At 36.7% G+C, this 57671-nt stretch carries 50 protein-coding genes and 2 other annotated features (2 of these 52 only partly in view); of the genes, 42 read left to right on the top strand and 8 right to left on the bottom strand.

The annotated features are described in order from the left end of the window. Nucleotides 1–350, top strand: the 3' portion of a protein-coding gene (locus DOK78_RS15680) for a cysteine hydrolase family protein (protein WP_207871597.1). Its footprint begins 196 nt before the window's first position; 350 of the gene's 546 nt are visible here — the last part of the coding sequence; its start codon lies off the left edge, out of view; its stop codon occupies nt 348–350. Nucleotides 351–414: 64 nt separating this feature from the next. Here DOK78_RS15680 and DOK78_RS15675 read toward each other — a convergent pair whose 3' ends face one another. Continuing rightward, a complete protein-coding gene (locus tag DOK78_RS15675; RefSeq protein WP_207871596.1) occupies nt 415–2319 on the bottom strand; it encodes a M13 family metallopeptidase in 1905 nt (634 codons plus the stop codon). 70 nt (nt 2320–2389) lie between these two features. On the opposite strand from DOK78_RS15675, the gene DOK78_RS15670 reads away from it, so the two are divergent. The 16 genes from DOK78_RS15670 (at nt 2390) to DOK78_RS15595 (ending at nt 19605) form a co-directional block, all read left to right on the top strand. Next, the gene (locus tag DOK78_RS15670) at nt 2390–2929 is read left to right on the top strand and encodes a C39 family peptidase (RefSeq protein WP_207871595.1); all 540 of its coding nucleotides are present in this window, start codon (nt 2390–2392) and stop codon (nt 2927–2929) included. Between the two features lie 75 nt (nt 2930–3004). Next, a complete protein-coding gene (locus tag DOK78_RS15665) occupies nt 3005–3976 on the top strand; it encodes a ribose-phosphate diphosphokinase (protein WP_207871594.1) in 972 nt (323 codons plus the stop codon). A gap of 99 nt (nt 3977–4075) precedes the next feature. Then, nucleotides 4076–5218: a cysteine desulfurase family protein gene (locus tag DOK78_RS15660; RefSeq protein ID WP_207871593.1), complete on the top strand. Its 1143-nt coding sequence runs from the start codon at nt 4076–4078 to the stop codon at nt 5216–5218. Nucleotides 5219–5274: 56 nt separating this feature from the next. Further along, nucleotides 5275–5616: a DUF1831 domain-containing protein gene (locus DOK78_RS15655; protein WP_207871592.1), complete on the top strand. Its 342-nt coding sequence runs from the start codon at nt 5275–5277 to the stop codon at nt 5614–5616. A 249-nt stretch (nt 5617–5865) separates the two neighbouring features. Beyond that, on the top strand, nt 5866–7368 hold the full coding sequence (locus DOK78_RS15650) for a BglG family transcription antiterminator (protein WP_207871591.1): 1503 nt from the start codon (nt 5866–5868) through the stop codon (nt 7366–7368). Continuing rightward, nucleotides 7331–7813 (top strand): PTS sugar transporter subunit IIA, encoded by a 483-nt coding sequence (locus DOK78_RS15645; protein ID WP_207871590.1) that lies wholly within the window; start codon nt 7331–7333, stop codon nt 7811–7813. The genes DOK78_RS15650 and DOK78_RS15645 overlap by 38 nt, the downstream gene beginning before the upstream one ends. Before the next feature lie 37 nt (nt 7814–7850). Then, the gene (locus DOK78_RS15640; RefSeq protein WP_207871589.1) at nt 7851–8156 is read left to right on the top strand and encodes a PTS fructose transporter subunit IIB; all 306 of its coding nucleotides are present in this window, start codon (nt 7851–7853) and stop codon (nt 8154–8156) included. A 13-nt stretch (nt 8157–8169) separates the two neighbouring features. Then, nucleotides 8170–9249 carry a PTS fructose transporter subunit IIC gene (locus DOK78_RS15635; RefSeq protein ID WP_207871588.1) on the top strand — a complete coding sequence of 360 codons (1080 nt, stop codon included), beginning with the start codon at nt 8170–8172 and terminating at the stop codon, nt 9247–9249. 9 nt (nt 9250–9258) lie between these two features. Next, the gene (locus DOK78_RS15630; protein ID WP_207871587.1) at nt 9259–10110 is read left to right on the top strand and encodes a class II fructose-bisphosphate aldolase; all 852 of its coding nucleotides are present in this window, start codon (nt 9259–9261) and stop codon (nt 10108–10110) included. A gap of 27 nt (nt 10111–10137) precedes the next feature. After that, entirely contained in the window at nt 10138–11037 is a 900-nt protein-coding gene (locus DOK78_RS15625) for a ketose-bisphosphate aldolase (protein WP_207871586.1), read from the top strand. A 205-nt stretch (nt 11038–11242) separates the two neighbouring features. Next, nucleotides 11243–12364 (top strand): tRNA 2-thiouridine(34) synthase MnmA, encoded by a 1122-nt coding sequence (mnmA, locus tag DOK78_RS15620; RefSeq protein WP_207871585.1) that lies wholly within the window; start codon nt 11243–11245, stop codon nt 12362–12364. Nucleotides 12365–12501: 137 nt separating this feature from the next. After that, nucleotides 12502–13224 (top strand): MarR family winged helix-turn-helix transcriptional regulator, encoded by a 723-nt coding sequence (locus DOK78_RS15615; RefSeq protein ID WP_207871584.1) that lies wholly within the window; start codon nt 12502–12504, stop codon nt 13222–13224. Nucleotides 13225–13240: 16 nt separating this feature from the next. Continuing rightward, entirely contained in the window at nt 13241–14983 is a 1743-nt protein-coding gene (locus DOK78_RS15610) for an ABC transporter ATP-binding protein (protein ID WP_207871583.1), read from the top strand. Nucleotides 14984–15625: 642 nt separating this feature from the next. After that, on the top strand, nt 15626–15988 hold the full coding sequence (locus tag DOK78_RS15605; RefSeq protein ID WP_207871582.1) for a DUF1033 family protein: 363 nt from the start codon (nt 15626–15628) through the stop codon (nt 15986–15988). Continuing rightward, nucleotides 15936–18008, top strand: a complete 2073-nt coding sequence (locus DOK78_RS15600) for a DNA topoisomerase III (protein WP_207871581.1) — start codon at nt 15936–15938, stop codon at nt 18006–18008. The genes DOK78_RS15605 and DOK78_RS15600 overlap by 53 nt, the downstream gene beginning before the upstream one ends. A gap of 157 nt (nt 18009–18165) precedes the next feature. Next, entirely contained in the window at nt 18166–19605 is a 1440-nt protein-coding gene (locus tag DOK78_RS15595; protein ID WP_207871580.1) for a glycoside hydrolase family 1 protein, read from the top strand. Between the two features lie 120 nt (nt 19606–19725). Here the strand turns inward: DOK78_RS15595 and DOK78_RS15590 are convergent, their stop codons facing one another. From DOK78_RS15590 to DOK78_RS15580, 3 genes are all read right to left on the bottom strand, one after another. After that, nucleotides 19726–20106, bottom strand: a complete 381-nt coding sequence (locus DOK78_RS15590; RefSeq protein ID WP_207871579.1) for a YccF domain-containing protein — start codon at nt 20104–20106, stop codon at nt 19726–19728. 186 nt (nt 20107–20292) lie between these two features. After that, complete coding sequence (locus DOK78_RS15585; protein WP_207871578.1) at nt 20293–21396, bottom strand: ABC transporter ATP-binding protein; 1104 nt, start codon at nt 21394–21396, stop codon at nt 20293–20295. A gap of 117 nt (nt 21397–21513) precedes the next feature. Beyond that, the gene (locus DOK78_RS15580) at nt 21514–22380 is read right to left on the bottom strand and encodes a helix-turn-helix domain-containing protein (protein WP_207871577.1); all 867 of its coding nucleotides are present in this window, start codon (nt 22378–22380) and stop codon (nt 21514–21516) included. Nucleotides 22381–22552: 172 nt separating this feature from the next. Continuing rightward, nucleotides 22553–22786, top strand: a binding site (T-box leader). A gap of 55 nt (nt 22787–22841) precedes the next feature. Here DOK78_RS15580 and DOK78_RS15575 point away from each other — a divergent pair. The 11 genes from DOK78_RS15575 to DOK78_RS15525 all read left to right on the top strand — a co-directional run bounded on the left by DOK78_RS15575 (nt 22842) and on the right by DOK78_RS15525 (nt 37935). Continuing rightward, nucleotides 22842–24497, top strand: coding sequence for a peptide ABC transporter substrate-binding protein (locus DOK78_RS15575; protein ID WP_207871576.1), 1656 nt, complete (start codon nt 22842–22844; stop codon nt 24495–24497). A gap of 17 nt (nt 24498–24514) precedes the next feature. Then, a complete protein-coding gene (gene pepT / locus DOK78_RS15570; protein WP_207871575.1) occupies nt 24515–25735 on the top strand; it encodes a peptidase T in 1221 nt (406 codons plus the stop codon). A 133-nt stretch (nt 25736–25868) separates the two neighbouring features. Next, nucleotides 25869–26101: a binding site (T-box leader), on the top strand. Nucleotides 26102–26278: 177 nt separating this feature from the next. After that, entirely contained in the window at nt 26279–26920 is a 642-nt protein-coding gene (locus DOK78_RS15565; RefSeq protein WP_207871574.1) for an amino acid ABC transporter permease, read from the top strand. Between the two features lie 12 nt (nt 26921–26932). Further along, on the top strand, nt 26933–27568 hold the full coding sequence (locus DOK78_RS15560; RefSeq protein WP_207871573.1) for an amino acid ABC transporter ATP-binding protein: 636 nt from the start codon (nt 26933–26935) through the stop codon (nt 27566–27568). A 12-nt stretch (nt 27569–27580) separates the two neighbouring features. After that, nucleotides 27581–28387, top strand: a complete 807-nt coding sequence (locus DOK78_RS15555; protein WP_207871572.1) for an amino acid ABC transporter substrate-binding protein — start codon at nt 27581–27583, stop codon at nt 28385–28387. 81 nt (nt 28388–28468) lie between these two features. Further along, a complete protein-coding gene (locus DOK78_RS15550) occupies nt 28469–30862 on the top strand; it encodes a DNA translocase FtsK (protein ID WP_207871571.1) in 2394 nt (797 codons plus the stop codon). A gap of 127 nt (nt 30863–30989) precedes the next feature. Continuing rightward, on the top strand, nt 30990–31739 hold the full coding sequence (locus DOK78_RS15545) for an ABC transporter ATP-binding protein (RefSeq protein WP_207871570.1): 750 nt from the start codon (nt 30990–30992) through the stop codon (nt 31737–31739). Next, the gene (locus tag DOK78_RS15540) at nt 31729–33534 is read left to right on the top strand and encodes an ABC transporter permease (protein WP_207871569.1); all 1806 of its coding nucleotides are present in this window, start codon (nt 31729–31731) and stop codon (nt 33532–33534) included. Before DOK78_RS15545 ends, DOK78_RS15540 begins: the two co-directional genes overlap by 11 nt. 165 nt (nt 33535–33699) lie before the next feature. Beyond that, nucleotides 33700–34407, top strand: coding sequence for a gamma-glutamyl-gamma-aminobutyrate hydrolase family protein (locus DOK78_RS15535; RefSeq protein ID WP_207871568.1), 708 nt, complete (start codon nt 33700–33702; stop codon nt 34405–34407). Between the two features lie 33 nt (nt 34408–34440). After that, nucleotides 34441–36093: a peptide ABC transporter substrate-binding protein gene (locus DOK78_RS15530; RefSeq protein WP_207871567.1), complete on the top strand. Its 1653-nt coding sequence runs from the start codon at nt 34441–34443 to the stop codon at nt 36091–36093. A 180-nt stretch (nt 36094–36273) separates the two neighbouring features. Further along, complete coding sequence (locus tag DOK78_RS15525; RefSeq protein WP_207871566.1) at nt 36274–37935, top strand: peptide ABC transporter substrate-binding protein; 1662 nt, start codon at nt 36274–36276, stop codon at nt 37933–37935. Nucleotides 37936–38011: 76 nt separating this feature from the next. Here the strand turns inward: DOK78_RS15525 and DOK78_RS15520 are convergent, their stop codons facing one another. Continuing rightward, nucleotides 38012–38350 carry a DUF3899 domain-containing protein gene (locus DOK78_RS15520; RefSeq protein WP_207871565.1) on the bottom strand — a complete coding sequence of 113 codons (339 nt, stop codon included), beginning with the start codon at nt 38348–38350 and terminating at the stop codon, nt 38012–38014. Nucleotides 38351–38450: 100 nt separating this feature from the next. Between DOK78_RS15520 and opp3b the strand changes: the two genes are divergently transcribed. The 5 genes from opp3b to DOK78_RS15495 all read left to right on the top strand — a co-directional run bounded on the left by opp3b (nt 38451) and on the right by DOK78_RS15495 (nt 43578). Further along, nucleotides 38451–39392 (top strand): oligopeptide ABC transporter permease, encoded by a 942-nt coding sequence (gene opp3b, locus DOK78_RS15515; protein ID WP_207871564.1) that lies wholly within the window; start codon nt 38451–38453, stop codon nt 39390–39392. Continuing rightward, nucleotides 39392–40435 carry an oligopeptide ABC transporter permease gene (gene opp3C / locus DOK78_RS15510; protein WP_207871563.1) on the top strand — a complete coding sequence of 348 codons (1044 nt, stop codon included), beginning with the start codon at nt 39392–39394 and terminating at the stop codon, nt 40433–40435. Before opp3b ends, opp3C begins: the two co-directional genes overlap by 1 nt. 5 nt (nt 40436–40440) lie before the next feature. Beyond that, a complete protein-coding gene (locus DOK78_RS15505) occupies nt 40441–41484 on the top strand; it encodes an ABC transporter ATP-binding protein (protein WP_207871562.1) in 1044 nt (347 codons plus the stop codon). A 12-nt stretch (nt 41485–41496) separates the two neighbouring features. After that, entirely contained in the window at nt 41497–42432 is a 936-nt protein-coding gene (locus DOK78_RS15500; protein ID WP_207871561.1) for an ATP-binding cassette domain-containing protein, read from the top strand. A 156-nt stretch (nt 42433–42588) separates the two neighbouring features. Then, complete coding sequence (locus DOK78_RS15495; protein ID WP_207871560.1) at nt 42589–43578, top strand: RNA-guided endonuclease TnpB family protein; 990 nt, start codon at nt 42589–42591, stop codon at nt 43576–43578. 143 nt (nt 43579–43721) lie between these two features. Here the strand turns inward: DOK78_RS15495 and DOK78_RS15490 are convergent, their stop codons facing one another. After that, entirely contained in the window at nt 43722–44549 is an 828-nt protein-coding gene (locus tag DOK78_RS15490) for an NUDIX domain-containing protein (protein ID WP_207871559.1), read from the bottom strand. A gap of 66 nt (nt 44550–44615) precedes the next feature. After that, a complete protein-coding gene (locus DOK78_RS15485) occupies nt 44616–44891 on the bottom strand; it encodes a hypothetical protein (protein WP_207871558.1) in 276 nt (91 codons plus the stop codon). Between the two features lie 171 nt (nt 44892–45062). Here DOK78_RS15485 and metG point away from each other — a divergent pair, with 171 nt between their 5' ends. After that, complete coding sequence (gene metG, locus DOK78_RS15480; RefSeq protein ID WP_207871557.1) at nt 45063–47069, top strand: methionine--tRNA ligase; 2007 nt, start codon at nt 45063–45065, stop codon at nt 47067–47069. Between the two features lie 128 nt (nt 47070–47197). On the opposite strand, the gene DOK78_RS15475 is transcribed toward metG, so the two are convergent. Then, nucleotides 47198–47980, bottom strand: a complete 783-nt coding sequence (locus DOK78_RS15475; RefSeq protein ID WP_207871556.1) for a TerC family protein — start codon at nt 47978–47980, stop codon at nt 47198–47200. A gap of 198 nt (nt 47981–48178) precedes the next feature. Between DOK78_RS15475 and DOK78_RS15470 the strand changes: the two genes are divergently transcribed. The 8 genes from DOK78_RS15470 to DOK78_RS15435 all read left to right on the top strand — a co-directional run. Next, nucleotides 48179–48904, top strand: coding sequence for a tetratricopeptide repeat protein (locus tag DOK78_RS15470; RefSeq protein WP_207871555.1), 726 nt, complete (start codon nt 48179–48181; stop codon nt 48902–48904). 410 nt (nt 48905–49314) lie between these two features. Next, entirely contained in the window at nt 49315–52044 is a 2730-nt protein-coding gene (locus DOK78_RS15465; RefSeq protein ID WP_207871554.1) for a cation-translocating P-type ATPase, read from the top strand. Between the two features lie 127 nt (nt 52045–52171). Beyond that, on the top strand, nt 52172–52852 hold the full coding sequence (locus DOK78_RS15460; protein WP_207871553.1) for a response regulator transcription factor: 681 nt from the start codon (nt 52172–52174) through the stop codon (nt 52850–52852). After that, nucleotides 52842–54179 (top strand): sensor histidine kinase, encoded by a 1338-nt coding sequence (locus DOK78_RS15455; protein ID WP_207871552.1) that lies wholly within the window; start codon nt 52842–52844, stop codon nt 54177–54179. The genes DOK78_RS15460 and DOK78_RS15455 overlap by 11 nt, the downstream gene beginning before the upstream one ends. Nucleotides 54180–54269: 90 nt before the next feature. Further along, nucleotides 54270–54896 (top strand): PepSY domain-containing protein, encoded by a 627-nt coding sequence (locus tag DOK78_RS15450; protein ID WP_207871551.1) that lies wholly within the window; start codon nt 54270–54272, stop codon nt 54894–54896. A gap of 161 nt (nt 54897–55057) precedes the next feature. Further along, on the top strand, nt 55058–55486 hold the full coding sequence (locus DOK78_RS15445; RefSeq protein ID WP_207871550.1) for a hypothetical protein: 429 nt from the start codon (nt 55058–55060) through the stop codon (nt 55484–55486). 217 nt (nt 55487–55703) lie between these two features. Continuing rightward, a complete protein-coding gene (locus DOK78_RS15440; RefSeq protein ID WP_207871549.1) occupies nt 55704–56285 on the top strand; it encodes an AAA family ATPase in 582 nt (193 codons plus the stop codon). A gap of 264 nt (nt 56286–56549) precedes the next feature. Beyond that, nucleotides 56550–57671, top strand: the 5' portion of a protein-coding gene (locus DOK78_RS15435; RefSeq protein ID WP_207871548.1) for an Lsa family ABC-F type ribosomal protection protein. The gene runs 366 nt beyond the window's last position; only the first 1122 of its 1488 coding nucleotides appear in the window; its start codon is at nt 56550–56552; its stop codon lies off the right edge, out of view.

Genomic DNA, 57671 nt, shown 5'->3' with positions numbered 1-57671 from the left:
TATTTCCACCCCACAATTTAGCGGGCACTGCTGGACGGGAACTATATGGTAGTTTGGCGCCGTTATACGCGAAGCATCAAGAGGATAAAAATGTCTATTGGTTGAATAAACGCCATTATTCGGCATTTAGTGGTACCGATTTAGATATTCGTTTGCGTGAACGTCAGATTACGGATATTTATTTAACGGGTGTATGCACTGATATTTGTGTCTTGCATACAGCAGTTGATGCGTATAATTTAGGCTACACTATCCATATTATTGAAAAGGCCGTTGCTAGTTTTGATCCGCAAGGTCATGAATGGGCATTGCGTCACTTTAAAGGCAGTCTAGGCGCAACTGTCGAATAATAAAACAACCATCCGTAGTAGATAGAGTGAGTAATTCTTCTATCCACTACGGATGGTTTTTAGTTTACCAAATTTCTACACGATTTTCAGGTGCACGATACATAGCATCTTCTGTTTCAATGCCATAAAATTCGTGGAAGTCTGCTAAATTTTGTAATTGAATATTTGCCCGTAATTTAGCAGGTCCGTGCACATCGACAGAAAGTAGTAATTGTTGGTATTGTTCTTTGGCTTTCGTACGCCAGATTTTGGCCCAGTTGGTAAAGAAATCGTCTAATGAAACGTCCGCCTCTTTTTTCGCTGCTTCTAATGCACAACTTAATCCGCCTGCATCCGCAATGTTTTCAGAGACGGTTAATTTCCCATTAACTTTGCCACCAGCAATTTCCAAGCCGTCAAATTCGGCAATCATTGCTTCAGCTAATTGATTGAAGTGTGCTAAATCCTCTTCAGACCACCAGTTATTCAGATTACCAAATTCATCAAACTTAGCGCCATTGTTATCAAACGCATGTGAAATCTCATGAGCGATTACTGCTCCAATACCGCCATAGTTGGCACTTGCCGATTGTTCGACACTATAAAACGGCTGTTGTAAGATGGCTGCTGGGAAGACAATGACATTCATCATGCCACTATAATAGGCATTGACGGTACAAGCTGCCATGCTCCATTCGTTGCGATCAACGGCTTGTTTTATTTTAGCAAAACGAGCTTCCCGAGCTAGACGTGAGAAATGCCGGACGTTGCTGACAAGGGTGCCGCCTTCTTCAGCTGTTTGGGTGATAAATAAATCATAGACGGCTGGAATTCTATCGGGATAACCGACATGTACACCGATGTTATTTAGTTTAACAATCGCTTTTTCACGAGTGGCAGGACTAAGCCATTCTTTTGTTGATAAGCGTTCTTTATACACATCAATCATTGTGTGGACCATATGTTGGACATCTTGTTTCGCTTGATCGCCAAAATATTTTTGCCCGTAATATAAACCGATTACTTGCCCAAATTCACCTAATGTTAAATGGTACGCTGCTTTTTCTTGCGACATGGCTTCGTCAATACCTGAAAGGAAACGACGATAGGTACCACCTAATTGGCGCAAATCTTCACTTAAATAGCTAGTATAAGCTAAGATTGTTTGGATATACATCCAACTTTTTAATAGTGGTAGATTTTCCTCATTCATAATTTCATCCAAGGCTTCAAAATAAGCAGGTTCTGTCACAATCACTTGCTCAAGAGGAACAGCCACCAATTCGCCAATTACTTTTACAAAGTCGAGCTGTTCAGAGTAGGTAGCAACTTCGGTTAGTTTTTTAGGATTGTAAGCTTTGGTGTAATCGGCACTTTCTTCTGCACTTAATACATGAGGCGCAATCGCTTTATCAAATGCTAATGCTTGTTCAGCAATGGTTTCTGCTTCGGGAAGCGTTCTGCCAAATTTTTGCAATAATTTAACAGACATTTCAAAGAATACTTGCAATAATTTTTCGGCTTTGGGATGTCCGTCTTCATAATACGTTTTATCTGGCAAAATTAAGGAAGTTGGATTCAAGTACAAGGCATGCTCAGTTGCATTTTTCATATCAGGCATGACAAAAAAATAGAACGGTAAAGGTAAGCCTTCTTTAATCCAATTACTTAATTGATGATTTAATTCTTCAAAAGAAGATAACGCAGCGATTCGTTTCAACAAGTCAGCAATGGGCTCATCGGCTAATTGATTTCTGGTATCATAATCACGTGCTAGTTGATAAAATTTTACAGCGTCTTGCATGCGATTTTCAGGGATGGCTAATTCATTTTGACTCATTTGATTAAGTTCATTGATTAAACGTTGGTCAATCCCCTCAACTAAATCTTGGAAACCACCTGTTGCTGGTTTGTCAGCTGGAATGACCGCTGTTTTGATCCAGTCTCCATTGACATACTCGTAAAAATCTTGTTTTTTTAAATCTGTCATTGTTTTCACTCCATTTCATTCCCTTATTATGATACAGTTGAAGCAAACACGCAAATGAAGGAGACAAAGAATGAAAAAAGATGAATGGATCGGCATTCCCGAAGAACGATTTAGAGCGTACCGCCAATGGACAACGCCTCAAGGTTATCTTTGTGGAACCCATGCGGCCGCTGTTTTACTAGCGTATTATCAAGATTATCTTGATGAAGAAGTTATTCCAACATATATTCGTCAGAAAAATAGTCGCCAATCAAAAGCACTAGTGAAATTTTTACAGTTATTTATTCAGCGCTATGGCTTGCCAACAGTAGCATGGCAAGTAGCGCATGGCTTATCTGCGTATTTTGATTATACTGATAAAAAACTACGTGCTCGTATGACAATGGCGGGTGGTTGGCAACGTGCAGTGAAGCGAATTGACCAAGGAAAACCAGTTGTAGTCGGGGTTTTAAAAGTTTTAGGTAGCACGTATGGCAACCATTGGGTAACCGTCTACGCATATATGGAAACAAGTGAGGGAGAACGTTTTTTGAAAGTTCATGATAATTGGGGCAATTATAATAAAATTATTCCTGCAAAATGGGTCAACGGTACAGTGTCACTTCCTTGATATCATGCAGAGAATCATGCTAAACTAAATCGGTAAAGTGTGTTAAAATGAAAAAAAATTCTATTGGAGGATCACATGGTCGAAAAATATCACGATGAATCGTTGAAAATCTTTAGTTTAAATGGAAATGTTCCATTAGCAGAAAAAATTGCAGAAGTATTTGGTTGTAAATTAGGAAAATGTGACATCAAAAAATTCAGTGATGGTGAAATTGCTATCAGTATTGAAGAAAGTGTCCGTGGTGCACATATTTACATCATCCAATCAACGAATCAACCCGTAAATGATTACTATATGGAATTAATGATTATGATTGATGCTATGAAACGTGCAAGTGCTAAAACAATTAATATTGTATTGCCTTATTATGCGTATGCTCGTCAAGACCGTACAGCAAAACCTCATGAGCCAATCACTGCTAAATTAATTGCTAATATGTTGGTAGAAGCAGGAGCAACACGTTTGTTAACACTTGATTTGCATACTGTTCAAGTTCAAGGGTTCTTTGATATTCCGGTAGATAATTTATTTACAAGTCCATTGTTTGCGCATTATTACAAGGATAAAGGATTTGATGGTGATGACTATGTTGTTGTTTCTCCGAAAAATAGTGGTGTGCAACGTTCAAGAAGCTTAGCTGAGTATTTGAATACAACGCTAGCAATTGTTGACCAAGATGATGAGTTAGAAAATGGTGGGTATGTTATCGGTGATGTTGCTGGTAAGACCTGTATCATGGTTGATGATATTTTAAATTCTGGAAAAACATTTGCACAAGCAGCTCGTCTATTGAAAGAAGCTGGTTCTGGCGATATTTATGCATGTGCATCACATGCATTACTTTCACCACCAGCTAAAGACACCTTAAATGGAGCACCAATAGAAGACATTTGTGTGACTGATTCTTGTTTGACGGATGAATCACGTCATCCAGAAAATTTAACTTATGTGACTTGTTCGAAATTAATGGGTGAAGCAGTAAAACGAATTCACGAAAACACACCAATGAGTCCATTATTCAAACTAGATGACGAAAATTATTTATAAAAAAAGGAACCAATCAAAGAAGAACTGTGCCTCTTCTTCTTTGATTGGTATTTTTCATAATTTTGTTATAATAATGTTATTAAAAAAGAAGGTGACAAAATGACATATTTAGATCATGCTGCAACCACACCCGTGCGACCAGATGTTGTAGAAAAAATGAGTGAAGTAATGCTGGAAGTTGTCGGCAATCCCTCGAGTATTCATCAATATGGCAGACGTGCGCATGAATATTTGGAAAATGCTCGTCAAATAATTGCGGATAGTTTAGCAGTAAACCCGCATGAAATTATTTTTAATAGTGGTGGAACAGAAGGAGACAATACTGTATTGATTAATACAGCTCTGGGACGCCAAACAGAAGGAAAACATATTATCACTACCGCCATCGAACATCCAGCTATTTTACGAACAGCAGAATATTTGGAAACACTGGGATTTGAGGTGACGTATCTGCCCGTGGATAAAAGCGGACAAATTCTCCTGACTGATTTAGAAGCAGCGTTGCGTCCAGATACAATTTTGGTATCGATTATGGTTGCGAATAATGAAACTGGAAACCTATTACCTATTCAAGAAATTGGCGAATTGTTAGCAGAACATCCGGCTTGGTTTCATACAGATGCTGTTCAAGCTTATGGAAAAATACTATTGCAACCCAAAGAATGGCATATTGATTTGTTAACCGTTTCAGGCCATAAAATTAATGGACCTAAAGGAATAGGGTTTCTTTATAAAAGCGATGATGTACAGTTAAAGCCGTACCTTCATGGTGGTGAACAGGAAGAAAAACGTCGTGCGGGTACTGAAAACTTAGCGGCGATTTGTGGAATGGCACAAGCAATTAACGCTTTGACGCCAGAAGTTCAACAAAAACAACAACAGACCTATGCGGAATTTTCCACGTATGTAATTGACCAATTAACGAATGCAGGTGTTGATTTTCATTTGAATGGAGATCAAACCAATAAATTAACGCATATTTTAAATTTGCGTTTTCAAGGGGTTCCAAGTGATTTATTGTTAATGCATTTAGATTTAAAAGGATTTGCCGTTTCAACAGGTTCTGCGTGTACTGCAGGAAATGTTGAACCTTCACACGTTTTAGAAGCTATATATGGAAAAAATGCACCAGCCATTCGCGAGTCTATTCGTATTAGTTTCGGTTATGGAAATACGCAAGCAGAAATTGAAGACTTTGTGGCCGTGTTAATTGCTTCTGTCCAACGTTTGAAAAGAGACTAGTCAAACCTCTCAGAACCCTTTATAATGAGAATAAATGAACAAGATGAGGTGAAAAAATGGCATTTCAAGAAATCGATACAGTCTTAGGCGCAGAGGTGAGTTACCGTTTAGCACCAACTGCTAAGCGTTATACCTTACGCGACAATGGCTTTACTGAAACAAAAGGCGGGAATTTTCAGTTAATTCGTCCGCTAGAAGCAACACCACAAAGCAAAGAAGGCTTTAAATTAAAAATTACAGTTGATAAAGACATCCAAAAAATCAAAATGTCAGTGACAACTGCTAACGGCTTAAAAGCTGTCAATATTTTTAAAGATTCAGCGAATGATTTATTACAAGAAAAATTTTATTTCTTAATGGACGGTTTTATCAGCCGTGGACTATTTGAAAAAGTGTAAGAACAAAAAGATATGTAAGGCAACGAATATCCGAACTATTTTTAATGAGAATTGTTAGTTCTTGTAGGTTATGTAAAAGACCTGCTAGACGCTCATAGCAATCTCTAATAGTTCGGGTATTTTCTTGTCAATTTGACTTAAGACACAAACTGTTTAGTTAAACAGTGCGAAAAATGTCCATATCAATGGACATACAAAAAAGATTGCGCTTACAAAAATGCGCTATAGTATGTACAAGGAGTTGATGATATGCAGCTGAGCAAAAGAGAAAATCATTTGTTAGAACTATTGATAAAAAATGACATGACTCTAACAGCACAAGAACTCGCCAGTTTTGCTCATGTCTCTACTAAAACAATTTATCGAACCATCAAAAGAATCAATGACGAGTTTCCCAGTGGAGACATTATTATTTCTGAAGTCGGAAGAGGTTTTCGTTTGGACTACGAGAAATATTTGAGAGAGAGTCGCGAAGGAAATGTAGAACGAATGGACGAAGCACGTAATCGACGCAATAATATTCTGTTGACGCTACTTTTTAAATCGCCAAATTCAGTAAGCATTAGTGAGTTGTTTGAACCTTATTTTGTTACGGAGACTGTTATTATACAAGATTTAAAAAAAATGCAGTCATTTTTGAGAACCTATCAATTAGAAATTCGAAAAAAGAAGCAACGTTTATCAATACTTGGTGGAGAAAAAAATATTCGCAAGACAGTTAACTATTTAATCGGACAAGAAAATTTAATCAATGACACATTTTTAGCAGATGCTAAAAATGTAAATGCTTACGATATTGATTATATTACTTCCTTACTAGAATTTATTGAAAAAAAGTTGAACACGACGATTAGTTATCCTTATAATATCAATATTTTTTCACATCTCTATATTTTATTGAAGCGTAGTCGAGAAGGGGCCATTTCTAAAAAAATAGATAATACCTTAGATGATAGTGAAAAAAAGTTGATTGTGAAATACCAGTCTCTCTACGATGTATCAGTCGAAGTTGTTCAACGAATGTCAGGGTATCTAGGGACAGCTTTAGCTGAAATTGAATCCTTTTTCTTGTTTCAATATTTACTTTCTTCCCGTTTAGAGAGTTACTATACGAATGTTATTGCTAAAGAGGAAGAAGCGATTGAACTCACTGCCTTTTTTATGGAAGAGATGAGGCAACTGATTGGTACAGAAATCGATATCGATGAATATCAGGAAGACTTGATTAGCCATATTGCTCCTTTATTATATCGCTTAAAAAATGAAATCGTTATCAAAAATGAGTTGCTAAAAGATATCCGTTTAGAATATCAGAGTATGTTTCAATTTGTCTCGCAAGTATCCAGGAAAGCTGAGCAAACATTTCAATTATCCACAATTAGTGATGATGAAATTGGTTTTTTAGTATTGTATTTCGTACGCTACAAAGAAATACAGAAACGAAAGAAACGCATATTGATTATGTGTAGTAGTGGTGTAGGGACATCAGAACTATTGAAAGTGAAGGTTAGAAAAGCGTTTCCCGATTTGGAAATTGTAGATGTATTATCTTCTAAAAAATTTAGTAAGAACTTAGAGCAATATGAAGATATTGATCTTATACTCACAACTATTCACTTTACATCACCTACAACGATACCAACGATTTTAGTTAACTCTGTTTTTACAAAACAAGATGAGGAAAGAACAAAGAAAATTTTAGGAGGAATGGGCAATGGATCAACATTTAACAGAAAATTTCAGCATAGCTAATGTTATTACAGAAGACTTAGTAAATTTAGAATTACAGGCAACTACAAAAGAAGAGGCACTTAAAGAGTTAACCCAACTTCTTTATCAAAATAAGTTAATTACAGATGTGGCAGGCTTTTTGGAAGACGTGTTCAATCGCGAAAAGGAGGGGATGACGGGACTAGGACAAGGTATTGCGATTCCACATGGCAAATCAGATTGCGTGACCAAAACATCACTTGTTGTTGGAAAAACGCAGCAACCCATTGAATGGGAGTCATTAGATGAGGAACCAGTGAATGTGATTATTTTATTTGCTGTTAGAAATGTAGAAGCGAATACATTACACATTAAGCTGTTGCAGAAAGTAGCGATGTTACTAGCAGATGAAACGTTTATTGAAGACTTACATCAAACAACCACCAAAGAAAAAATGATTGAGTTATTGTCTAAGGAACCCGAATAGTCGAATGCTTAAATGGAAAAAATGAGGAGGAACTAAAATGAAAATTGTTGGCATTGCTGCTTGTACATCAGGCATTGCGCATACGTATATTGCAAAAGAAAAACTAATCAAAGCTGCTCAAGCGCTAGGTCATGAAATTCATATTGAAACGCAAGGCACAATTGGAACAGAAGACGAATTGAAGCAAGCAGATATTGATGCTGCCGATATTGTGATTATTGCTGCCGATATTAAAGTAGGTGGGAAAGAGCGATTTAAAGGAAAAAAAGTAGTAGAAGTACCGACAAGTTTAGTTATTAAAGCACCAAAAGGATTAATCAATAAAATAGAAGAACAATTATAAAGGAGACAGGCTTATGTTGCGTAAATTAGAAATAAAAAAACACGCTTTAACAGCTATTTCTTATATGTTGCCAGTTGTAGTAACAGCAGGTTTATTGATTGCTATTGGGAATTTAACTGGTGGACAAGTAATTAGCGATTATTCTACCAATTATTCTGTATCAGATGCACTTGTTTCTCTAGGTGTCTTAGGAATGGGCTTACTAGCACCTGTTATTTCTGCTGCGATTGCCTATTCGATTGCAGATAGACCAGGAATTGGTCCAGGGTTATTTATGGGGCTAATTGCTAATTCTATTGGCGCAGGTTTCTTGGGAGGAATGTTGGGTGGTTACATTGTAGGTTTCTTCGTTTTATTTCTAGTGAAAAATCTTAAAGTACCGAAATGGGCGCAAGGATTAATGCCGATGATGATTGTACCAGTTACATCGACGATTGTGGTTGGTTTAGCGATGTATTTCGTTATTGGTGTACCGATTGTGTGGGCGACAAATGCTTTAACTGAATTTTTAACCAATCTTCAAGGGTCTGGAAAATTCTTGTTTGGCTCAATTGTGGGTGGTATGGCGGCCTTTGACTTTGGAGGACCTGTTAATAAAGTGGCTTCTCTCTTCGCAGATGGGATGTTGTTAGAAGGAATTCAAGAACCGGAAGCAGTCAAAATCCTAGCGTCTATGGTTCCGCCGTTTGGTGTAACATTTGCTTGGATTTTATCGAAGGTATTCAAGAAACCAAAATTCTCACAAGGAGAAGAAAACAATATTAAAATTGCGTTTCCAATGGGCTTGGCAATGATTACAGAAGGTGTGATTCCAATTGCAGCAGTCGATCCACTACGAGTAATTGCTTCATGTACAATCGGTGCTGCGATTGGTGGTGGGCTGAGTATGAGTTGGGGAGTGGGGTCTCCTGTGCCATCAGGTGGTGTTTTCATCATTCCGGCGATGACTGATCCATTGAAGTTCACGATTGCATTATTAATTGGTTCGGCAATTACGGGGATTCTGCTGTTTGTTCTCAAAAAAGAACCAGTTGAAGAGGTAGAAGATGTCGAGGAAGAAGAAGTAGACTTTTCTTCCATCAAAATTTCTTAGGAGGTTATTATGTACGTTTCTATGAGAGAAATGTTAGCTAAGGCGAATAAAGAAAAATATGCGGTATTAGCAATTAACTGTTTTAATTTAGAAACAGCAAAGGCAGTTATTGAGGCTGCCGAAGAAATGCATTCGCCAATTATTATTGACTTATTGCAAGATCATCTAAAAATGCATTTGGATCACCGCTATTTAACACAACCAATTATTCGTATGGCTAACAATGCTAAAGTGGAAGTTGCGATTAATTTGGATCATGGACAAGATATAGCATTTGTTAAGCAATGTTTACATGAAGGCTTCTCAAGTGTCATGATGGATGCTTCCATGTATCCATTGGAAGAAAATATCCGTATTACGAAAGAAATTGTAAAGTTTGCGCAACAATTTAATGCCAGTGTTGAAGCTGAGGTTGGTGATTTAGGGGTGGTAGATGGAAATCAATGGACCAATACAGAAATGTATACAGATCCGGACGAAGCAATCTATTTTATTCAAGAAACAGGAGTAGATTGTTTGGCATTATCTTATGGCTCAACACATGGAGATTATCCTGAAGGGTATGTGCCAGAATTCCGATTTGACATTGTAGAAAAAATTAAAGCAGCAACTAATTTGCCATTGGTTTTACATGGAGGATCGGGTGCAGGGGAAGCAAACATTCGTCAATCCGTTGCATTAGGAATCAACAAAATTAATGTGGGCTCTGATTTTATGAAGGCACAATCGTTAGAAATTCAGAAATGTCTCGCTGAAGATCCAACGATTGGCTATCCTGAGCTAATTCATGGAACAATTGCAGCAGGTAAAAATGTTGTTAAGAAGTATATTGAGATAGCCGGTTCCAAAAATAAAGCATGATAAAAAAAGATTGGAGAGTACGTAAATATGTTAATTAATATGAGCCAAATGTTAGAAATTGCCAAAGAAAATCGATTTGCTGTGGGAGCATTCAATGTCGCAGATAGTAACTTCTTGCGCGTAGTTATTGAAGCTGCAGAGGAAAATGATTCACCTGCTATTATTGCGGTGCATCCAACTGAACTTGATTTTGTCAAAGATGAGTTCTTTCAATATGCTGTTTCTCGTGCGAAAAATAGCAGTGTACCTTTTGTGATTCACATGGATCATGGAGATAGTTTAGCGAGTATCATGCGTGCGATTCATTGCGGCTTTACGTCAGTGATGATTGATGGTTCTCTGTTACCGTTTGAAGAAAATATTGCGGTAACAAAAGAAGTCGTGGATGTATGTAAAACGATTGGAATTTCGGTTGAAGGTGAATTAGGAACAATTGGCAATACAGGAACCACAATTGAAGGTGGGGTATCGAAGGTTATTTATACGAAACCCGAAGATGCGGAAGAATTTGTTGCCAAAACAGGGATTGATACATTAGCTGTAGCAATCGGAACAGCCCATGGCATTTATCCAAAAGATGTCAAACCAGAACTAAAAATGGATGTATTGGAACAAATCAAAGATCGAGTAGATATTCCCTTAGTATTACATGGTGGTTCAGCCAATCCAGATGAAGAAATCGCACGAGCTGTAGAAATTGGCATTCAAAAAATAAATATTTCATCTGATTACAAATATGCCTTTTATAAAAAATGTCGTGAAATTTTGGCTAGCACCGAGTTATGGGATCCCAATGCTATTTATCCAGAATGTATTGATGCTGCCAAAGAAGTGGTTAAACAAAAAATGGGATTATTCAATTCTATTGGAAAAGCAAGTATTTACCGAGAAATTCATGAAAAACCATTTAGACAAGCATTTAATTAACATCTTGATTAGGGATATCCGTCTGTTTAACAGATGGGTATTTCTTTTTGAGGAATAAACAATTAAGAGAAAATAAATAGGAAATGAAAATAATCAACAAACGTGAAATTCTTTTTAAACTACTGTATAATAGCAACTACTGAAAAAGTAGCGACCTTCAAATCGTGGATGTTTCAGAATCTATATTGAAATGATGGTGAAATTCATGACAGACAATAGCAAAATCCGTGTTGTCGTTGGAATGAGTGGCGGGGTGGACTCGTCAGTAACAGCACTTTTGTTGAAAGAACAAAGGTATGATGTAATAGGTATCTTTATGAAAAATTGGGACGATACCGACGAAAATGGTGTATGTACAGCAACAGAAGATTATAAAGATGTTGCGAAAGTCGCAGCACAAATTGGGATTCCTTATTATTCTGTGAACTTTGAGAAAGAATATTGGGACCGTGTTTTTGAATACTTCTTAGCGGAATATCGTGCAGGGCGCACACCAAATCCCGATGTTATGTGTAACAAAGAAATCAAATTCAAAGCCTTTTTAGACTACGCAATGGATTTAGGTGCAGATTATGTAGCGACTGGACATTATGCACAAGTAGAACGCGATGAAAATGGCGTTTCTCATATGCTTCGTGGTGTCGATAATAATAAAGATCAAACGTATTTTTTAAGTCAACTCTCACAAGAACAACTAGCAAAAACGATGTTTCCACTAGGTCATATGGAAAAAGCAGAAGTTCGTGCAATTGCTGAACGAGCTGGGTTAGCCACGGCTAAGAAAAAAGATTCAACAGGTGTTTGTTTTATTGGAGAAAAGAACTTTAAACAATTTCTAAGTAATTATTTACCTGCTCAAAAAGGGAATATGGTAACATTAGATGGCGAAATTAAAGGACAACATGATGGGTTGATGTACTATACAATCGGTCAACGCCAAGGGTTAGGTATTGGTGGTGGTGGTAAGTCTTCAGAACCTTGGTTTGTTGTTGGTAAAGAATTAGAAACCAATACTTTGTATGTTGGACAAGGATTCCATCATGACGCATTGTATGCAGATCGTTTGGAAGCCAGTGAAATTCACTTTACAACCAATGAAGAAAAACCAAAAGAATTTCGTTGTACAGCGAAATTCCGTTACCGTCAACAAGATACAGGTGTTACGGTTCGTTTGTTAGAAGACGATCGTGCAGAAGTTATCTTTGATGAACCTGTTCGTGCAATTACTCCAGGACAAGCAGTCGTGTTCTATGATGGCATGGAATGCTTAGGTGGCGGTTTAATTGATCACGCTTATAAAGCTGAAAAAGTATTGCAATACGTATAAACAAAAAGTATTTGAGACAACCATCTCAAATACTTTTTTTCTATTTAAAATAAAATCATTGACAATAGTTAGGTACCGAACTATACTAAAGGTGTATAAAACGTTAGGTACCTAAATAATTTGAAGGAGTGAAGAATATGAGTCACTTTACAATGCAATTGCTCAAACAAATTGAAGCAGTTAGCGGTGTTGCACGTACATTATTTTTGCAAAAAAATCAACGGTTTGATGGACAACAGCAAGTAATCAACCTTTTAGGAAAAGAAGATGGTATGACCCAAGGAAACTTAGCGGAACTTTTGGATATACGTCCCAGTTCATTAGCGGAATTAATTAAAAAATTAGAGAAAGCTGAAGCAGTTACGCGGGTAGAAGACGAACATGACAAACGAATTAAACGTGTTTATCTGACAGAAGTGGGCCGTCAACGCATTATTCAGACATCAGACGTACGAGAAGATTTAAGTGCACAATTTTTTGCTGGATTAACAGAAGAAGAACAACAACAGTTTAGTCACTATTTAGATAAAATTGTGGATGGTTGGCCAGAAGAATTTGAGGCTTATCAAACTAGAGCAAATGATCCAATGGAAAGACTAGCTGAATTTCAGCATTTACGAGAAAAAATGATGGGAATCGATTGGCAATCATTGTCTCATCAAGAACAACATCGGATGCATCGTGAATTTAAGCGTCAGTTGCGCCAAGCTGGAATGGATAATCGGATGTGGAAGGGACAATTTGAGCAAATGATGCGCAACCAACGAGGAATGCATCGTGAGTTCAGTGGTCGCCCATTTGAACGTCCTTATCCACCAAAACAAGAACGACCTTCAGAAAGCGATTGGACAGATTTCTAATAGTAAGGAGAGTATAATGGAAAGAGAAAATACCACAACAACTTACAAATTAAAAGATTTTATGCGTTTGATTAATAGTGTGAATCCTAAAAAATTTGTGTTTGCTTTTGGGTTATTTTTAAGCATTTTAACGAGTGGTGCAAGTTTACTTGTACCACAGTTAACGAAAGGATTAATTGACACAAGTCAGTTAGCCCAAATCGATAGTAAATTATTGGTTGTTTTAATCTTAGCTTTTGTTTCCCAATTAGTCTTTGGGGCAATTGGCGGGTATTTATTGCGATATGTTGGAGAAACAGTAGTTAAATCTTTACGGGAAAAACTATGGCGTCAATTACTCTATTTACCAGTAGATTATTATGATCAAAATAAATCAGGTGAAACAGCTTCACGGCTAGTCAATGATACTGGAGTCGTCAAAGATTTAGTGGCATCACAGTTTCCTAATTTTATTACGGGTGCCATTCAATTAGTTGGTTCCTTGATTATTTTGTTTATCATGGATTGGAAAATGGCATCGATTATGTTTTTAATCATCCCAATTGTTGCGTTAATTTTGTTGCCAATTGGACGAATTATGATGAAACTAGGACGCCAATTACAAGCAGCAACTGCTAAGTTTAGTGGTGAAGTAACTGAAAAAGTTGGAGAAATACGTTTAATTAAAGCTAGCAATGGTGAACAAGTCGAAGAAAAACGGGGTAACTCGTTGATTCAAGATATTTTTAAAATTAGCATTAAAGATGCTCGTGTCGAAGCAATTTTACAACCGATTATGATGACAGCTATGTTAGGAATGTTTGTCGGCATTTTAGGTTATGGAGCTATTCGTGTTCAAGCCGGCACCTTAACAAGTGGATCATTGGTTGCTTTCTTATTATATCTATTTAATATTATTGCGCCAATTGCCACTTTTGCTACTTTCTTTTCACAAGTTCAAAAGGCGATGGGAGCAACTGAACGAATCGATAGTATTTTTCAAACGACAATTGAAAAAACAGATGAAGGAAAAGCCTTTGATGTCGAAGGACAAACCATTATTGCAGAAAATATAACCTTTGCGTATGAAGAAAATCGTCTAGTTTTAGAAAATGTTTCATTTAGAGCCGATCCCAATACGGTCATTGCTTTTGCCGGACCAAGTGGTGGGGGCAAATCAACGGTATTTTCTATCTTAGAACGTTTTTATCAACCTATATCTGGAAAAATTTCTATTGGAACTCAAAATTTAGAGGAGATTAAAATAGCTGATTGGCGTAGTCAAATTGGCTATGTCTCACAAGACAGTGCAGTGTTTGCAGGATCGATTCGAGAAAACTTAGTTTATGGTTTAGAAAAAGAATTAACAGATGACGAGCTATGGCACGGCTTAGAACTAGCTTATGCAGATCACTTCGTACGAGATTTTCCTGAAGCGTTAGAAACGGAAATTGGCGAACGTGGCGTGAAATTATCGGGAGGCCAAAAACAACGAATTGCAATTGCACGCGCATTTTTACGTGATCCTAAAATTTTAATGTTGGATGAAGCAACAGCCAGTCTCGATTCACAATCTGAAGAAAAAGTGCAACGAGCATTGGATAAATTAATGAATGGACGGACTACTTTAGTAATTGCGCATCGTTTATCAACAATTGTAGGTGCCAATCAAATTTATTTCATTGAAAATGGTCGAGTGACAGGGCAAGGTACGCATCAAGAATTATTGCAAAATCATGCGTTATATCGTGAATACGTACAAGAACAAGTTTTGAACTAATACAAACACCACAGAGATTTGTACCGACCTCCAGAAGTTAGTTTTTGGCGCTAACTTCTGGAGGATCTACACTTTCTGTGGCGTTTGTATTTATATACAAGCATGGTTCATACAAACAAGTGGGAAAATCACAATTAATATAGGTGTATTAGGCGGTATGATTAGTCAATAACTGGTACTTTTTTATCAGAAAATACAGAAAATAGTGACAGTTTTAACGGAAGCTTAGAAAATAATTTTACCATGGGGATTCTCTTGCTAAATAGATTGATAAAGCAGACTTTTAAACAAATTACCTAAGGATTATCTAAAAAATATCGTGGATTTACCTAGGTTATGATTACTGTGTTTTTTTATTATTTTTTATGGATATAATAATCAGTATAAAAGGCTATTTATCAATAAATTTTATTCATGTGAAATAAATAATAGTGATTATTGTACATGTATTTTTACAAGGAGCTAGAATAATCCCAAGTTCATAGTCTTTTAAACTATGATATACTAGTTGTCATGAATAGAATGATTCAAAATGATAGATTTCGAACCTTACAAGCATTGGCTTTCACAAGCGTGGTGCTTGAAACTTCTAGTTAAACTGACTAATATTACGGTAATAAATGAAGGTAAGGGGCGGAGTCCATGTATCAAGTAATAACCATGTATGGTGATAATGAACCCTGGTGGTTTTTTGAAGAGTGGCAAGCAGATATCCAAGAAGAAATGACTTTTTCAGCATTAGAAGAAGCACAATTATTTTATCGCAAAAAGTGGCAAGCAGTTTACGCAGAATATAGCTATATTCACGCCAAACCAAATTACTTGAGTGCTTTTTGGAATGATGGTGACGAACGCTGGTGCGAAGAATGTGATGAAGACTTGCAACAATATAAAGGATTAGCTCTTCTAAAAGATTATCAACCATTAACAATTGAAAGTGAAAGGGAATTTTATGAAGCAACTAATTCTAGCGGAAAAGCCAAGCGTTGCCAAAGATCTAAGTAAGGTTTTAGGAGCGAATCAAAAGCATAAGAACTACTATGAAGGTCCTAAAGTGATTGTCACTTGGGCTTTAGGTCATTTGTTAGGCCTAAAAATGCCTGAGGATATCAATAAAGAATGGCAAAGTTGGCAAATGGAAACTTTACCAATGATTCCAAAAAATATAGGAATTAAGCCTTTACCAAAAACAGGTCATCAATTAAAGGCAATTAAACAATTAGCACAACGAAAAGATGTTTCAGAAGCAGTCATCGCAACAGATGCTGGACGTGAAGGAGAACTTGTCGCACGTTGGATTTTGGAATGGGTGAGGTTTGATAAACCTGTTAAGCGTCTTTGGATTTCTTCGCAAACAGACAAGGCCATTAAAACAGGTTTCGCACAATTGAAACCTGCACAACAATACGACACCTTATATCAATCAGCCATTGCGCGCGCAAAAGCTGACTGGTTAGTTGGTTTAAATGTTACCCGTGCACTAACAGTAAAATATCAAGACAATTTAAGTGCTGGACGAGTACAGACGCCAACGCTTGCTTTAGTGCGTCAACAAGAACAACAAATTGAAAAATTTCGACCGCAAACATATTATGTCATTGAATTGGCTGTAGGTGAGGAACAAGCTCGTTTGGTACAAAAAAATCCTTATGCTTTGAGAGAGCACGAACAAGCCCAACAACTGGTAAATAAAATGAGCCAAAAAAATGGTCGTGTGATGCAAGTTGTGGAAAAAACCAAAACAGAGTCGGCGCCCTTACCTTACGATTTGACTGAAATTCAGCGTGAGGCAAACCAGCGTTACGGTTTTTCAGCTAAAAAGACACTATCTTTAGTACAAAGCTTGTATGAAACGCATAAAATTGTGACCTATCCACGAACAGATAGTAAATATTTAACAACAGACATGAAAGCGACAATGAAAGAACGCCTTCAAGCTGTTTCAGACTTTGCGCCAGAAGTTAAAACGTATTTAAAAAGTGGTGCAGTCGTCCAGCAAAAAGCGGTATTCAATGATGCGAAAGTATCGGATCACCATGCGTTATTACCGACAGAACAAAAACCAAACTATGCAAAATTAACCAGCGATGAACAACGAATTTATAATATGATTGTTACTCGTTTCTTAATGTTATTTGCATTACCGCACAAAAAAATCCAACAAAAAGCCACCGTGGCATTTGATACGGAACAATTTATTTTTACCCAAAATAAGATTGTTGAAGCTGGTTGGAAAACAACTGAAGAAAATAAAACCTCCACGATTAACTGGCAAGAAGGTATGAGCGTTGCACCAAATTTTGCTATAAAAAAAGAATTAACCTCGCCACCAAAACCTTTAAATGAAGGAACCTTGCTTGGAAAAATGGAGAAATTTAGTTTGGGAACGCCGGCAACGCGTGCAGAAATCATTGAAAAATTAATTAAATCAGAATTAATGGAACGGACACCAAGTGGTCTGCAAGTTTCTCCTAAAGGTAAACAATTGTTAGAGCTCGTTAATCCATCACTTGTTACACCAGAATTAACAGAGAAATGGGAAAAACAGCTAGAAGCAATTGCAAAAGGACAATTTTCAAGTGGTGCTTTCTTACAACAAATAGAAAACGATACGAAACAATTAGTCAAAGAAGTTAAGCATAGCGAACAAAAATACCAAGATTTCTCTCTAACACAAAAGAAATGTCCTGAATGCGGGGAATTGTTACGAGAAAAAAATACGCGTGATGGTAAAATTTATGTATGTTCAAGTAATGACTGTAATTATCGTCGTCGTAAAGATCCAAAATTATCAAACCATCGTTGTCCACAATGTCATAAAAAAATGGAGATTATTGAAGGAAAAAATGGAGCCTACTTCCGCTGCAAATTTGATGGCACGACTGAAAAAATTCCAACAAAAAAAGAACAAAAGAAAAAAATGACGAAGCATGAAGAACGACGTTTGATGAAAAAATATTCTCAAGAAGAACCACAAGAAAGTCCATTAGCTGCTGCACTGAAAGCTGCCATGGAGAAAAAATAAAGTTAAAGCGTCCCATTGTTCACGCAATGTGACGCTTTTTTTAAAAGATAGAATCCGTTTTTTTGAAATTAGGAAGTCATGAGAAATCAAAGATAGTAACTAGACTTTTTCCGGTTCGTAAGTGAAAATAAAGAGAGTTTAACTAAGGAGGGAAATTATGGAAAAAACAATGCCAAAAAACTTTTTATGGGGAAGTGCTTCTGCTGCTTATCAAATTGAAGGCGCTTATAATGAAGATGGAAAAGGCTTATCAAATTGGGATGAGTTCGTTAAAATTCCTGGAAAAACATATAAAGAAACAACTGGTGAATTAGCTGTTGACCATTATCATCGCTTCAAAGAAGATGTCGCTTTAATGGCTGAAATGGGCTTAAAAACCTATCGCTTCTCAATTGCATGGTCACGCATTTTTCCTAATGGTAAAGGTGAAGTCAATCAAGCTAGTTTGCGATTTTATGAAGAGTTAATTGATGAATGTTTGAAAAATAATGTAGAGCCAATGGTTACACTATACCACTGGGATTTGCCACAAGCATTAGAAAATGAATATGGTGGTTGGGAAAGCCCACAAGTGATTGATGATTTTGTTAATTATGCAACGTATCTTTTCCATGCATTTAAAGGTAAAGTTAATTATTGGATTACCGTGAATGAACAGAATATCTTTACGAATTTTGGCTGGATGAATGGCATGCACCCACCAGGTAAACATAACGAGGAAAAATTATATTACCAAGTGAATCATCATGTCTTTTTAGCACATGCCAAAACGGTAATCGCCTTCAAAGAAATTATTCCTGATGGTAAAATTGGTGCAAGTTTCGCGTATAGCCCAAGTTATGCGGTGGATTGTCAACCAGTCAATGCAATGGCGAAAGTAGATTACGATAATCTAAAAAATTATTGGTGGATGGATGTCTATGCCTATGGACGTTACCCACGCAATGGTTATGCTTATTTAGATAAAAAAGGAGTCGCACCAACAGTTAGCCAAGAAGATACCTCAGTGTTGAAAAAAGCGGCGAGTTTGATTGATTTTATGGGTGTCAATTACTATCAAACATCCGTGGTCGAATACAATCCAATTGATGGTGTGACACAATCAGGCGAAATGAACACCACTGGGAAAAAAGGTTCTGGTCAAATAACCGGTGAACCGGGAGTATATAAAAATCCACCAAATCCTCACTTGGAAACAACTGATTGGGATTGGACGATTGATCCTTCAGGGTTGCGTTATGCTTGTAAAGAAATTACTAGCCGTTATGACTTACCAATTGTTATTTCTGAGAATGGCTTAGGAGCCTTTGATGAGAAAACAAGCGAAAATGAAATTCACGATGACTACCGAATTGCTTATTTAAATGCACATGTGTATGAATTAATGCAAGCAGTTGAAGAAGGCTGCGAAGTGTGGGCTTATTGCACGTGGTCATTTACCGATTTATTAAGCTGGTTAAACGGTTATCAAAAACGTTATGGCTTTGTGTATGTTGATAGAGATGAAGAAGGCGGTTCGTTAGATCGTTATAAAAAAGACAGTTATTACTGGTATCAAGAAGTGATTCGTACCAATGGAGCAACAATTACAAAATAACAAAACGCTAGGCCTTGAGCAATCAAAGACCTAGCGTTTTTATATGACAGTTTACGTTGTTAAAATGATTCGTTTCTTCAATAATGCGAGAGGATAGTTAGACAAATGTGTTTACGAAGATTAATATCGCCAGCTACCTTCGTCAATAACTCTTGCACCAAATGGCATTAATGCTAGTTTCGCCAACTTGAATGATTGTTTACCAAAAGGAATACCGATAATTGTTACGTATAAAATTAACCCACTAACAATATGTGTTAGAGCTAATGGCAAACCACTTACAATTAACCAAATGATATTTACAATCAGTGAGACACTGCTGCTACTGTAAACGACATCTTTGCCAAATGGCCAAAAGCTTAGACCAGCTAGTTTAAAACATTGTATCCCAATTGGAATCCCAATAATAGTGATACACCATAATAAGCCTGCTAAGACCCAACCTAGTCCGCCTACGAATCCACCAAAGATGAACCAAATAATATTTCCTAAAAGTTTCATGTTCTCACCTACTTTATTTTCTTATATTGTATCATGATGAAAAATTTAGAACAGGGACTAAAGACTGAAAATGAAAAAGCACTGGCTTTCACCAATGCTTTTTCTGGGGGATACAAATAAGGAAAACACTATATAAGTTATCTATGATTATTATGGGGGCAAATCCATAATAATCACAAGAAACTACTATTTGATAACATCTTCGCTATCTTTATCGAAGAAGTGCGCTTTGTTTAAGTTGAAGGCTAAATCAATTGTTTCGCCTGGGCGGTGGAAGTCGCGCGCATCGACTTTAGAGATAAACTCTGTGTCACCAATTCTTGTATATAACATTGTTTCAGCACCAAGTAATTCTGATACGACAACTTCAGAACGAACTGTTGATTCTGGAGAAGCATCAATCGCTACTTGTTCACTGTTAATGTCTTCTGGACGAATACCAAAGACTAATTGTTTACCTTCATAACCTTTGTCTACTAATACTTTGTTACGTCCTTCTGGAATACGTAATTTTAATCCATGACCATCTGAAATCACACCATTATTTAGTGTTACATTGAAGAAGTTCATCGCTGGTGAACCGATAAATCCAGCAACAAAGATATTTTTCGGTGTATTATACACTTCTTTTGGTGAACCGATTTGTTGAATGAAACCATCTTTCATAATAACAATACGGTCAGCCATAGTCATCGCTTCTGTTTGGTCATGAGTAACGTAGATTGTTGTTGTTTCTAAACGTTGGTGTAATTTTGCAATTTCAGCACGCATCGCTACACGTAATTTGGCATCCAAGTTAGATAAAGGTTCATCCATCAAGAATACTTTTGCATCACGAACGATTGCACGACCTAGGGCAACACGTTGGCGTTGTCCACCTGATAAAGCTGCCGGTTTACGGTCTAAATATTCTGTTAAACCTAAAATTTCAGCAGCATTTTCAACACGTGATTTAATGTCTGCTTTATCATATTTACGTAATTTCAAACCAAATGCCATGTTATCATAAACTGTCATATGTGGATATAGGGCATAGTTTTGGAAAACCATCGCGATGTCGCGGTCTTTTGGAGCAACATCATTCATTACTTTACCGCCGATTGATAATTCACCTTCTGAAATATCTTCTAAACCAGCAATCATACGTAAAGTTGTTGATTTACCGCAACCAGAAGGTCCAACGAAAACGATGAACTCGCGATCTTTAATATCTAAGTTAAAGTCTGTAACAGAATATTTATCTGCATTGTCATATTTTTTATATACGTGTGTTAGGGCCATTTCTACCATGAATGAATTCCTTCTTTCGCTTTAATTTATATACTTACTATAATGAAAACGGTTTACTTTAACAATGTAAACGTGCACAAAAAAACTTTTGATTTTTTGTGCACATTGTAAAAGGAGTTAATTTTTAGCAAAAGTCGTGAGTAAAAGATAGCATAAGAAGAGGGAATCCATTTCTTTGAGGTTAGTTAATGTTTGTTTTTGGAATTTATCAATTTTATATTGCAGGGTATTGCGATGCATAAATAAATCTTTCGCTGCCGAACTAACATTTCCTTGATTTTTCCATAATGCTAAGATGACATCATGGACATCATCTTCAAACCAAAGTTTGGCTAATTGGCGCATCATCATACTTTCTTTAATCAAATGAGTGGCAAAATAATGAATCGCTGTATTTTTAAGATCACAACATTTCGTTGGTAAATTTTGTTTAGTCATTGAAAGAAAAAGTTGCTGTTCTTCTTGTAGTAACGTTGTAAAATCACTGGTCACAGGGTAAAAAGCCCCTACAAATACGCGCGTATAGGTATTAAAATCACCGTCTAAAGCTAAAAAGATACCTTCTAATTCTTCTGTAGGTAAAGCATCTTCGCTATAAATTTCCACTAAAAAACTTTTGGTTCCGTTGATAAAGAAGTGATCCACTAGATGAGGAAAAATCCGTTTGATTTCTTCATCCCAAGAATAGGTATCGACTTGTTCAGGATTGGTAAATTCAACTTGAATCACTCGGAAATCGCCCGTTGTTAAGGGGGCACTTTCACTTTGAAAAAGAGTCGCATACCAAGGATGATGAGTTGGTAGCGTCGTATCAATGGTATCGGCTAACATTTTCAACACTTTTTTTTCAGTTATTGTCAAAGTTTGTTGTGGAATCCATAAAAATTGTCCTTCTAAATACAGCGATAAAAAATTTTCATCATCTGTAGGAAAGGTGTGCAATTGTGCCGTAGGGTAAATTTGTTGTAGCTCTAGTATTGTCACGAAAAAAACCACCTTGTCTATAAAAAAATCTTACACATCATTCGTGTGTCCTTAGTAGCATTGTATAGCAACTTTGATTATACGCCAATTATTCTTATGCTTTTATTTTTTTCACAAACGAAAGCATTGACAATGAGAAGTAGTTAAGCTAAACTTTATTAAAATTTAATAATAAAATTCATTGAAGAGAAAAGTAGATTTCGCAAATTTTCAGAGAGGTTCTGTCTGGTGAAAAGAACCAATTTAACAAATTGAAAAATGAGCTCTGAGAAAAGCTGTTGATAGGTAAGCAGTTTCGGGAACGTTCATCCGTTAACCATGAACACCAATCTCATGATGTGATGTTGGAGTAAGGGAAGTGTGAGCTTCTGAATAAAGGTGGTACCGCGATTAATTCGTCCTTTTACTGGTTCTGAAACTAGTAAAAGGACTTTTTTTATTTATAAAAGGAGGAGAAAGAAATGAAGAAATGGTTGAAATCAACAATTGCTTTAGGGGCAATTGCGATTGTTTTAGCAGGATGTAGTACAGGCAAACAAGCAACAGATGGGACAGATAGTTCAGGTGGATCCGCAGGTGGTGTCGAGCAAAAAATTGCGGTAAGTTTACCGGCTCAATTATCAACGTTGGATACCACACAAACTACCGATAAAGTCACCTTTACAGTCGTACAGCATCTTTTTGAAGGATTGTATCGTTTAGATGAAGAGAGTCAAACGGTTCCTGGATTAGCTGAATCTGTGGATATTAGCGAAGATGGCAAAGTGTATACTTTCCATTTACGTGAAGATATTAAGTGGAGTGATGGGACACCTATTACGGCAAATGATTTCTTATTCTCGTGGAAACGTTTGGTGAATCCAGAAACAATGGGACCAAACGCTTATTGGTTGGATAACGTGGTTAATAGTTTAGACATTCGTGAAGGAAAAGCTGATGTGGATACAATTGGATTAAAAGCGTTAGATGAAAAAACATTTGAAGTAACGTTAATTAATCCACAACCTTCTTTCTTATCAGTGGTTTCGATTGGTTGGTTAGCACCACAAAATGAAGACTACGTGACTGAAGAAGGATCAGACTATGCAACAACTAGTGAGAACTTGCTTTATTCTGGTCCATTTATTTTAGAAGATTGGACACCTGCTTCTGACACATGGACGTTAAAACCAAATCCAGAATATTACGATGCAGACAAAGTGAAATTAGAGACTGTTGAAGGTTCAACTATTAAAGAAGATAATACCGGAATTAACTTGTTCCAATCTGGTGAATTAGATTTCACAAAAATTACAGGACAATATGTACAACAATTTAAAGATGATGAAGCGCTAGTTTCACAACTAGAAGTAGCTAATCGTTTCTTAGACTTTAATAAAAAAGCAACTGAAGCATTGGGGAATGTGCATTTCCGTAAAGCAGTAGCATTAGCGATTGATAAAGAGAGTCTAGTTAATAATGTTTTAAGTGATGGTTCAACTGCCTTGAACGGGTTAATTCCAGCACAATTATATGCGAACTCTGAAACGGGTGAGGACTTCCGTGCGTATAGTGGCGATTATAACGTCTTCGATTTAGACGCAGCCAAAAAAGAATGGGAGCAAGCAACTGCTGAGCTAGGTGATTCAATTGAGTTAACCTTGCTGGTCGATGATTCTGATAACGGCAAAAAAGTTTCAGAGTATGTGCAAAACCAACTAGAAACCAACTTACCTGGTTTGAAAATTGAAATTACACCACAACCAGCCAATAATGTTAACCAAGCGCGTGCGGATAAAAAATATGAATTATCAATTTCTGGTTGGATCGCTGGAAGTAGCGATATGAATTCTTATTTCAACTTGTATCGCACAGGTTCTTCTTATAACTATGGGGAATATGACAATAGTGAATATACTGAGCTAGTTGAAAAAGCCATTACCGTAGATGCAAATGATGAAAATAAAACATTTGAAGACTACAAAGCGGCAGAAAAAATTCTTTTAGAAGATGATGCTGCACAAGTACCAATTTATCAAAGTGCGGCTAATTATTTAGTGAATCCAAAAGTAAAAGATATTGTATACCATTCATATGGAGACTATTTCTATTTACGTGAAGCTTATGTAGAAGAATAAAAAAAGGGATGAGAGACGTGAGTCAATTATTAAATGATTTTTTAGAATTTGTGCGTATCAATACACGTTCAGATGAAAAATCGGCAACTATACCAACCACTCCTGGTCAAGTGGAACTAGCCAAAATTTTAGAGCAACGTTTACGTGAATTGGGATTAGAAAATGTCGAATATGACGAAGAAAATAGTTTTGTTTTAGGGAAATTAGCAGGAAACCCGGAGAAAATGGCTTTAGGTTTTATTGCACATGTGGATACTGCAGACTTTAATGCAGAAAATAATCAACCACAAGTCATTGAAAACTATGATGGACAAGATGTTTGCTTAAATGCTGAACATGACATTGTGATGCAAGTTTCGGATTTTCCCAACCTAAAAGATTATGTAGGTGAAACATTAATTACCACCAATGGGTTAACCCTTTTAGGAGCAGACGATAAGGCAGGAGTTGCCGAAATTTTAGAGATGTTGCGCCAATTAATTGCCCAACCAGAGTTGGAACGAGGAGATGTTTGGGTAGCATTTGGCCCCGATGAAGAAATTGGTCGAGGTGCTGATCGTTTTCCAGTAGAGAAATTTCCTGTACGCTATGCCTATACTGTGGACAGTGGTCGTGTCGGAAATTTTGAATATGAAACGTTTAATGCCGCAAAACTGGATATCGAAATTGAAGGAACTAGCGTGCATCCCGGAACAGCTTATCAACAAATGGTAAATGCAATTCAACTTGGAAAAGAAATCGACAATCAATTGCCAAGTGAGGAAGTTCCTGAAAAAACACGCGACTATGATGGTTTTTATCTTTTAACTAAATTTTCGGGAACGATTGATCATGCTTCGTTAAATTATATTATTCGTGACCATGACGAAGCAAAATTTGCACAACGCAAGCAGACGATTATCGGAATTATTGAGACAATTAACCAACGCTTTGATAAACAGCGTATTACGTATCAATTAGAAGACCAATACTACAACATGCGTCAAGTGATTGATAAGCACCCGTTAGCCATCGAGTTAGCTAAAGAAGCAATGCAAACGATTGGCATTACGCCGAATGTACAACCGTTTCGTGGAGGCACGGATGGCTCGAAAATTTCCATGATGGGTCTACCAACACCGAATATTTTTACTGGTGGTGAAAATTTCCATGGACAATATGAATTTATTACGTTAGAAGCGATGGAAAAAGCGAGTCAGACATTAGTAGAAATTGTCAAATTAGCAACAAAATATTAGGAGAATGTTCCTTGTGCTTTCAAAAAACGAAAGGGCAGGGATTTTCTTTTTAGTAAATAGAATTTTCTGAATATTTTTCGTGTAAAACGATTGACAACTTTCATAGAAGAATGTAAAGTAGGAAACAACTTAAGAAAAGACATCGAAAAGAAGAGTAACATTGTCGCTTATTAAAAGAGAGTCTCTGGCTGGTGAAAAGAGATAATAACTTCATTGTGAAACACATCTTGGAGTCGGTTTTTTGAAGACTAGTAGGAAAACCCGGGAAGCCCGTTACAGCGATGGTTATTGATAGATAACTTCATGAGATTTATTCTGTGAGGAATAGATGAAAAAAGGTGGAACCACGTAATTTACGTCCTTTAGCCAATGCGGCTAGAGGGCTTTTTTTATTTTATCAACAACCATAGAAGGTCTTTTTCTGTGAAGAGAAGATGAAATGAGGTGGAACCACGTAAACTGCGTCCTCTTGGGTGAACCAAGGGCAGCTTGCGTGGTTTTTTCTTTTGCTAATAACAGGCAACAATACAAGGAGGTAATAAAATGGATATTCTTATTTCAGTTTTTCCGCAATTATTTAAAGGGACGGGTGTAACAATTCAATTATTTCTATTTACACTCATTGGTTCTATTCCATTAGGGATTTTATTGGCATTTGTTTTATCTAGTAAGTCTAAATTTTTTAAATCTATCGTACAGACTTACGTTTGGTTAATGCGTGGTACGCCGCTTTTACTACAACTAATTTTTGCTTTTTATGGGCTGGCAACGGTAGGAATTGTATTAGATCGTTTTGAAGCAGCAGTTTTTGCTTTTATTTTAAATTATGCTGCCTATTTCGCGGAAATCTTTCGTGGAGGGATTCAATCAATTCCTAAAGGGCAATATGAAGCTGCACAAGTTTTACGCTTAACTCCATGGCAAACAATTTCGAAAATTATTATTCCACAAGTTGGTAAAATTACGCTACCTTCTGTTGGAAATGAAGTGATTAGCTTAGTCAAAGATACGTCATTGATTTATATCTTAGGATTATCTGATGTGATGCGAATTGGAAAAATCGCTATGGAACGTGAAGCAACATTGTTACCGCTAATTGGTGTAGGTATTATTTATTTAGCATTAACAGGCTTCTTTACCGTTGTCTTGAAGCAAGTTGAAAAACGATTAGATTACTATCGATAGGAGGGAAAAAGGATGTTAGAACTAAAAAATATCAAAAAATCATTTGGTTCCAGAACAATCATCGATGGGTTGAATTTATCGATTTCAGAAGGCAGTATCCTAGCAATTGTCGGTCCTTCTGGTGGTGGGAAAACGACATTGTTACGAACACTTGCTGGTTTGGAAAGTATTGATAGTGGTGATTTTTTATTGGATGGCAAAAAATTTAATCCAATGAATTTGAAAGAACAAGAACAAGTTGTTGGGGTGGTTTTCCAAGATTTTCAATTATTTCCACATCTTAGTGTGTTTGAGAATATCACGTTAGCTCCTAAATTAGTATTAAAAGAAGACAAAGCTATTTATACTCAAAAAGCGCAACAATTAGCAGAACAATTAGGTTTAGCAACCTTACTAGAGCAATATCCTTATCAACTGTCTGGAGGACAAAAACAACGGGTAGCTATCGCTCGAGCAATGGCGATGAATCCACGAGTGCTGGCGTATGATGAACCAACTAGTGCACTAGACCCAGCATTACGACAACAAGTTGAAAACTTAATTTTAGATTTGAAGAAACAAGGCGTTACGCAAATCGTAGTCACACACGATTTGGATTTTGCAAAAAATATTGCAGATAATCTACTAGAAGTATCACCTGTAAAATAGGAGGAAGAAAAAATGAAAAAATTAACTGGTTTATTGATGGCAGCAAGTATTTTATTATTAGGTGCATGTGGCACTGGTGACAAAAAAGAAGATGTTGGTAGTGGTGCGGATAAAAAAGAAGTCGTTGTCGGATTAGATGATACATTTGTACCAATGGGATTTCGTGATGATGATGGGGAGCTAACCGGTTTTGACGTAGATTTAGCAACAGCTGTTTTTGATTTAACAGATACCAAAGTAACCTTCCAACCAATCGATTGGGCGATGAAAGAAACCGAATTGGACAACGGAACTATTGATATGATTTGGAATGGCTACACAGTCAATGACGAACGTAAGAAAAAAGTTTTATTCTCTGATATGTATATGCAAAGCTATCAAGTGCTTGTAACGAAAAAAGATTCTGGGATTGATTCATTAGACCAAATGAAAGATAAAGTATTAGGTGCCCAAGAAGGTTCTTCTGGTTATAAAATTTTTACTGAACAACCAGAAGTCTTACAAGATATGGTCAAAGACAACGATGCAACGCTTTATGCAAGTTTCAATGAAGCCTTTATCGATTTAGAAACAGGACGTATCGATGGCGTATTGATTGATAGCGTATATGCAGAATATTACCTAACCAAAATGAACAAATTGGATCAATTTAATTTAATTAATAGTACCTTTGCCCAAGAAGGTTTTGCAGTTGGCGTGCGTAAAGACGATGAAAAACTAGCTGAAAAAATTAATGAAGGGCTAGCTGAATTACGCGATAATGGCGAATTCAAGAAAATTAGCGAAAAATGGTTTGGAAAAGATGTGACAATCGATTAAGCTTGAGAAAGATGGGGGACTTTTGTGTTCCTCTTCTTTTTTTTGTATAATGATGGGAGATGAAAAGAGGGATCATAGACTATGGCACAGAAAAAACGCCGTTCAAATACAACGAAACGAAAAACAAAAAAACAATTACAACAACAAGAAAAATTAACATTGATTGGTTTAGGCTTCTTGTTTTTTTTATTCGCACTATTTGGATTCATGCATTTAGGTTTTTTAGGCACGCTCATTGCCAATGGATTTCGGATGATTGGCGGAAACACGTATCAAATCTTGTGTTTAGCTTTAGCAGCGTATAGCATTTGGTTAATTTTTAAAAATACAAATGCCAAAGTTACGAATGTGAAACGGATAATTGGCGGACTTTTCGTATACAGTGGAGTATTACTGTTTCTTCACGCCAATTTATTTAGCCGATTGCAAGATGGGGAAACCAATATTATCCATACGACTTGGACATTACTGGTGCAAGACATTCAATCAGGGCAAGTTGTTGAAAATGTTGGTGGTGGAATGATTGGTGCAACTTTATATCAAGTGAGTTACTTTTTAGTATCGCAACTTGGAAGTTATTTGATTGCAATTTTGCTAGTATTAACCGGGATTTTCTTTATTAGTCAAATGACTACCCAACAACTTCTTGAAAAACTTCAAGACATCAAAGCGATGATTGAACCATTATTAGAAGGCAATCCTGAAAAAAAAGCTCAACGTGAAGCAAAAAAACAAGCTCGAAAAGTAGCTAGAGAAGAGAAAAAAGCTGCTGAGCGTGAAGCAATTTTAGCCGAAATAAAAGAGCAAGAGAAAAACCAAGTACGTCCAATGACCAAAGAAGAAAAAACAACCGGAGAGACACCTAGCGAGTTGAAAATTGAACCAGAGCAATTGAGCTTTGTGCCGATTGACAGTTTTCAACAGCAGCCACAAGCTGCACAGCAAGCTCGTCCAGAACCTAAAAAGAAAGAAGAAGTCGATGACAGTGAGCCATTAGATTTTGATATTTTACAAGAGGTAGAAGATGAAGATTACGAGCTACCGCCAGCAACCTTATTAAATGCTGTGCCACCAACAGATCAGAGTAGCGAATACAAAAAAATTGAAAAAAATATCACTGTACTGGAGCAAACCTTTGAAAGCTTTGGTGTGGATGCCAAAGTGGTGAAAGCCAGTTTAGGTCCAGCCGTGACGAAATTTGAAATCCAACCAGCAGTCGGGGTTAAAGTAAGTAAAGTCGTAGGGTTAACCGATGACATTGCTCTGGCTTTAGCGGCAAAAGATATTCGAATGGAAGCACCAATTCCAGGGAAATCATTAATTGGTATTGAAGTACCGAATGATGCCGTAAGCATGGTTTCTTTTAGAGAAGTGATTGAAGCAACACCTGCGCACCCAGAAAATTTATTAGAAGTACCCTTAGGACGGGATATTTCTGGAAAAGTCCAAACGGCTGATTTAACGAAAATGCCGCATTTATTAGTGGCGGGTTCAACGGGTAGTGGGAAATCTGTTGCAATTAACGGAATTATCACCAGTATTTTAATGCAAGCCAAACCCCATGAAGTCAAAATGATGATGGTCGACCCGAAAATGGTTGAATTAAATGTGTATAACGGGATTCCACATTTATTAACGCCTGTAGTAACCAATCCTCGCAAAGCGGCACAAGCACTTCAAAAAGTCGTCAAAGAAATGGAAGAGCGCTACGAGAAATTTGCAGCAACAGGTGTCCGCAACATTACTGGTTATAATGAAATGATTGCTGAGAAAAATCGTGAAACGGGTGAAAAACATCCGATACTACCATTTATTGTGGTAATTGTGGATGAGTTAGCCGATTTAATGATGGTTGCGAGCAATGAAGTGGAAGATGCAATTATTCGCTTGGCACAGATGGCACGTGCTGCAGGAATTCATATGATTTTAGCTACACAACGCCCAAGTGTGGATGTCATTACCGGAATTATCAAAGCCAACGTTCCGTCACGAATGGCCTTTGCCGTTTCTAGTGGAACCGACTCACGAACCATTATTGATAGTAATGGAGCTGAAAAATTATTAGGGCGTGGAGATATGTTGTTCTTGCCGATGGGTGAAAATAAACCGATTCGGGTGCAAGGTGCCTTTATTTCAGATCACGATGTCGAATCAGTGGTTGAATTTGTGACAGAGCAACAAGGCGCAAATTACGAAGAAAAAATGATGGTAACAGAAGAAGATGTTGCTTCGGGTGGTGGCAGTGAACCTCAAGATGAATTGTATGACCAAGCGAAAGACCTGGTCATTGAAATGCAAACAGCGAGTGTCTCTTTATTGCAACGTCGCTTCCGTATCGGGTATAACCGTGCAGCCCGATTAGTTGATGAACTTGAAGCCAATGGCGTGGTAGGTCCATCAGAAGGCAGTAAGCCACGAAAAGTGTTGCTTGCTGAAACACCTGAATATTATGAAGAAATCGAAGAGGACAGATGATGGTAACCAGTCATCTGTCTTTTTTATATGACAAAATTGTTCGTTTACTGTTATTTCAATCAATGTTCTGTAAGTTGTTTTTTGTCTACACTAAGTGTACGAAAAAAAATAAAAGGAGCGTCAAACGATGTTACAAGTAGAAAACTTACGAAAAGTATATGGTCAAAATATGCAATATGAAGCATTAAAAGGAATTGATTTGACCGTCAATGATGGTGAATTTATTGGAATTATGGGGCCTTCTGGTAGTGGGAAATCAACATTTTTAAACTTAATAGCAACTATCGACCAACCAACGAGTGGAAAAATTTTGTTAAATGGTAAAAATCCTAATGAGTTAGATCAAGAAAAAATTGCGCAGTTTCGTCGAACACAATTAGGTTTTGTGTTCCAAGCTTTTAATTTATTGCCGACATTAACGGTAGAAGAAAATATTGTGTTGCCGTTGACATTAGATGGTGAAAAAGTCGCAGTTATGAAGAAAAAAGTTCGTGATATTGCTCCACGTTTAGGAATTGAAGGCTTGTTAAATAAACGGATTGCAGAGATTTCTGGTGGACAAGCGCAACGGGTCGCAGTTGCTCGAGCAATGGTTCATCAGCCAGAATTATTATTAGCTGATGAGCCAACGGGGAACTTAGATACAAAATCGTCAAAAGATGTCATGGGCTTGTTACGTCAATTAAATGAAGAGGAACAAGCAACGATTTTATTAGTAACGCATGACCCATTGGCTGCGAGTTATTGCCAACGGATTGTGTTCATTAAAGATGGAGAATTAGTCCATGACGTTCGTCGTCAAGGAACACAAAAAGAATTTTACGACGAAATTTTAGTGGATTTAGCAAGAATTGAAGGTGTCGATAATGAATTTTAGACAATTTGTTGTACGAAATACGCTACGTAATAAACATTTATATTTAGCGTATTTTCTAAGTACCTTATTTTCAGTGATGGTCTTTTTTACCTTTAGTGTGATGGCATTTCATCCCTCTTTATCTGGAAACTTAAATGATAAAGTTCAAACAGGAATGTTAGGCTCTGCGATTATTATTTATGGTTTCGCATTTTTCTTCGTCATGTATTCAATGGGTGTCTTTTTACAATCGCGGAAAAAAGAATTTGGCCTATTGATGATTCAAGGAATGAGTCCAAAGCAATTGCGAAAAATGGTTTTTATTGAAAATTTAGTCATTGGTTTTTTTGCCACTATCTTAGGTAGTTTAGTAGGAATTGGTTTTTCTCAAATTATTTTGTGGATCTCACGTGTGACGTTAGGGATTGATTTTGGTTTTTATTTCCCAGTAAAAGCTTTAGCATTAACGATTGTATCGTTTTTAATTTTGTTCTTCTTGATTTCTTTCTTCATTCAATTTAGATTACCAAAATTAAATGTTCAAGAACTATTAAAAGCTGGAGAATTAGGTAAAGGCAGCTTTAAAGTTTCAACAATTAAAAGTATTTTAGCTATTTTGCTAATTGGCATCGGTTATGCAGTGGCGTTGTTGACGCCAGGCATGGGAGTGGTTGTCGTCTTTTTACCAGTGGTTTTTATTGTTATTTTAGGAACAAATTTCTTGTTTAATCAATTTAGTGTTTTTGCGATTGAAAAAATTAAAAAGCGCGAATCAGTTTTCTGGAAAAAAACCAATATGGTCGTTTTCTCTGATTTAGCATTTCGAATGAAAGACAACGCACGTAGTTTCTTTTTAGTTTCAGTAATTTCTACGGTAGCATTTGCGGCAATTGGCACGCTTTATGGTTTACAGTCAATTATTTTAGGCGCAGTAGGATCAGCGCCATACAGTTACGCTGCCACAGCTGATGAAGAGAATACTATTCAAAAAGTAGAAGACAGCTTGGCAAAAGAAAAATTAAACGCAGATAAAGCAACCTTTGTGTATTACAATACGGATGAATATATATTTATTACTGAATCTGAATATAATAAAGCGGCAAAATTAGTCGGTGAAGAGACGATTACCGTTAAAGATGCTGCAGTACAATTGAAATCTTCAGCACCATTCGATACGACTACGCTACAAGCAACGGTTCAAATTAACGACCAAGAGTATCGCGTGTCAGAATTAGTAGAAACAGATGCCATGGCAGTGTATCTGCCAACCTTTGTTGTCCCTGACACACAAGCAGGAACACCGCAAGTAACCGAAGAAACGTATTGGGTAACCAAAGGCGGTAAAGAAGCTCAAATTCGTGTCGGTAAAGAACTAGAAGAGCAAGGTTTGTATAATGTGCAATCGATTGAATATATGAAAGACAGCATCATTAAATCCTATGCACCAATATTATTTGTCGGTATCTTCATTGGAATTGTCTTCTTCGTTTCTGCAGGAAGCTTCTTATATTTCCGCTTATATAGCGACATGGATAGTGATATTGAGAAATTTAAAATGATATACAAACTAGGTCTATCAAAAAAAGAATTAAAGAAAATGATTTATCAACAAGTAGGGATTTTGTTCTTTACACCAATTATTGTTTCTTTTGTTCATGGGGCAGTGGCTCTAACCGCGATGTATCACATGTTTAACTTAGGAATGCAGCTGGCAGGCTGGCAAGTTTTAGGTGTCTTTTTATTGATTCAATTCATCTATTACCTTGTTGCACGTATTTTTTACTTTAGAAAAGTCTATAAAGGCGTGTCTGCTTAATCAAAAAAGAGTATGGATAATGTTATTCATACTCTTTTTTATCTATTTTCCATCAAAATGAAAGCCTATTCAAATAGAAAAAAGCTATCACCGTCTGCGTTGACTTATTTTAAGGAAAGGGCTATGCTTTTAGGCAATATCACTATTAAAAGAGGAGGACGACAAATGGGACGTGTGGTTGTAGGAATTGCTGCAAATGAATCACTAGATGCAGGCGAAAATTTACATCATTTATCAATTGCATACACACCAAGTGGGTATGTCAAAGCAGTGCAACAAGCAGGTGGTTTGCCTATGGTGATGCCAATTGATTCTGCGGACATGGCAAAAGAATATGTTGCGCGAATTGACAAGCTTATTTTAGCTGGCGGACAAGATGTTTCACCGCGTTATTACAAGCAAACAAAAACCGTTCAAGGAAGCTATTTAGAAAAACGCGATCAGTTTGAATTAGCTTTAATGGACGAAGCATTAAAACAAGGAAAACCGGTTTTTGCAGTCTGTCGTGGCATGCAATTGATGAACGTCTTCTTTGGTGGCGATTTAAAGCAAGAACTACATTCTTACACTGAAATTGCACATATGCAAAATCCCATTCCGAAAGAACAACCCGCGCACGAATTGTTAACACAAAAAACGAGTATTTTACGTTCAATTTACGGGAAACAGGCAGAAGTCAATTCTTTTCATAATCAAGGCGTCAATCGAGTGGCACGTGAGTTTCAAGAAGCCGCATGTTGCTCAGATGGTTTAGTTGAAGCAATTGAAAATAAACCGCGTCGCTTGTTAGGAGTACAATGGCATCCAGATTTTGCCTTTACTACCCAACCAAAAGAAATGGAAGTTTTTGATTATGTCGTCAATGCATTATAAAAATATGTATTCAAAAGATAAGGAGAATATGCAATGAAAAAACTAGGATTTTTGTTAGTTGCATCCACTCTGTTATTAACAGGGTGTTTTGGTGGGGGTAACACAACAGGGAGTAGTACAGGTGAAAATGACAATTCAGCCGCCGAAAACGTTAAACAAGAAATTTCTGTTTCACTTTCGGGAGAACTATCTACTTTAGATAGTGCCCAATATACAGATGTAAATAGTTCAGATATGATTGGTCAGTTAACAGAAGGCTTATACCGTTTAGATGAAAACAACGACCCAGAATTAGCTTTAGCTAGTGCAGAACCGACAGTCAGCGAAGATGGTTTGACGTATACGTTTACGTTACGCGATAGTAATTACAGTGATGGTACGCCAGTTAAAGCAGAAGATTTCGTGTATGCTTTCCAATCCGTTGTTGATCCAGAAACAGCATCTAGTAGTAGTAACCGCATGGATATTTTCAAAAATGGTCGTAGTATTCGTGAAGGTGAGAAAGACGTTTCTGAATTAGGTGTTAAAGCTGTGGATGATACAACGTTAGAATTACAATTAGAAGATCCACTACCATTCTTACCACAAATTTTGACGGGGACACCATTTATGCCTAAACAAAAAACTTTTGCAGAAGAAAAAGGTAAAGCCTACGGAACAACTGCAGAAAACTTTATTGGCAACGGTCCGTTTGTGATTAAAGGCTGGAATGGAAATAATGAGTCATGGACATTAGAAAAAAATCCTGAGTATTGGGATAAAGAGAATGTAAAATTAGAAACGATCGATGTTCAAGTAGTCAAAGAAATTGCTACGGGTACAAATTTATTTGATGACGGGCAACTAGATTACACGCTCTTGGCAGATACGTATGCCCAACAATATCAAGATTCAGCCCAAGCAAATTTCGAGCCTAAAGCGACTGTTGGTTATATTAGTCCTAACCAAAAACGTGAAGTGACAGGCAATGTAAATGTGCGTAAAGCAATTTTACAAGCGATTGACAAAGAAAGCTTTACCCAAAATATCTTGGCAGATGGTTCAACCGCATTGAATGGTTTTGTTGCGAAAAATTTTGCGAAAAATCCAAGTAGCGGTGAAGATTTCCGTGAAGAAAATGGCGATATTTTACCTTATAATGTAGAAGAAGCTCAAAAAGCTTGGCAAGAAGCCAAAAAAGAATTAGGTAAAGATGAAATTACCTTAGAATTGTTATCTGCTGATACGGCGCTAGCAAAGAAAACCATTGAGTTCATTCAAGGTCAGTTAGAAGAAAATCTTCCAGGATTAACAATAGAATTGAAATCTGTTCCTTTACAAAACCGTTTAGACTTACAAACACAAGGAGAATTTGACTTAGTTTTCGGAACTTGGACACCCGATTATGCTGATCCAATTGATTTCTTAAACTTCTATGATTCTAAAAGTGGTTTGAATACTGCAGGTTATAATAACTCAACGTATGATGAAGGCTTACAAGCGGCTCGTACAACATTAGCGAATGATCCAGATGCTCGTTGGCAAGAATTATTGAAAATGGAAAAACTACTCATTGGTGAAGATACAGCAGTGTTGCCTTTATATCAAGGTGCAGTAGCTTATTTGAAAACCGATCGTTTAGAAGGATTACAAGTTTTCCCATTTGGTCGTACCGTATCATTTAGAACAGCCTATGTGACGGAATAGAAAATAAATTTAAAACGCCAAAAACCTATTAAAATGAGGTTTTGGCGTTTTTTTTAAGAAAATATTGAGAGAATTAAGAAAAATATCTTGCATTTTTAATAATTACTGATTAAAATCAAACTTAACTTCAGAAAAAATGAATTATTCTGAAAATTCACGGACATTTAAGGAGTTTTGGAAATGAAGAAAAGATATGCTTACGGTTTTCTAGCTATCTGTGGTTTAGTTCTTGCAGGTTGTACAACGGGCGGAAACAAAACTGATGATAGTGGTGCTGCGGAAGGTACTTCAGGTACAGCACAAGAATTTAATGTAGTGGTTCAACAAGAAATGCCAACAGCGGACTTATCCGTAGCGACAGATACAATCAGTTTTTCAGCATTAAACAATGTGTTTGAAGGGATTTATCGTTTAGATAAAGACAGCGTTCCTCAACCAGCTGGCGCAGCAGAAAAAGCTGAGGTAAGTGAAGATGGTTTAACTTATAAAGTTAAATTACGTGAAGACGCAAAATGGTCAAACGGTGATCCTGTAACAGCCGCAGACTACGTTTATGGCTGGCAACGTACAGTAGCTCCAGAAACAGCTTCTGAATATGCGTCAATGTTTGAAGTTGTTGCTAACGGAAAAGAAATTGCAGAAGGATCTAAAAAACCTGAAGAATTAGGTATCAAAGCTGTAGGTGATTACGAATTAGAAATTACTTTATCAAAAGCAACACCATACTTTGATTTCTTACTAGCATTTCCATCATTCTTCCCATTACATCAAGCAACAGTTGAAGAATTTGGTGACAAATATGCTGCGACAAGTGATAACGCTGTTTATAACGGTCCATTTACTTTAGACGGCTTTGACGGACCAGGTACAGATACTGAATGGAACTATGTGAAAAATGATAACTATTGGGATAAAGATACAGTGAAATTAGATCAAATCAACGTTAGCGTTGTAAAAGAAGCAAATACAGCGTTGAATCTATTCCAAGATGGACAAGTTGATGATGTTATTTTGACAGGTGAATTAGCACAACAAATGCAAAATGACCCAGCATACATTGCTCAACCAGAAGCAACGACTTATTATATTGAACTAAATCAACGCGATGAAAATTCACCATACCGTAATGCAGATTTACGTAAAGCAATTTCTTATGCAATTGACCGTGAAGCATTAGTGAACTCTATCTTAGGTGATGGTTCAGCTCCAGCTGTTGGTTTAGTACCAGAAAAAATGACGTTTAGTCCAATTGATGATAAAGACTTTACTGAAGAAGCTGGTTCTGTCTTAGAATACAATCCAGAAAAAGCCAAAGAGCATTGGGAAAAAGCGAAAAAAGAATTAGGTATCGAAACACTTGAAGCAGAATTCCTAGCTTCTGATACTGACTCTACGAAAAAATTAATTGAGTACCTACAAAATACACTTGAGGAAAACTTAGATGGCTTCAAAGTAACCTTAAGCCCAGTACCATTCTCAGTACGTTTAGATCGTTCAAATGCTGGTGAGTTTGATTTATTAAATGGGGGATGGGGCGCAGACTACGCAGATGCAAGTAGCTTTACTAATTTATTTGTAACTGGTAATTCTTACAACCGTGGTGGTTACAGCAATCCTGAATATGATAAACTTATTGATGAAGCAAACAACACTTATGCAAATGATCCAGAAAAACGTTGGGAAAGCTTGATTAAAGCAGAGCAAACAATCATGGCAGACCAAGGTATTATTCCAACGTATCAAAAAGCTGAAGCACATCTACGTGCAGAAAAAGTTAAAGGTGTTGTTGCTCACGTAGCAGGCGCACAATATGATTACAAATGGGTAACAATCGAAGAATAATCATTCAACATGAGTAGAAACGACAAATAATAATAGGCTGAGAACACTACTACGAAAAGTAGGGTTTCAGCCTATGTTATTTACTACTTGCAATCAATAAAGATAGTAAGCTCAAAACAAGTAAAATACCTGCCGGTTCTAGCCAAAACCGAAAGCTAGAACGCCCAACTTCTGACAATTTCAAATACTCTGTTTTTGATTTTTGACTGCGTTTTTTGAAGGATGCTTGAAAGAGGTCAAAAAATCCTGAGGCAAATACCCAAAGAAAACCGCCAATAATGAGAAACAGCAATGTAAATATGAATAGTGAATCTGATAAGGCACTAAATGAAAATTTTTGTAGGATAAATAAGCGAAAGACACTAAATAGTGTGCAAGCAAGACTAATTACCCACGAACTTTTTTTTAAATACATAAAATTATCCTTTCCTGTAAAAATTGGTATAATAACCAAGGGATAGTTTTAATTTACAAAACTATTGTCTAGAAGTCAAAATAAATTAGGAGGAGCTATCGTGAATAGTTATATTAAATACTTATTAAAACGCGTATTTTATATGCTGATTACGCTGTGGTTAATTGCAACAATTACATTTTTCTTGATGCAATTTCTACCAGGAACACCGTATTCAAATGCAGAAAAATTATCGCCAGAGCAAATTGCTCTCTTAAATAAACAGTTAGGTTTAGATAAACCTGTAATTGTGCAATATGGAAATTACTTATTAAACTTGTTACAAGGTAATTTCGGAATTTCATTCCAATTTAAAAACCAAGCAGTTTCTAGCTTATTAGGGGGTCGTATTGGACCATCTATGCAATTGGGGGTTCAAGCAATTATCTTCGGAACGGTTTTTGGAACTATTTTAGGAACCATTTCTGCGATGAAACAAAACTCTTGGGTGGACACAGGTGCGACTTTAGTAGCAATCTTGGGCCGCTCAATCCCTAACTTTGTATTTGCGGTATTATTACAATACATTTTTGCGATTAAATTACAAATTTTGCCAATTGCGAAATGGGATAGTTTCATCTACACTATTTTACCAACAATCGCGCTTGCAATGTCACCATTAGCCGATTCTGCGCGTTTTATTCGTACAGAAATGGTTGAAGTATTACACAGTGATTATGTTGAATTAGCTCGAGCAAAAGGTTTAAGTCGTTGGGAAATTTCTTTCCGTCATGGCTTGCGCAATAGTTTAATTCCATTATTAACCTTGTTAGGACCTTTAGCTGTTGGATTAATGACAGGTTCATTAGTTGTTGAAAATATTTTTGCGATTCCTGGTATTGGAGAACAATTCGTAAAATCAATCATGACCAATGATTACCCAACAATTATGGCGGTAACAATTTTATATTCAGCAATGTTAATTTTCGTGATTTTTATTGTCGATATCTTATACGGAATTGTTGATCCTCGTATTCGTGTATCAGAAGGGAGTCGTGGATAATGGAAAACGCAAAGAGAACACAAGCGGAAATTAATCAAATTCCAGCTTCTCAATTTGAACCCTTAGAAAAAAATACTGCGATTGAACGTGAAGTCATTTCGGCACCTTCTTTAAGCTTTTTACAAGATTCTTGGCGTCGTTTGAAGAAAAATAAAGCGGCTGTTTTTTCTAGTAGTTTATTACTTGTCATTCTTTTGATTTCGATTGTGACAATTTTCTTCTCACCACATGATCCAACCGCACAAAATGTAAACTACATTAACTTACCACCAAAAATTCCAGGAATTGATATCAATGGTTTTAATGGAACAGCAATGGTCGGTGGACAATTAGTTGATAAATATGCAGCAGCTAACGTTCCAGATGATGTGCATTTCTTTTTAGGGACAGATGGTTTAGGCCGTGACTTATTAAGCCGTTTATTCATGGGTACACGTATCTCCTTGTTAATTGCGTTTATTGCAGCAATGCTTGATATTATTTTTGGTGTGACATATGGTTTGATTTCTGGTCTTCTAGGTGGTCGCGTGGATAACGTGATGCAACGTATCTTAGAAGTATTATCAGGTATTCCAAACTTGGTTGTTATGATTTTAATGTTAGTTGTATTTAAACCAGGTATCTTCTCAATTGTTGCTGCAATGGCAATTACTAACTGGATTCCAATGGCACGTATTGTACGGGCACAAACAATGAAATTAAAAGATCAAGAATTTGTCTTGGCAGCGACAACGTTAGGTGAAAAACGTAGTAAAATTGCGTTCAAGCATATATTGCCAAACATTTCTAGTGTGATTATCGTACAAATGATGTTTAGTATCCCTTCTGCGATTTTCTTCGAAGCCTTCTTGAGCTTCATTGGTTTAGGTTTGAAACCACCAACCGCTTCTTTAGGGATGTTATTGAGTGATGGATATAAAACATTTAGATTCTTACCCTATCAAATGTGGATTCCAGCAGTTGTATTATCAGTAATTATGATTGGCTTTAACTTATTAGCAGATGGACTAAGAGATGCTTTTGATCCGAAAATGAAAGAGTGAGTATGATGAAAAAAATTTTAGAAGTAAAAGATTTAAAAATTTCATTTGAAACCTATGCTGGTAAAGTACAAGCTATTCGTAATGTTGATTTTGATTTATATCAAGGTGAAACTTTAGCTATCGTAGGTGAATCAGGTAGTGGTAAATCCGTAACTACTCGTAGTATCATGGGCTTATTAGCAAATAACGCTGTTGTTGAAAGCGGCGAAATTTTATTTAACGGCTCAGATATTTTAAAAAAATCAGAAAAAGAAATGCAAAAAATTCGCGGAAAAGAAATTGCAATGATTTTCCAAGATCCGATGACTTCACTTGATCCGACCATGACAATTGGAAAACAAGTGGCAGAATCATTATTAAAACACAATAAAATTTCGAAAAAAGAAGGCTTGGCGCAAGCGTTAGAATTATTGAAACTTGTAGGTATTCCTAATGCTGAAAAACGTTTAAATAATTATCCTCACCAATTTTCTGGTGGACAACGCCAACGTATCGTAATCGCGATTGCTTTAATTTGTTACCCTCATATTCTAATTGCCGATGAACCAACAACTGCATTAGACGTAACAATTCAAGCCCAAATTTTAGAACTATTAAAAGAGATTCAAGAAAAAATGAATTCCTCAATTATTTTCATCACCCATGACTTAGGAGTAGTTGCGAATGTGGCTGACCGTGTAGCTGTTATGTACGCTGGGAAAATTGTTGAAATTGGTACGGCAGAAGAAATTTTCTACAATCCACAACATCCTTATACGTGGGGATTATTGGGTTCAATGCCGACATTAGAAGGAACTAGCGATCGTTTATATGCGATTCCTGGTACACCTCCTGATTTATTAGAACCACCATTAGGCGATGCTTTTTATCCACGTAATGAATTTGCTTTGAAAATTGATGCTGAAGAACAACCACCATTTTTCGAAGTATCACCAACCCACAAAGCAGCAACGTGGTTATTAGCACCACAAGCGCCAAAAGTAACGCCACCAGAAGAGATTCAAATTCGTTGGGCGAAATTTAAAGAAAAACAACAAGGTAGAGCATAGGAGGGAAAGTCAGTGAGAAAAGTTTTACTAGAAGTTGAAGGCTTAAAACAATACTTTAACGTCGGTCGTAAAGACGAAGTGAAAGCTGTTGATGACATTACTTTCCATATCTATGAGGGAGAGACGTTTGGTTTAGTTGGTGAATCAGGTAGTGGTAAATCAACAACTGGACGTACAGTTATTCGTTTGAATCACCCAACAGGCGGTAAAGTTGTCTTTGATGGCAAAGACGTAATGAGCTTAAAATCAAAAAAAGAAATGAAAGATTTTCGTCGTGATGTGCAAATGATTTTCCAAGATCCTTACGCATCATTAAATCCACGAATGAAAGTTCGTGACATTATTGCAGAAGGGATTGACGTAAACGGGTTAGCTAAGACTGAAAAAGAGCGTAATGATCGTGTGAATGAGCTGTTAAAAACAGTCGGCTTAAATCCAAACCATGGAACTCGTTACCCACATGAATTCTCAGGTGGCCAACGTCAACGTATTGGGATTGCACGTGCATTAGCAGTCGATCCTAAATTCATCATTTGTGATGAACCAATTTCTGCCTTGGACGTATCCATTCAAGCCCAAGTGGTAAACTTATTACAAGATTTACAAAAAGAACATCAATTAACTTATTTATTCATTGCCCACGATTTATCCATGGTAAAACACATCAGTGACCGAATTGGTGTAATGCATCATGGGAAATTATTAGAAGTAGGTAGCAGTGACGATATTTATTATCATGGTGTGCATCCATATACAGAAAGTCTGTTGTCAGCTATTCCATTACCTGATCCAGATTATGAGCGCACTCGTCAACGTATCAAATACGTAGATGATCCAAATGATACACGTCCACGCAAGATGCAAGAAATTGCTAAAGGGCATTATGTCTATGCTACGGATGAAGAAAAAGTAATCTATCAAGAAAAATTACAGCAAAAACAAAAATAATCATTGATTCAGTTAATTAAGAGGAAAACAAATTAGTGTTTTTCTCTTGATTATTACCTCGTGATTGCTTATTATGATACGTATCCGTATAAACTGAGTATTCAGAATTTTTAGGAAATTAAGATTGAAGAGGAGATTGGAGTAAGGGGTGGAGAAATGAGCGTATTAAAAGGTTATAAATTTCGCATCTACCCAGATGAAAAACAAAAAAAGTTTTTTATTGAAACGTTTGGTTGTGTCAGATTCACATACAATCATTTATTAATGGCTAGACAAACAGGTGCAGCGAGAAATACTACAATGACACCTGCGTCATTGAAGAAAGAGTATCCTTTTTTAAAGAAAACAGACAGTTTAGCTTTAGCGAATGCCCAAAGAAATTTAGATCGAGCATTTCGTAATTATTTCAGTGGTCGGGCTGGTTACCCAAAATTGAAAACAAAAAAAAGCACATGGCAATCTTATACAACAAATAACCAGCAACATACGGTTTATTTAGAAGGTGAATATTTAAAAGTTCCCAAGCTAAAAAGTCTCGTGCCGGTTCATTTGCATCGTGAAATACGTGGCAAAATTAAGTCAGTGACGATTTCTGCTAAGCGCAATCGTGAATTTTATGCATCTATTTTATGTGTAGAAGAAGTAGAAGAGTTGCCAAAAACAAATGATTTAGTAGGCATTTCATACTGTCCAGAAAATCTGATTCAAATTTCTGCACAGAGAGAATTACCACAAATCGATCAATCCCATTTAATTAAACAATTAGGGAAAGAACAAAAGAAATTGCAACTAAGAGCAAAAGTTGCGAAAAAACGTAAAGTACGTTTAATCAATGCCAAAAATTATCAAAAACAAAAAGAACGCGTCTTGAAATTACGCACGACTAAATTGGATCAAAAAAGAAATTTTATCGATCAGCTAACAATTAGTTTGGTTCGCGATTTTGATTATTTATTTATTGAATCTAAACCAAAGTTTCAAAATGAATCTGGAGAATTTTCAGAAGCTGATTGGCAACAATTTATTCAACGAATCCAATACAAAGGTCGTTGGTATGGCAAAGAAGTTCGTTATATTGAAGTAAAAGAATTGAAAAATGAAAAGTGTAAAGAAATAGAACGTTTGGGTCGTGCACAATTGACCTAAACCTTAAGAACTGAAAGGGACTTCAGGGATCGCCTAGGGTATAGAAAAAATCTTCGCATTTTTGTTTCTAGGAACACTGTCCACTAATTATGAAAAACCGAAAAGAAGCTGTTTTGTCCTTGGGGCAAAACAGCTTTTTTGTATTAAATTTCTTCGTGAAAAACATCTTCTTTGAGGCGATAGATTTTCGATGGACGACCAATTCCTACTGGCCGTTCTCCGATTTCATCGAAGAAACGTAAAAGAGATTTTTTAAAATTGGAATGATCGATGGTACGAAAATCAACTCCTAAAAATTTGGCAAAAACTTTTCTTGCTTCAGTAATCGTAAAACTATCACCAAGGACTTGTAAGACTTGCGGTTCATGTTCCATTTTGTTTACGACACGTTTGAAGGCTTTTAAAATAATTTCGCTGTGGTCAAAGGCTAGGGTATCTTTACCTAAAGATTGACCGGTCCGCAAATCTAAAATGATTTCAACGTCCCCGTTAATTAAATACAATTGATTGTTTTTACGCTCTAGCGAGAACCAACGTACTTCATTCGCGTCATCTCCAGCAGATAAGGGTTCTTCGCCAATAAAAGCAAGATAACTTACCGTTACGACCCAACCTCGTGGATCACGATTCGGTGTGCTAAAGGTATGTAGTTGCTCAATATTTTGGGCAGAAATGGTGACGCTTGTTTCTTCTTTGGTTTCGCGGAGTACACTTTCACCTGTGGATTCATTAGGATTAACAAAGCCTCCTGGTAATGCCCACGAATCACGATAAGGATTGCTTTTTCGTTGGATTAGAAGAACTTTTAATTGGTCGTTTTCTTTGTTGTAACACATTAAAACGATATCGACAGTGACAGAAGGTTTTTCGTATTTTGGTTGTTCTTGCTTTTGATACCAATCTAGAAATTCTTGTTCTGTCGCATGTTGTTCATAATAAGTTTTTTCTTCGGCTTTGGAAGCAAACGCCATCTTTTTCCCTCCCTAAGTAATCTATTCGTCCTTTTATTGTATCATGCTTTATAGAGAAGCTAAAGCCTAGGAAAAGAGAAACATCAGAATTAGATTAAAGAAGAAAAGTGCTAGATACGTCAACATTCCTTTTTTATTTTTTTGTTGTAGCTGTGTAAATCCTAGTCCAATAATCGCTAATAAAATGGCTACTCGAATCAGCTTAGTCAACATCAAAAAGAGCAGAAGATGTCCATGGATATTCATATAGCCATAAATTGGTGGATAAAAATTACAAAATAAAACATGAATTGCCGTTAAGATAATAAAAAATAATAAGAGTGAACGTTCTTTGGTATTCATACAAGCTCCTTTCATAGATACGTCTTATATTATAGCAAAACTTATTTTACGCGCCAAAAATTCTTTTGCAGATTATAAATTTAGGAAACTCAGTTAAAAATAAAAACACACTAACTAAAATGTGGTATACTAGCAAAGAATAATCTCGTTTTAGAGCAGAGGAGGAGACCCATGGCTGAGAAAGAAACTTTTTATATTACTACGCCAATCTATTACCCAAGCGGCAAATTACATATTGGTAATTCATACACAACAATTGCTTGTGATGCAGTTGCTCGCTATAAAAGATTAATGGGATTTGATGTCTTCTACTTAACTGGAGTAGATGAACATGGACAAAAAATTGAGAAAAAAGCAGAAGAACTCGGTGTAAAGCCACAAGAATATGTTGACCGTATGGCAGCAGATGTCAAAAAACTATGGAAGACATTGGATATTAGTTACGATAAATTTATTCGTACTACAGATGATTATCACAAAGAAGCTGTGAAAAAAATCTTCCAACAACTATTAGACCAAGATGATATTTACTTAGGAGAGTACGAAGGCTGGTATTCAGTTTCTGACGAAGAATTCTTCACGGAAACACAATTAGCGGAAGTATATCGTAATGAAGACGGAAAAGTCGTTGGTGGGAAAGCACCAAGCGGTCATGAAGTAGAATTAGTTAAAGAAAAATCTTATTTCTTCCGTATGGGAAAATATGCCGATCGTTTGTTAACCTATTACAACGAACATCCAGAATTTATTTTGCCAGAATCACGTAAAAATGAAATGATTAAAAACTTTATTGAACCAGGCTTAGAAGATTTAGCGGTTTCTCGTACAACATTCAAATGGGGTGTACCCGTGAATGCCAATCCTGAGCATGTTGTTTACGTGTGGATTGATGCGTTATCAAACTATATCACTGCTTTAGGCTATGGTTCAGACGATGAGAGTTTATTTAACAAATATTGGCCAGCAGATGTGCATATGGTTGGAAAAGAGATTGTTCGTTTCCATACGATTTATTGGCCAATTATGTTGATGGCATTGGATTTACCATTACCGAAAAAAATCTTTGGTCATGGCTGGTTAATGATGAAAGATGGTAAAATGTCTAAATCTAAAGGCAATGTCGTCTATCCAGAAATGTTAGTAGAACGCTATGGCTTAGATGCACTGCGTTATTATTTACTACGTTCGGTACCATTTGGTAGTGACGGAGTATTTACACCAGAAGACTTTGTAGCTCGCGTGAATTACGATTTAGCAAATGACTTAGGAAACTTGTTAAACCGTACCATTGCGATGATTAACAAGTATTGTGAGGGCATTGTGCCTAACTATGCGTCAAAAGTCACACCATTTGATAGTGAATTATCAACGACCGCAGCTAATGTTGTTGGACGTTATCACGAAGCAATGGATAAAATGGAATTTAGCACAGCGCTATCTGAAGTTTGGACGTTGATTTCTCGTGCTAATAAATACATTGATGAAACAGAGCCTTGGGTATTAGCAAAGGATGAAGAACGCAAAGCTGAACTAGATAGCGTAATGGTTCATTTAGCAGAAAGCTTGCGAATTGCGGCGATTTTATTACAACCAATTATGACGGAAACACCAGCAAGAATCTTTAGCCAATTAGGGTTAGATTCAGCGATGGATTTAAAGGATTTACATTTTGGGGAATTCCCAAGTGAAACAAAAGTAACGGTCAAAGGTACGCCAATTTTCCCACGTTTAGACATGGAAGTTGAAATAGACTATATTAAGCAGAAAATGTCTGAAGGAACAAAAAACAATGATGATTCTGTAAAATGGAGTCCAGAAGAAACAGAACTTGTTTCAGTCAAAGATAAAGAAATCAAATATGAAGACTTTGATAAAATCGAATTAAAAGTTGCTGAAGTGATTGATTGTCAAAAAGTCAAAGGTGCAGATAAATTATTACAATTCCGTCTAGCCGCTGGTGACAATCAAGATCGTCAAATTTTATCAGGGATTGCTGAATTTTATCCAGATCCAAGTGCCTTAATCGGAATGAAAGTTGTGATAGTGGCCAACTTGAAACCACGTAAGATGCGTGGTCAAATTAGCCAAGGGATGATCTTATCTGCTGAAGATGCTTCTGGTAAATTACAAGTCGTTGAAGCACCAAAAGGTATGCCAAATGGTTCAATTATAGCATAATATAAACGAAGAGCATGACATTTGTTGAAGTGTCATGCTCTTTTTTATTTTGGTTTCATTCATAGTTGTTTTGTGAAAACAAAAAAGAGTGGATTGCTCCACTCCGTTTTTGTACGTTAATCATACATTTAATCTATTTCAATTTGAGCAGGTTTTTTCGCATTACTTGGATTTTTAATTCCCACAATAAACCCAATCAAAGCAATTGAGATAAGAACAGTCCAGAAAATAACTTCCCATAAAGTAGAATGTGGGAATGAATGTGGAATAACGCCTAATTTCTCATGACCTAATGTTAAGACAGCTAATTTGACACCAACCCAACCAACAATTAGGAAAGCGGCTGTTTCTAGAGATGGGAATTTTTCTAGAAGAGTAACAAACCAACGAGCTGCAAAACGCATCATAATAACACCGATTAGACCACCTAAGAACATGACAACAAATGGACCTGCATTAATACCGCCAATGCTAATGCTGCCTAAGCTAGGCAATGTAACGGCAATAGCAACTGCTGCTAAAATAGAATCTACTGCAAAAGCAATGTCTGCTAATTCTACTTTTAAGACAGTCATCCAAAAACCAGATGTTTTTTTCTGTGCTTGCGCTTCATCTGCATGACCTGAATTAGTCAATATTTCGTAAATATGTTTACTTGACATAAACAATAGATAAATCGCTCCTACAGCTTGAATTTGCCAAAAATTAACCAACACGGTGATTAAGAATATTGCAATAAATCGGAAGATAAATGCTCCGAATAATCCATATAATAATGCTTTTTGTTGCTGATCTTTTGGTAAGTGTTTGACCATGACAGCCATCACAACAGCGTTATCAGCTGCTAATAAGCCTTCTAATACAATCAATACGACAAGTACCCAAGCGTATTGTAATAATATTGCTTCCAATGTAATGAAAATCCTCCTTTAATTTTAAAAAAATGAGAATGATTTATCTTGTATCGTAAGACAAATCATTCCCCTATGAATACTACCATATCAACTTATAGTTGTAAATATTTGAATGAATAAGAAAAATCGGATTTTTGCAAAAAATGGCTTTTTTTATTACTATTAAAATAAGATGAAAGATTGGAGATGTGTAAATTGGGCGTAGATGATGATAAAAAGAAAAATTTCTCAGTGTTCAGTCGAATTTCTAAATCATTAGGAGTGGAAAAGAAAGACGATACGACTCAGGAAGAAGAACCGACTATTGACGTTAGCACAACAGATGAGCAACAAATAGACTCCATATCTGATAATGTTGTGGATTTGGCTGAAAAGCAAAAACAAGAAAAGAGCCAAGAAGGATTAAAATGGTTAAAGGCTGCCGCAGATGTCGGCGATACTGGAGCTATGAACGAGTTGGCCTATTGCTACCTATCTGGCGTGGGCTTAACGCCTGACCCGATTGAAGGTGAGCTTTGGTTACGTCGTTCCGCAGAACTAGGTGACTTATGGGCAATTGTGGATTTAGCAGTGCGCTTGTTAGATGGTGAAGGAATCGAAAAAAATTCTTTCGAAGGAGAAAAATGGTTGCGTTTGGCAGTTGAGCGTCGTGATGCGATTGCCACTAGAGTGCTCGGTTATCGTTTGTTACATGGCGATGGCTTGCAGAGAAATAAAGAAGAAGGCGCTCGTTATTTGTTTATTGCCGCAGAAGAGCTACATGAATTAGTGGCAATGCGTTTATTGGGCATCTATCTTATCAAAGGTGATTTCTTAACCAAAAATGTAAAACAAGGGGAATATTGGTTAAAAAGAGCTGCAGATGGTGGCGAGAAAGTTGCTATGCGTGAATGGGGCAGATATTTAATACGAGGGCTGTAAATAAGTACAGCTCTACGCGATGTCAATTTCCAGAAAGTAAGGCTAATTTGGCAATTCCGCAATTTCTTGTTCAATAAAAGTTTCTATTTTTGAATGAAGAAATTGCGGATGCTTCAAAGTCTAGTTGGCGAGAAAAATTGACTTTCAAATTTCTTTTCAGAAAACTGTCAAATAAATTGTCAGAAGAAAAAACATCTTGTATAATAAATTCTGTAATAATTTTTTTGTATCATGAGGGAGTAACTTGCAGCACATACGCTGTGGCAACGTCACCAACCGAAAAGAACCTAACAACTTTTTTTCTGGTGTTGCCTTAATTAGTGAGACTTATGTATGTGTCGCACATACACAAGTCTATTTTTTTTGAAAAAATAGAGGTGTATGGAGGCAAAAATTAAAGGAGGAAGAACATGTCAGAGGAAAATGCAAAGAAACAACAACTATCGCAAGCTTTTTACTCTCAAACAGTGGATGCTGTTTTTGAAGAATTAGGATCACAACCTGAAGGACTTTCTGATAGTGAAGCGAAAAGTCGCTTAACGCAATATGGTGCCAATGAATTAGAAGAAGGCAAAAAGAAAAGCATGTTGCAAAAATTCTTAGAGCAATTTAAAGATTTAATGATTCTTGTTTTAATTGCTGCTGCTGCAATTTCAGCGATGGTACCAAATGCAGAAGGCCACCGTGAGTGGGTGGATGCAATTATCATTCTAGCCGTAGTTATTATCAATGCGGTAATGGGTGTTATCCAAGAAGCAAAGGCGGAACAAGCAATTGAAGCTTTGCGTGAAATGTCAACGCCTAATGCGAATGTATTACGTAATGGTCATAGTGTGACTGTAAGTAGTACAGAATTAGTTCCAGGAGATATTGTTTTATTAGAAGCTGGGGATGTTGTTCCAGCAGATATGCGTTTAATTGAAGCGAGTTCGTTAAAAATTGAAGAAGCGGCTCTTACTGGAGAATCTGTTCCAGTTGAAAAAGAATTAACAGTTCTTGAAGGAAAAGATATCGGAATTGGTGATCGAATCAATATGGCGTATTCAAACAGTAACGTAACATATGGTCGTGGTAAAGGGATCGTTGTTAATACTGGGATGAACACAGAAGTTGGTAAGATTGCGGGGATGTTAGCAAATGCTGACGAAACAGAAACACCATTAAAACGTAACTTGAATCAATTAGGTAAGTTCTTAACTGCTGCAATTTTAATTATTGCGGTTATCATGTTCTTTGTTGGTACAGTCTTAAATGGTCGTGATTGGGTTGAGATGTTATTAACTTCTATCTCATTAGCTGTTGCTGCGATTCCAGAAGGGTTGCCAGCGATTGTAACTATTATCTTAGCTTTAGGTACGCAAGTAATGGCGAAGCGTAATGCGATGATTCGAAAATTACCAGCTGTTGAAACATTAGGAGCTACTGATATTATTGCTTCTGACAAAACGGGAACATTAACGCTAAACCAAATGACTGTTGAAAAATTATACTTTGATGACCATCAATATGCAGCATCAGATGATATTTCAATGGATAATATGGCGTTAAAAATTATGAACTTCGCGAACGATACACGTATCGGTCAAGAAGGTAACCTAATGGGTGACCCGACAGAAACAGCTTTAGTTCAATTTGGTCGTGATAAAGGCTTTGATGTTCGTCAAGAAGAACCAAAAGAACCACGCGTTGCAGATTTACCATTTGATTCAGATCGTAAATTGATGAGTACAATTCATAAATTGGCAGATGGTCGTTTCTTAGTAGCAGTAAAAGGTGCGCCAGATGTATTATTAGGTCGTACCAAAGAAGTACTATTAAACGGTAAAGTTTTACCAATGACAGCTGCTGAACAAGAAAAAGTATTATCAAACAACAAAGACATGGCAAAACAAGCATTACGTGTCTTAGGTATGGCGTATAAATACATTGACAGTGTTCCTGAAAAATTAGTTTCAGAAGAACTTGAAAATGATTTAATTTTTGCTGGATTAGTCGGCATGATTGACCCTGAGCGTGCGGAAGCTGCAGGTGCAGTTAAAGTTGCTAAAGAAGCAGGGATTCGTCCAATTATGATTACCGGTGACCATCGTGATACAGCAGAAGCAATTGCAGGTCGTTTAGGAATCATCAAACCAGGTGATGACGCTGCTGTTTTAACTGGTGCTGAATTAAATCAAATGTCTGATGCTGATTTAGCACAAAATATTTCAAAATACTCTGTTTATGCTCGTGTATCTCCAGAACATAAGGTACGTATTGTAAAAGCTTGGCAACAAGAAGGTAAAGTTGTAGCCATGACTGGTGACGGTGTAAACGATGCACCTTCATTAAAACAAGCCGATATCGGTGTTGGTATGGGGATTACTGGTACAGAAGTGTCTAAGGGTGCTTCTGACATGGTATTAGCGGATGATAACTTTGCGACAATCGTTGTTGCTGTCGAAGAAGGACGTAAAGTCTTCTCAAATATTCAAAAGGCTATCCAATATTTAATGGCTGCAAACTTAGGGGAAGTATTGACACTATTTATTGCAACATTATTAGGTTGGGACACATTACTACCAATCCATCTATTATGGATTAACTTAGTGACAGATACATTCCCAGCGATTGCTTTGGGTATGGAACCTGCTGAAAAAGATTTGATGGCGCATAAACCTCGTGGTAAGAACTCAAACTTCTTCTCCGGTGGTGTTATGAGTAGTATTATTTACCAAGGTATTTTAGAAGCTGCAGCTGTATTATTTGTATACTGGTCTGCACTACAATGGCCAGCGCATACAGCGGCAAACATGCCAGGTTTAGATGCCACAGGATTGTATGACTTACAACATGCAGATGCGTTAACAATGGCGTTCGCAACATTAGGTTTGATGCAGTTATTCCACGCGTTCAACGTGAAATCTGTTCATCAGTCATTGTTCAAAGTTGGCGCATTCCGAAACAAAGCCTTCAACTGGGCGATTCTATTATCATTTGTATTAATGATGGGGATTATCGTTATTCCAGGTCTAAACGATATCTTCAAAGTAACGCATTTAGACTGGTACCAATGGGGAATCGTAGTGGGTGCTTCATTTGCGATTATTCCAGTTGTTGAGATTGTAAAAGCAATCCAACGTGCAATGGGTAAAGAATAAAATAAGGAAAAGTGATTAGCTGTTTAGCTAGTCACTTTTTTTATGAAAAAATCTTCATCTATTATTTACCCTAAACATTTTCGAAAAAGGAAGTCTTTCTTTATAATGAAGAAAAGGAGGGCTGTAGATGGAAAATGTCAGCATTTTATTAGTGGAAGATGAAGAAAGTTTAGCTAGTTTTATTCAATCTGAATTAACATTTGAAGGCTATGAGGTCATCTGGGTGAAAGATGGACAAGAAGCACTAGATGCTTTTGCTACACATGCGTTCGATTTGATTTTATTAGATTGGATGTTGCCTAAATATGATGGGATTACGGTGGCTAGACGGATTCGCAAAGAGAGCGATATTCCGATTATCATGATGACCGCTCGCAACCAAACAACGGATATTGTGATTGGCTTAGATACAGGATTGGATGATTATATTACCAAACCATTTGATATTGAAGAGTTATTTGCGCGCATTCGTGTCATTGAACGACGCTTAAATAAACAAGAAGCAACAACAATCACCTATCACCAATTACAGTTAGATATTGCCAAACACCAAGTAACCATCGATGAGGAAGAAATTTATTTAACACCCAAAGAATTTGGCATATTGTATGAATTAATGAAAACACCAGAAGAAATAAAAACACGTGACGAATTGTTAAATACCGTATGGGGCTATGATTTTATGGGACAAACGAATGTTGTGGATGTGTATATCCGCACGCTTCGCAACAAATTAGGAAAGTACGGATTAATGATTCAGACGGTACGTGGAGTAGGCTATGTATTGAGGGAATTAGATGACAGATAGAAAAAAAGGTGCACAGTTTCAGCTAACAAGTCGTTTTGTAGCCATTTTGACGGGCTTGTTACTTATTGTCAATGTAGCCTTTGTTACGATTTCTTTATATTCTGTTTATTATTATTTAGCCGATCAAGCCAAAGAAATTGCGACTACCTTAGAGGAAGTACCGCAAGCAACAGATGATTGGGATGCTTTAGTTGATGTGACAATTGCTAAAAATGAAGAGGATGCCGTGCGAATTTTGTTAACAGATGGTCCGACGTATTATTCAAAAGATGGCAAGGAAATTTTTACCGAATTGGCAGAAGGTACGGCTTTACCCATCTTTAAAGGTATTATTTTGATGGAGGATGAAATTTATTATTTTCAACGGCATCAGCAGCAAGGACGAACTGTAGAAATTGCGATTCATGGCAATACAGTGATTGAAATGATGATGCGCATGTTAGTCATTAGTGTGCTGTTAAATCTGTTTGCCGTATTGATCGGCAGTTGGATTATTTACTTTTTCGTTGGTAAATGGAGCAAGACTTTGCAACAAATGACCCAAGAAATGAAAGAAATCGAGTTAACCAACAACCAAGCAAAACTATTGAGTGTCCCAGAAACGCCAAGTGAAATTAAACAAGCTGCATCTTCCTTTAATCAGTTATTACGCATGCAACGGGAAGCGATGAAACGAGAAGGGCAATTTGTGACGGATGCTTCTCATGAATTACGAACCCCATTAACGGCGATTCGCGGTCATGTCCAATTAATCAAACGGCGTGGATCAGCCCATCCAGAAGTCATTGCGCCATCAATTGATTTTATTGATAAGGAATCAAAGCGGTTAGAAACCATGACGAATCAATTATTGCTATTAGGTAAACATCATGCTACACAGGTTTGTAAAGAGGTTGATTTCTCTGTCTTAGTGCAACAAGAAGTTCAGAAATTACAAGCGTCTTGCCCTCAAGAAGTGACGTTTGATATTCAAGAAAACATTCATATGTATGCTGACGAATTAGAGCTGCAACAAATTTGTCAAAATTTATTTGGGAATGCCAGAAAGTATTCCGCAGCCAATGAGACTATCCACATTCGTTTACAGGCAAACGAAACCATTCAATTAGACGTAGCCGATACTGGGGAAGGCATTCCAGATGAAATGAAAGGGCGGATTTTTGAACGTTTTTTCCGTGTAGATAGTTCGCGCTCTAGCCAAGTTGAAGGTTCAGGAATCGGTTTAGCCATCGTGGCGTCGATTGTTGAAAAGTATCAAGGAAAGCTATCTGTAGCCGATAATCAACCAAAGGGCAGTATTTTTACCGTGGAATTTCCTAAAAAATGAAAAAATCTTCATAGCAATTTTAGATAACTCGATAGTAAAGGGTCGTTAAAATGATTAAACTATAGATAGAAATTAAAGGAGGAAACCAACGTGAAAAAAACAATCTTATATACAAGTACCCTAGCGTTAGCATTAATTTTTGCTGGCTGTGCCGCTGAAAATCCAGTTTCTTCAGGAAATGAAACGCCAACAAATACATCATCAACGTCATCAAGTGCAACAACGACAAGCTCATCAGCAACAGCTACATCTGCTGCAGCTGAAATTCCAACCTTTAAAGTAACGGTAGAAGATGCCATTCAAGCTTATCAAGAAACACATCCAAATACCGATATTACATCCATTGAATTGGATTCTTCATTAGGAAATTATTTCTATAAAGTAGAAGGTGTGGATGATGACAACGAATACGAAGTCAGTGTCGATGCACAAACCAAAGAAGTGAAGAAACAAAAAGAAGAAGCCCTAGATGCCGATGAACAAAAAGGTGTCAAACGTCAAGAAGACAAATTAGACTTGTCTGATTTATTAACAGTTGAAGAAGCTGCTAAAATTGCTACCGATGAAGCCAAAAGTGGTCAAGTAACTGATTGGGATTTAGATAAAGAAATGAATATCACTTATTGGGATGTTCAAGTCAAAGATGGCAACAAAGAAACCAATGTGAAACTAGATGCTAAAACAGGTGAAGTTTTAGAAGTTGAATTGGATGATTAATCCGAACGGAATAGTCTGATAAAAAATAAAACAAACGATATCCAAACTATGTAAAATGAGCGGGTTAACCTCTCGATAGTTTGGATATTTTCTTTTTGACTTTTCTAAATCATTGAAAAAAGGTACAATGAAGCAAACAAAAAGAAAGTAGGGAATGATGGGTGAAACCTAATTTAGGCTATTATGTACAAAAAATTAACGATATTGTAAAAAATACAGAAGCAATCGGTGAAGAAATGCATCCTTGCTACGAAGAAATTCGTCAAGCGATTGATAAAGAAGAGCTAGCGGCTATTTCAGATGAACGTCGTGCAGAGATTGTTACTATTTTTAAAGAAGGAACGAACCAATACACAGCGATGCAACAAACGGTTAGTACATTACGTCCTCCAGCACGTGTGATGGGCATTCATAAAAAATTTGAACGTGCGTATACCGAATATGTTCAAGGATGCGAAGAAATGATTACGAGTCTTGAAACGGGGATTGACGTTGCAGCTTTTGATCGTGCAGAAATAAAACAAGATACAGCAACAGATGCTATTTCATTTTCTATTCAACGAATGACAAGTTTATTATTGAAAAAATAAAAATGATAAAAATAAAGCGAAAAACGAGAAATATTTAATGGAACTATTAGGTTATTTTTATGACAGAAGTCTTAAAAGGGGCTATACTAAGTCCATAACCAACAATAACCTTTTTATTTTTCATTTTACTCCTTAGTAGAGTAATTACTCCTTTTTCCGTCAGTCCTAACCAAACTGGCGGTTTTTTTGTATAGTTAATTAAGAAAGAGGTGGCACTATGAGCTTAATTGTTTTAATCGGCGCACAAGCAGTAGGAAAAATGACCGTCGGCAAAGAATTGGAAAAGCAAATCGATGGCAAATTATTATATAACCATCAGACAATTGATTTGTATGCTAATTTTTTAGGTTACACCCAAGAAACTTTTCGCTTATCGGATTTAACACGTAGAGAATTGTTCAAGTCCTTTGTGTTAAATAAAAACAATAATGTCACAGAAGCAATTATTTTTACGATTATGATTGGGTTTAGTGAGGCCTATGACCGTCAATTTTTAAAAGAAATTGCGGCTATTTTTTTAGATGCTGGCGAAGAGGTTTATTTTGTCGAACTGGTGACAGATTTAGAAACACGCATTCAGCGAAATGTCGGCGACGATCGTTTGGCCGCCAAACCTTCTAAACGGGATATTGCATTTTCGCATCATGAGTTAATCACGTCAAATGAAAAATGGCGTTTGGTTTCTTTACCTAATGAATTAGCTACATTAGAACCACGTGCCAAAACGTTGATTATCGACAATACGCAGTTGTCACCTGTTGAAACTGCTACAAAAATCAAAGAAACGTTTGACTTGTAATTTTTTTCGTTGCATGGAAATTTCAATCATGGTATGCTTATTTTAATAAAAAACGAAGTGAGGGATCCTCTATTGAAAAACTAAGCCAATTTGTTGAAGCTGCATAAAGACTGTCTTGTTTACAAGGAAGCAGTGTGCAGATTTTCAGGATTGGGTAGTTTTTTGATACGGGGTCTTTTTGTGTACCTTTGTATAAGAATCCTTGTCCTGAAAATAGCCAAGGATTTTTTCTTGCCTTTAAAAAGGTGAGTCGAGGTGAATAAAATGACAACAATTGAAATAAAAAATTTAACATTTGGTTTTGATGCGCAAACAACATTATTATTTGAAGAGACCAATTTAACCTTAGATGCTACTTGGAAACTGGGGTTAATTGGTCGTAATGGGCGTGGCAAAACGACCTTATTACGTCTGTTACTAGGGGAATATTCTTATAGTGGCAAAATTGAACACCAATTAAACTTTACGTATTTTCCCCAAACAGTGACGGATAAATCGCAATTGACCTATTATGTCTTACAAGAGCTTTCTGACTTTGAGCAGTGGAAGTTAGAGCGTGAACTGAATCTACTCAAACTAGATGCTGAAATATTATGGCGTGAGTTTTCAAGTTTGTCTGGTGGCGAACAAACCAAGGTTTTGTTGGCATTGTTATTTGTAGATGATGTGAATTTTCCATTGATTGATGAACCAACCAATCATTTAGATGTAACTGCGCGTCAGCAAGTGGCAGACTATTTGAAAAAGAAACAAGGGTTTATTGTCGTCAGTCATGACCGGAGTTTTGTAGATGAAGTTGTGGACCATGTTTTATCCATTGAAAAAAGTCAATTGATATTGTATCAAGGAAATTTTTCAGTTTATGAAGAGCAAAAAGGATTACGTGATGTATACGAACAAGAACAAAATGCGAAATTGCAAAAAGAAGTGAAACGCTTGAAACAAACTGCTGCAGAAAAAGCAGAGTGGTCACGTGGACGTGAAAAAGACAAATATGGTTCACCAACAAAAAAAGGTAGTGGAGCCATCTATGATACCGGAGCAATTGGTGCACGAGCTGCTCGCACAATGAAACGCTCTAAAGCAATCGTTAAGCGGATGGAAGACCAAGCAGTTGAAAAAGAAAAATTATTAAAAGATATTGAATATATTGATCCTTTAACAATGAACTTTCGACCAACACATCGCAAGCAATTATTGAAAGTAGAACAGTTACAATTGAGCTATGGTGAGCGACAGTTATTTCAACCTATTTCATTTGAAATCAATCAAGGAGAACGTGTGGCTATCCAAGGAGCGAATGGTTCAGGAAAATCCTCCATTATTCAATGCCTATTAGGTCAGTTCAAGGGAGAAATCAGTGGGGAAATTGTTCAACCACAAGGC

Origin of the sequence: Enterococcus sp. DIV2402 (assembly GCF_017426705.2) — a bacterium.
Classification (GTDB): Bacteria; Bacillota; Bacilli; order Lactobacillales; family Enterococcaceae; genus Enterococcus_F; species Enterococcus_F lowellii.
The sequence above is the reverse complement of the archived record's forward strand: the minus strand, read 5'-3'. Positions and strand labels throughout refer to the sequence as shown.

Coding starts and splice junctions, on each gene's coding strand:
- opp3C (WP_207871563.1), top strand. CDS start 39,392: ATGGAAAACGCAAAGAGAACACAAGCGGAAATTAATCAAATTCCAGCT.
- DOK78_RS15585 (WP_207871578.1), bottom strand. CDS start 21,396: ATGGTAGAAATGGCCCTAACACACGTATATAAAAAATATGACAATGCA.
- DOK78_RS15670 (WP_207871595.1), top strand. CDS start 2,390: ATGAAAAAAGATGAATGGATCGGCATTCCCGAAGAACGATTTAGAGCG.
- DOK78_RS15625 (WP_207871586.1), top strand. CDS start 10,138: ATGTTAATTAATATGAGCCAAATGTTAGAAATTGCCAAAGAAAATCGA.
- DOK78_RS15490 (WP_207871559.1), bottom strand. CDS start 44,549: ATGGCGTTTGCTTCCAAAGCCGAAGAAAAAACTTATTATGAACAACAT.
- DOK78_RS15600 (WP_207871581.1), top strand. CDS start 15,936: ATGAAGCAACTAATTCTAGCGGAAAAGCCAAGCGTTGCCAAAGATCTA.
- DOK78_RS15635 (WP_207871588.1), top strand. CDS start 8,170: ATGTTGCGTAAATTAGAAATAAAAAAACACGCTTTAACAGCTATTTCT.
- DOK78_RS15495 (WP_207871560.1), top strand. CDS start 42,589: ATGAGCGTATTAAAAGGTTATAAATTTCGCATCTACCCAGATGAAAAA.
- DOK78_RS15520 (WP_207871565.1), bottom strand. CDS start 38,350: ATGTATTTAAAAAAAAGTTCGTGGGTAATTAGTCTTGCTTGCACACTA.
- DOK78_RS15605 (WP_207871582.1), top strand. CDS start 15,626: ATGTATCAAGTAATAACCATGTATGGTGATAATGAACCCTGGTGGTTT.
- DOK78_RS15650 (WP_207871591.1), top strand. CDS start 5,866: ATGCAGCTGAGCAAAAGAGAAAATCATTTGTTAGAACTATTGATAAAA.
- DOK78_RS15615 (WP_207871584.1), top strand. CDS start 12,502: ATGAGTCACTTTACAATGCAATTGCTCAAACAAATTGAAGCAGTTAGC.
- DOK78_RS15525 (WP_207871566.1), top strand. CDS start 36,274: ATGAAGAAAAGATATGCTTACGGTTTTCTAGCTATCTGTGGTTTAGTT.
- DOK78_RS15610 (WP_207871583.1), top strand. CDS start 13,241: ATGGAAAGAGAAAATACCACAACAACTTACAAATTAAAAGATTTTATG.
- DOK78_RS15630 (WP_207871587.1), top strand. CDS start 9,259: ATGTACGTTTCTATGAGAGAAATGTTAGCTAAGGCGAATAAAGAAAAA.
- DOK78_RS15460 (WP_207871553.1), top strand. CDS start 52,172: ATGGAAAATGTCAGCATTTTATTAGTGGAAGATGAAGAAAGTTTAGCT.
- DOK78_RS15565 (WP_207871574.1), top strand. CDS start 26,279: ATGGATATTCTTATTTCAGTTTTTCCGCAATTATTTAAAGGGACGGGT.
- DOK78_RS15575 (WP_207871576.1), top strand. CDS start 22,842: ATGAAGAAATGGTTGAAATCAACAATTGCTTTAGGGGCAATTGCGATT.
- DOK78_RS15655 (WP_207871592.1), top strand. CDS start 5,275: ATGGCATTTCAAGAAATCGATACAGTCTTAGGCGCAGAGGTGAGTTAC.
- DOK78_RS15590 (WP_207871579.1), bottom strand. CDS start 20,106: ATGAAACTTTTAGGAAATATTATTTGGTTCATCTTTGGTGGATTCGTA.
- DOK78_RS15665 (WP_207871594.1), top strand. CDS start 3,005: ATGGTCGAAAAATATCACGATGAATCGTTGAAAATCTTTAGTTTAAAT.
- DOK78_RS15440 (WP_207871549.1), top strand. CDS start 55,704: ATGAGCTTAATTGTTTTAATCGGCGCACAAGCAGTAGGAAAAATGACC.
- DOK78_RS15675 (WP_207871596.1), bottom strand. CDS start 2,319: ATGACAGATTTAAAAAAACAAGATTTTTACGAGTATGTCAATGGAGAC.
- DOK78_RS15560 (WP_207871573.1), top strand. CDS start 26,933: ATGTTAGAACTAAAAAATATCAAAAAATCATTTGGTTCCAGAACAATC.
- DOK78_RS15660 (WP_207871593.1), top strand. CDS start 4,076: ATGACATATTTAGATCATGCTGCAACCACACCCGTGCGACCAGATGTT.
- DOK78_RS15505 (WP_207871562.1), top strand. CDS start 40,441: ATGAAAAAAATTTTAGAAGTAAAAGATTTAAAAATTTCATTTGAAACC.
- DOK78_RS15535 (WP_207871568.1), top strand. CDS start 33,700: ATGGGACGTGTGGTTGTAGGAATTGCTGCAAATGAATCACTAGATGCA.
- DOK78_RS15645 (WP_207871590.1), top strand. CDS start 7,331: ATGGATCAACATTTAACAGAAAATTTCAGCATAGCTAATGTTATTACA.
- DOK78_RS15595 (WP_207871580.1), top strand. CDS start 18,166: ATGGAAAAAACAATGCCAAAAAACTTTTTATGGGGAAGTGCTTCTGCT.
- DOK78_RS15545 (WP_207871570.1), top strand. CDS start 30,990: ATGTTACAAGTAGAAAACTTACGAAAAGTATATGGTCAAAATATGCAA.
- DOK78_RS15465 (WP_207871554.1), top strand. CDS start 49,315: ATGTCAGAGGAAAATGCAAAGAAACAACAACTATCGCAAGCTTTTTAC.
- DOK78_RS15455 (WP_207871552.1), top strand. CDS start 52,842: ATGACAGATAGAAAAAAAGGTGCACAGTTTCAGCTAACAAGTCGTTTT.
- DOK78_RS15540 (WP_207871569.1), top strand. CDS start 31,729: ATGAATTTTAGACAATTTGTTGTACGAAATACGCTACGTAATAAACAT.
- metG (WP_207871557.1), top strand. CDS start 45,063: ATGGCTGAGAAAGAAACTTTTTATATTACTACGCCAATCTATTACCCA.
- DOK78_RS15640 (WP_207871589.1), top strand. CDS start 7,851: ATGAAAATTGTTGGCATTGCTGCTTGTACATCAGGCATTGCGCATACG.
- DOK78_RS15555 (WP_207871572.1), top strand. CDS start 27,581: ATGAAAAAATTAACTGGTTTATTGATGGCAGCAAGTATTTTATTATTA.
- DOK78_RS15530 (WP_207871567.1), top strand. CDS start 34,441: ATGAAAAAACTAGGATTTTTGTTAGTTGCATCCACTCTGTTATTAACA.
- DOK78_RS15485 (WP_207871558.1), bottom strand. CDS start 44,891: ATGAATACCAAAGAACGTTCACTCTTATTATTTTTTATTATCTTAACG.
- mnmA (WP_207871585.1), top strand. CDS start 11,243: ATGACAGACAATAGCAAAATCCGTGTTGTCGTTGGAATGAGTGGCGGG.
- DOK78_RS15550 (WP_207871571.1), top strand. CDS start 28,469: ATGGCACAGAAAAAACGCCGTTCAAATACAACGAAACGAAAAACAAAA.